The 57671-nt window shown below is 37.1% G+C and carries 56 protein-coding genes, 6 tRNA genes and 1 pseudogene (2 of these 63 running past the window's edge); 51 read left to right on the top strand and 12 right to left on the bottom strand.

Features of this window, described 5'->3' with window-relative positions:
- The 3 genes from ACKI30_RS09480 to ACKI30_RS09490 form a co-directional block, all read left to right on the top strand.
- A protein-coding gene (locus ACKI30_RS09480) for a M48 family metallopeptidase (RefSeq protein ID WP_407411925.1) crosses the window boundary here: on the top strand, window positions 1-855 show its 3' portion. It extends 159 nt beyond the left edge of the window; only the last 855 of its 1014 coding nucleotides appear in the window; its start codon lies beyond the left edge, outside the window; it ends in the stop codon at window positions 853-855.
- A gap of 10 nt (window positions 856-865) precedes the next feature.
- Window positions 866-1156, top strand: coding sequence for a transcriptional regulator (locus tag ACKI30_RS09485; RefSeq protein ID WP_407411927.1), 291 nt, complete (start codon window positions 866-868; stop codon window positions 1154-1156).
- Window positions 1157-1278: 122 nt separating this feature from the next.
- Entirely contained in the window at window positions 1279-1881 is a 603-nt protein-coding gene (locus ACKI30_RS09490) for a vWA domain-containing protein (protein WP_407411929.1), read from the top strand.
- Here the strand turns inward: ACKI30_RS09490 and queC are convergent.
- The gene (queC, locus tag ACKI30_RS09495) at window positions 1878-2555 is read right to left on the bottom strand and encodes a 7-cyano-7-deazaguanine synthase QueC (protein ID WP_407411931.1); all 678 of its coding nucleotides are present in this window, start codon (window positions 2553-2555) and stop codon (window positions 1878-1880) included. The genes ACKI30_RS09490 and queC overlap by 4 nt on opposite strands.
- Window positions 2552-3721: a nickel pincer cofactor biosynthesis protein LarC gene (gene larC / locus ACKI30_RS09500; protein ID WP_407411933.1), complete on the bottom strand. Its 1170-nt coding sequence runs from the start codon at window positions 3719-3721 to the stop codon at window positions 2552-2554. Before larC ends, queC begins: the two co-directional genes overlap by 4 nt.
- 88 nt (window positions 3722-3809) lie before the next feature.
- Here larC and ACKI30_RS09505 point away from each other — a divergent pair, with 88 nt between their 5' ends.
- From ACKI30_RS09505 to ACKI30_RS09520, 4 genes are all read left to right on the top strand, one after another.
- The gene (locus tag ACKI30_RS09505; protein WP_407411935.1) at window positions 3810-4874 is read left to right on the top strand and encodes a phosphatidylglycerophosphatase; all 1065 of its coding nucleotides are present in this window, start codon (window positions 3810-3812) and stop codon (window positions 4872-4874) included.
- Between the two features lie 7 nt (window positions 4875-4881).
- Window positions 4882-5313, top strand: coding sequence for a cyclophilin-like fold protein (locus tag ACKI30_RS09510; protein ID WP_407411937.1), 432 nt, complete (start codon window positions 4882-4884; stop codon window positions 5311-5313).
- Window positions 5314-5420: 107 nt separating this feature from the next.
- Window positions 5421-6203 carry an adenosylcobinamide-GDP ribazoletransferase gene (cobS, locus tag ACKI30_RS09515; protein WP_407411939.1) on the top strand — a complete coding sequence of 261 codons (783 nt, stop codon included), beginning with the start codon at window positions 5421-5423 and terminating at the stop codon, window positions 6201-6203.
- Window positions 6204-6436: 233 nt separating this feature from the next.
- Window positions 6437-6976: a tRNA (cytidine(56)-2'-O)-methyltransferase gene (locus tag ACKI30_RS09520; protein WP_407411941.1), complete on the top strand. Its 540-nt coding sequence runs from the start codon at window positions 6437-6439 to the stop codon at window positions 6974-6976.
- Here the strand turns inward: ACKI30_RS09520 and ACKI30_RS09525 are convergent.
- A complete protein-coding gene (locus tag ACKI30_RS09525; RefSeq protein WP_295162188.1) occupies window positions 6973-8067 on the bottom strand; it encodes a DUF763 domain-containing protein in 1095 nt (364 codons plus the stop codon). The genes ACKI30_RS09520 and ACKI30_RS09525 overlap by 4 nt on opposite strands.
- 892 nt (window positions 8068-8959) lie before the next feature.
- Here ACKI30_RS09525 and ACKI30_RS09530 point away from each other — a divergent pair.
- The 4 genes from ACKI30_RS09530 to ACKI30_RS09545 all read left to right on the top strand — a co-directional run bounded on the left by ACKI30_RS09530 (window position 8960) and on the right by ACKI30_RS09545 (window position 13468).
- A complete protein-coding gene (locus ACKI30_RS09530; RefSeq protein WP_407411943.1) occupies window positions 8960-9673 on the top strand; it encodes an RNA-guided endonuclease InsQ/TnpB family protein in 714 nt (237 codons plus the stop codon).
- A 35-nt stretch (window positions 9674-9708) separates the two neighbouring features.
- On the top strand, window positions 9709-10062 hold the full coding sequence (locus ACKI30_RS09535) for an RNA-guided endonuclease InsQ/TnpB family protein (protein ID WP_407412060.1): 354 nt from the start codon (window positions 9709-9711) through the stop codon (window positions 10060-10062).
- Window positions 10063-10302: 240 nt separating this feature from the next.
- A complete protein-coding gene (locus ACKI30_RS09540) occupies window positions 10303-12591 on the top strand; it encodes a transglutaminase domain-containing protein (RefSeq protein ID WP_407411945.1) in 2289 nt (762 codons plus the stop codon).
- A 142-nt stretch (window positions 12592-12733) separates the two neighbouring features.
- Complete coding sequence (locus ACKI30_RS09545) at window positions 12734-13468, top strand: peptidylprolyl isomerase (RefSeq protein ID WP_330009293.1); 735 nt, start codon at window positions 12734-12736, stop codon at window positions 13466-13468.
- A gap of 9 nt (window positions 13469-13477) precedes the next feature.
- Here the strand turns inward: ACKI30_RS09545 and ACKI30_RS09550 are convergent, their stop codons facing one another.
- Window positions 13478-13969: a fumarate hydratase C-terminal domain-containing protein gene (locus ACKI30_RS09550; RefSeq protein WP_407411947.1), complete on the bottom strand. Its 492-nt coding sequence runs from the start codon at window positions 13967-13969 to the stop codon at window positions 13478-13480.
- Window positions 13970-14102: 133 nt separating this feature from the next.
- On the opposite strand from ACKI30_RS09550, the pseudogene ACKI30_RS09555 reads away from it, so the two are divergent.
- The 5 genes and pseudogenes from ACKI30_RS09555 to sucC form a co-directional block, all read left to right on the top strand.
- Window positions 14103-14294 (top strand): annotated as a pseudogene (locus ACKI30_RS09555) (ferredoxin family protein); the annotation flags it as partial.
- A gap of 83 nt (window positions 14295-14377) precedes the next feature.
- Complete coding sequence (locus ACKI30_RS09560; RefSeq protein WP_292739328.1) at window positions 14378-15508, top strand: 2-oxoacid:acceptor oxidoreductase subunit alpha; 1131 nt, start codon at window positions 14378-14380, stop codon at window positions 15506-15508.
- 1 nt (window position 15509) lies between these two features.
- Window positions 15510-16373 carry a 2-oxoacid:ferredoxin oxidoreductase subunit beta gene (locus ACKI30_RS09565; RefSeq protein ID WP_292739330.1) on the top strand — a complete coding sequence of 288 codons (864 nt, stop codon included), beginning with the start codon at window positions 15510-15512 and terminating at the stop codon, window positions 16371-16373.
- A 9-nt stretch (window positions 16374-16382) separates the two neighbouring features.
- Complete coding sequence (locus tag ACKI30_RS09570; RefSeq protein ID WP_292739332.1) at window positions 16383-16931, top strand: 2-oxoacid:ferredoxin oxidoreductase subunit gamma; 549 nt, start codon at window positions 16383-16385, stop codon at window positions 16929-16931.
- An 8-nt stretch (window positions 16932-16939) separates the two neighbouring features.
- The gene (sucC, locus tag ACKI30_RS09575; protein ID WP_407411950.1) at window positions 16940-18058 is read left to right on the top strand and encodes an ADP-forming succinate--CoA ligase subunit beta; all 1119 of its coding nucleotides are present in this window, start codon (window positions 16940-16942) and stop codon (window positions 18056-18058) included.
- A 172-nt stretch (window positions 18059-18230) separates the two neighbouring features.
- On the opposite strand, the gene twy1 is transcribed toward sucC, so the two are convergent.
- The gene (gene twy1 / locus ACKI30_RS09580) at window positions 18231-19148 is read right to left on the bottom strand and encodes a 4-demethylwyosine synthase TYW1 (RefSeq protein ID WP_407411952.1); all 918 of its coding nucleotides are present in this window, start codon (window positions 19146-19148) and stop codon (window positions 18231-18233) included.
- 131 nt (window positions 19149-19279) lie between these two features.
- Here twy1 and ACKI30_RS09585 point away from each other — a divergent pair, with 131 nt between their 5' ends.
- Genes ACKI30_RS09585 through ACKI30_RS09600 form a run of 4 tightly spaced genes read left to right on the top strand, consistent with a single transcriptional unit; the run spans window position 19280 to window position 22976 of the window.
- On the top strand, window positions 19280-20149 hold the full coding sequence (locus tag ACKI30_RS09585) for a hypothetical protein (protein ID WP_407411954.1): 870 nt from the start codon (window positions 19280-19282) through the stop codon (window positions 20147-20149).
- Window position 20150: 1 nt separating this feature from the next.
- Window positions 20151-21029 (top strand): DNA-methyltransferase, encoded by an 879-nt coding sequence (locus tag ACKI30_RS09590; RefSeq protein WP_407411956.1) that lies wholly within the window; start codon window positions 20151-20153, stop codon window positions 21027-21029.
- Window positions 21030-21077: 48 nt separating this feature from the next.
- On the top strand, window positions 21078-21746 hold the full coding sequence (gene tpiA / locus ACKI30_RS09595) for a triose-phosphate isomerase (protein WP_407411958.1): 669 nt from the start codon (window positions 21078-21080) through the stop codon (window positions 21744-21746).
- Between the two features lie 15 nt (window positions 21747-21761).
- Window positions 21762-22976 carry a phosphoglycerate kinase gene (locus tag ACKI30_RS09600; protein ID WP_407411960.1) on the top strand — a complete coding sequence of 405 codons (1215 nt, stop codon included), beginning with the start codon at window positions 21762-21764 and terminating at the stop codon, window positions 22974-22976.
- 24 nt (window positions 22977-23000) lie between these two features.
- On the opposite strand, the gene thiE is transcribed toward ACKI30_RS09600, so the two are convergent.
- Together thiE and thiM are read right to left on the bottom strand one after the other, a co-directional pair.
- Window positions 23001-23624, bottom strand: a complete 624-nt coding sequence (gene thiE, locus ACKI30_RS09605; RefSeq protein ID WP_407411962.1) for a thiamine phosphate synthase — start codon at window positions 23622-23624, stop codon at window positions 23001-23003.
- Window positions 23621-24487 (bottom strand): hydroxyethylthiazole kinase, encoded by an 867-nt coding sequence (gene thiM / locus ACKI30_RS09610; protein ID WP_407411964.1) that lies wholly within the window; start codon window positions 24485-24487, stop codon window positions 23621-23623. Before thiM ends, thiE begins: the two co-directional genes overlap by 4 nt.
- A 116-nt stretch (window positions 24488-24603) precedes the next feature.
- Here thiM and ACKI30_RS09615 point away from each other — a divergent pair.
- The 18 genes from ACKI30_RS09615 (at window position 24604) to ACKI30_RS09700 (ending at window position 39745) form a co-directional block, all read left to right on the top strand.
- Window positions 24604-24677, top strand: a tRNA-Thr gene (locus ACKI30_RS09615).
- Between the two features lie 115 nt (window positions 24678-24792).
- Window positions 24793-24867: transfer RNA gene (locus ACKI30_RS09620), tRNA-Pro, on the top strand.
- A gap of 6 nt (window positions 24868-24873) precedes the next feature.
- Window positions 24874-24947, top strand: a tRNA-Tyr gene (locus ACKI30_RS09625).
- A gap of 122 nt (window positions 24948-25069) precedes the next feature.
- Window positions 25070-25141 (top strand) — tRNA-Asp (locus ACKI30_RS09630).
- Window positions 25142-25172: 31 nt separating this feature from the next.
- Window positions 25173-25246, top strand: a tRNA-Lys gene (locus tag ACKI30_RS09635).
- Window positions 25247-25289: 43 nt separating this feature from the next.
- Window positions 25290-25523, top strand: a complete 234-nt coding sequence (locus tag ACKI30_RS09640; protein WP_407411966.1) for a DNA-directed RNA polymerase subunit H — start codon at window positions 25290-25292, stop codon at window positions 25521-25523.
- A 248-nt stretch (window positions 25524-25771) separates the two neighbouring features.
- Window positions 25772-27316, top strand: a complete 1545-nt coding sequence (locus tag ACKI30_RS09645) for a DNA-directed RNA polymerase subunit B'' (RefSeq protein WP_407411968.1) — start codon at window positions 25772-25774, stop codon at window positions 27314-27316.
- Window positions 27317-27329: 13 nt separating this feature from the next.
- Window positions 27330-29540, top strand: coding sequence for a DNA-directed RNA polymerase subunit B (gene rpoB / locus ACKI30_RS09650; protein WP_407411970.1), 2211 nt, complete (start codon window positions 27330-27332; stop codon window positions 29538-29540).
- Window positions 29541-29562: 22 nt separating this feature from the next.
- Complete coding sequence (locus tag ACKI30_RS09655) at window positions 29563-32325, top strand: DNA-directed RNA polymerase subunit A' (RefSeq protein ID WP_407411972.1); 2763 nt, start codon at window positions 29563-29565, stop codon at window positions 32323-32325.
- A gap of 8 nt (window positions 32326-32333) precedes the next feature.
- The gene (gene rpoA2, locus ACKI30_RS09660) at window positions 32334-33524 is read left to right on the top strand and encodes a DNA-directed RNA polymerase subunit A'' (protein ID WP_292739355.1); all 1191 of its coding nucleotides are present in this window, start codon (window positions 32334-32336) and stop codon (window positions 33522-33524) included.
- An 8-nt stretch (window positions 33525-33532) separates the two neighbouring features.
- A complete protein-coding gene (locus tag ACKI30_RS09665; protein WP_292739357.1) occupies window positions 33533-33832 on the top strand; it encodes a 50S ribosomal protein L30e in 300 nt (99 codons plus the stop codon).
- A 6-nt stretch (window positions 33833-33838) separates the two neighbouring features.
- A complete protein-coding gene (locus ACKI30_RS09670) occupies window positions 33839-34270 on the top strand; it encodes a NusA-like transcription termination signal-binding factor (protein WP_292739359.1) in 432 nt (143 codons plus the stop codon).
- A gap of 338 nt (window positions 34271-34608) precedes the next feature.
- Entirely contained in the window at window positions 34609-35034 is a 426-nt protein-coding gene (locus ACKI30_RS09675) for a 30S ribosomal protein S12 (RefSeq protein ID WP_407411975.1), read from the top strand.
- Between the two features lie 13 nt (window positions 35035-35047).
- Entirely contained in the window at window positions 35048-35608 is a 561-nt protein-coding gene (locus tag ACKI30_RS09680; RefSeq protein WP_295611231.1) for a 30S ribosomal protein S7, read from the top strand.
- A 31-nt stretch (window positions 35609-35639) separates the two neighbouring features.
- Window positions 35640-37841, top strand: coding sequence for an elongation factor EF-2 (locus tag ACKI30_RS09685; protein WP_407411977.1), 2202 nt, complete (start codon window positions 35640-35642; stop codon window positions 37839-37841).
- 156 nt (window positions 37842-37997) lie between these two features.
- A complete protein-coding gene (tuf, locus tag ACKI30_RS09690; protein WP_407411979.1) occupies window positions 37998-39248 on the top strand; it encodes a translation elongation factor EF-1 subunit alpha in 1251 nt (416 codons plus the stop codon).
- 66 nt (window positions 39249-39314) lie between these two features.
- Window positions 39315-39623, top strand: coding sequence for a 30S ribosomal protein S10 (gene rpsJ, locus ACKI30_RS09695; protein WP_042691424.1), 309 nt, complete (start codon window positions 39315-39317; stop codon window positions 39621-39623).
- Between the two features lie 38 nt (window positions 39624-39661).
- A tRNA-Ser gene (locus ACKI30_RS09700) sits at window positions 39662-39745 on the top strand.
- A 20-nt stretch (window positions 39746-39765) separates the two neighbouring features.
- Here the strand turns inward: ACKI30_RS09700 and cobK are convergent.
- From cobK to ACKI30_RS09715, 3 genes are read right to left on the bottom strand one after another with little or no spacing between them, the layout of a single operon-like run.
- Window positions 39766-40548 carry a precorrin-6A reductase gene (gene cobK / locus ACKI30_RS09705; protein WP_407411981.1) on the bottom strand — a complete coding sequence of 261 codons (783 nt, stop codon included), beginning with the start codon at window positions 40546-40548 and terminating at the stop codon, window positions 39766-39768.
- A complete protein-coding gene (locus ACKI30_RS09710; RefSeq protein ID WP_407411983.1) occupies window positions 40545-42974 on the bottom strand; it encodes a calcium-translocating P-type ATPase, PMCA-type in 2430 nt (809 codons plus the stop codon). The genes cobK and ACKI30_RS09710 overlap by 4 nt, the downstream gene beginning before the upstream one ends.
- A gap of 4 nt (window positions 42975-42978) precedes the next feature.
- The gene (locus tag ACKI30_RS09715; protein ID WP_407411985.1) at window positions 42979-43368 is read right to left on the bottom strand and encodes a UPF0146 family protein; all 390 of its coding nucleotides are present in this window, start codon (window positions 43366-43368) and stop codon (window positions 42979-42981) included.
- A gap of 265 nt (window positions 43369-43633) precedes the next feature.
- Here ACKI30_RS09715 and rimI point away from each other — a divergent pair, with 265 nt between their 5' ends.
- The gene (rimI, locus tag ACKI30_RS09720; protein ID WP_407411987.1) at window positions 43634-44086 is read left to right on the top strand and encodes a ribosomal protein S18-alanine N-acetyltransferase; all 453 of its coding nucleotides are present in this window, start codon (window positions 43634-43636) and stop codon (window positions 44084-44086) included.
- Here the strand turns inward: rimI and ACKI30_RS09725 are convergent.
- A complete protein-coding gene (locus ACKI30_RS09725) occupies window positions 44051-44572 on the bottom strand; it encodes a zinc ribbon domain-containing protein (RefSeq protein WP_407411989.1) in 522 nt (173 codons plus the stop codon). The genes rimI and ACKI30_RS09725 overlap by 36 nt on opposite strands.
- A gap of 88 nt (window positions 44573-44660) precedes the next feature.
- Between ACKI30_RS09725 and ACKI30_RS09730 the strand changes: the two genes are divergently transcribed.
- Both ACKI30_RS09730 and prf1 read left to right on the top strand, forming a co-directional pair.
- A complete protein-coding gene (locus tag ACKI30_RS09730) occupies window positions 44661-45629 on the top strand; it encodes a hypothetical protein (RefSeq protein ID WP_407411991.1) in 969 nt (322 codons plus the stop codon).
- 81 nt (window positions 45630-45710) lie between these two features.
- Complete coding sequence (gene prf1, locus ACKI30_RS09735; RefSeq protein ID WP_407411993.1) at window positions 45711-46955, top strand: peptide chain release factor aRF-1; 1245 nt, start codon at window positions 45711-45713, stop codon at window positions 46953-46955.
- Between the two features lie 28 nt (window positions 46956-46983).
- Here the strand turns inward: prf1 and ACKI30_RS09740 are convergent, their stop codons facing one another.
- Window positions 46984-47169: a hypothetical protein gene (locus ACKI30_RS09740; protein ID WP_295162475.1), complete on the bottom strand. Its 186-nt coding sequence runs from the start codon at window positions 47167-47169 to the stop codon at window positions 46984-46986.
- 496 nt (window positions 47170-47665) lie between these two features.
- Here ACKI30_RS09740 and gdhA point away from each other — a divergent pair, with 496 nt between their 5' ends.
- The 10 genes from gdhA to ACKI30_RS09790 form a co-directional block, all read left to right on the top strand.
- On the top strand, window positions 47666-49006 hold the full coding sequence (gdhA, locus tag ACKI30_RS09745; RefSeq protein WP_407412062.1) for an NADP-specific glutamate dehydrogenase: 1341 nt from the start codon (window positions 47666-47668) through the stop codon (window positions 49004-49006).
- Between the two features lie 320 nt (window positions 49007-49326).
- Window positions 49327-49986 (top strand): hypothetical protein, encoded by a 660-nt coding sequence (locus ACKI30_RS09750; RefSeq protein ID WP_407411995.1) that lies wholly within the window; start codon window positions 49327-49329, stop codon window positions 49984-49986.
- Window positions 49976-50185 carry a hypothetical protein gene (locus tag ACKI30_RS09755; RefSeq protein WP_292739392.1) on the top strand — a complete coding sequence of 70 codons (210 nt, stop codon included), beginning with the start codon at window positions 49976-49978 and terminating at the stop codon, window positions 50183-50185. The genes ACKI30_RS09750 and ACKI30_RS09755 overlap by 11 nt, the downstream gene beginning before the upstream one ends.
- 175 nt (window positions 50186-50360) lie before the next feature.
- On the top strand, window positions 50361-50528 hold the full coding sequence (locus tag ACKI30_RS09760) for a 4Fe-4S binding protein (RefSeq protein ID WP_292744004.1): 168 nt from the start codon (window positions 50361-50363) through the stop codon (window positions 50526-50528).
- 4 nt (window positions 50529-50532) lie between these two features.
- Window positions 50533-51711 carry a geranylgeranyl reductase family protein gene (locus ACKI30_RS09765; RefSeq protein WP_407411997.1) on the top strand — a complete coding sequence of 393 codons (1179 nt, stop codon included), beginning with the start codon at window positions 50533-50535 and terminating at the stop codon, window positions 51709-51711.
- Between the two features lie 620 nt (window positions 51712-52331).
- Complete coding sequence (locus ACKI30_RS09770; RefSeq protein WP_292739394.1) at window positions 52332-53552, top strand: ATP-binding protein; 1221 nt, start codon at window positions 52332-52334, stop codon at window positions 53550-53552.
- Between the two features lie 262 nt (window positions 53553-53814).
- Window positions 53815-54804 carry a hypothetical protein gene (locus ACKI30_RS09775; protein WP_407411999.1) on the top strand — a complete coding sequence of 330 codons (990 nt, stop codon included), beginning with the start codon at window positions 53815-53817 and terminating at the stop codon, window positions 54802-54804.
- A 346-nt stretch (window positions 54805-55150) separates the two neighbouring features.
- A complete protein-coding gene (glnA, locus tag ACKI30_RS09780) occupies window positions 55151-56488 on the top strand; it encodes a type I glutamate--ammonia ligase (protein WP_407412001.1) in 1338 nt (445 codons plus the stop codon).
- A 227-nt stretch (window positions 56489-56715) separates the two neighbouring features.
- Complete coding sequence (locus ACKI30_RS09785; RefSeq protein WP_407412003.1) at window positions 56716-57633, top strand: glutamine amidotransferase; 918 nt, start codon at window positions 56716-56718, stop codon at window positions 57631-57633.
- An 11-nt stretch (window positions 57634-57644) separates the two neighbouring features.
- Window positions 57645-57671: the beginning of a tributyrin esterase gene (locus ACKI30_RS09790; RefSeq protein ID WP_407412005.1), read on the top strand. 627 nt of this gene lie beyond the right edge of the window; only the first 27 of its 654 coding nucleotides appear in the window; its start codon is at window positions 57645-57647; its stop codon lies beyond the right edge, outside the window.

A 57671-nucleotide genomic window follows, 5' to 3' on the forward strand; every position in this document is an offset into this window, starting at 1 on the left:
AGAAATGTTGCAATCAGATTAATTCAGGCAGTTGAAAATCATCTGGCACAAATCGGCAGAAGCGATTATACAAAGGACTATTATGATTGGGATTTTCATTTGGTGGCTGACAACACAGTAAACGCTTTTTGCATGCCTGGTGGTAAAATCGTAATGTTTTCAGGCATTCTTTCCGTTGCAAATACTGAAGAGAAGGTGGCATTTATTTTAGGTCATGAAATGGCTCATGCACTTCTTGACCACTCACGTACAAGACTAAGTGCGCAAAATGCTCAAAATGCGATTACTTCAGCGGCATGGTTTGGAAGTTTTGCACTTGATTTAGTTGGATTGGGTGAAATTGGAGGTCTTGCAAGAGCTGCCACAAACGTTGCAAGCGTAGGTTCCCAATTTTTCCTGATGAATCCATGGGGAAGGGATCAGGAACTTGAAGCGGACAGGTTAGGCATGATGATAATTCATTGGGCAGGATATGACATTTCTTCAATTCCTGCATTTTGGCAATCCATGGCGGGTGGAAATCCGAACAGTCATGACTTTTTTTCAACTCACCCGTCAGATTCCAAAAGAATTGCCGCCATGAATGAACTGATTGCAGAAATTGAAAATGAAAAGGACTTTTATTCCTCTCCTGTTTTGAGTGACGTGCCAAAGCCTAAAAAGGAATATGAATCTTCACATGTGGCTGCAGATAACATTAAGTACTGCCAAGTCTGTGGAGCAAAGGCAGAGGCTGACGCTAAATTCTGCATAAGTTGCGGGTCTAAATTTGAAGATGAGCAGAGATGCTCCAATTGCAGCGCTCCTATAGAATCCGGCGATAAATTCTGTACAAATTGTGGGAATAAAATTTAGGAGGTAGTTTATGGCTGATAAAGTTAGACCTGAAGATAAAATCAAGGATTATGATGATTTGGTTAAATTTATCAATAATTCTTCTTATAGAGTAAATGTTTTAAAGGACTTGTCTGATGGTGATGTTAAAATGCCGAGAGACATTGCTGTTGACTGCAATATTTTACCGAACCATATTTCCAACGTTTTAACTTTACTCAAGAATTTAGGTCTTTTGGAGTGTATTAATCCTGAAGTTAAAAAAGGACGTCTTTATAGGCTTTCTTCTGAGGGTAAAGACATTATAAAAGATTTAAAATAACTTTTTTTCTTATTTTTTTCACTTTGCGAAAACTTTATATACTTCTTATAGTTAATATATTGTGTGTAAGTTATTATAAACTTATTAACAAAGTATTTACAAAAAAATTGGAAGTGACTATAATGCATAAGGTAGAAGATTTGGATTTGATTTTTCTAATAGACAGGAGCGGGTCAATGTATGGCTCTGAAGAAGATACAATCGGTGGTTTTAATTCATTTATTGAAAAAGAAAAACTAAAAGAAGGAAATACCAGAGTAACAACAATCCTTTTTGACCACGAATATGAAATGCTGTACAAAAGAAAAGACATTGATGATGTAGATAAACTCACCCGTGATGAATATTATGTAAGGGGATCCACTGCACTTTTGGATGCTATCGGAAAAACAATAACTACTCTTGACAGGGAAATAGACAACAATGCATTATTTGTAATTACAACTGATGGTATGGAAAACTCTTCAGTTGAATTTTCAAAATCCCAAATCAAAAGCATGATTCAAAATCACAATTGGGAATTCATATTCATTGGTGCGGATATTGACTCATATTCAGAAGCACATCAGCTTGGTATTAAAAAATCAAGGGTGGCTAATTATGATAAGTCCGCTCGCGGTGTTGAAAAAATGTATAGCTCTATTGATTTTGCATCAACCAGCATGAGAGAAAACGTTAGTTTGGATGATGTCAATTGGAAAAAAGATTTGGAGGAATTTGACTAATCCTCATATTCACTTAAATCCTCTATTCCGAGTTGTGTGAAGGCTCTTTTACGCCTCATACAACTTTCACAAACACCACAATGTTTTTTTCCTCCTTTATAACAGGAATAGCTTATCTCCATTGGAGCACCAACTGCGACTCCTAATTTCACTATTTCTTCTTTTGTTAAATCAATGGCTGGTGCTTCAATTTTAATATTATCTGGTGAACCGACATCTATCAGTTCATTGAATGTATTTAAAAATTCTTTTGAGTTGTCCGGAAATGTTGCGGCTTCTTCCGCATCCCATCCGACTATTATTTTTTCAGCTCCGATGCTTTCGGCATATGACACTGCAATTGATGTAAACACCATATTTCTTGCAGGAACCCATACGCTGCTTGCTGATTCGCTGCTTTTTTCGTCATCGTCCAAATCATCTAGGGAAACTTCAGGAATGTCCTCGGATGTATTTAGGCTTGAAGTGCTGATTTTGGAAAGCCATGGAAGGTCAATCACTTCATGTGTCCAGTTCATTTTGGAACAAATCTCTTTTGCAGCCTCAAGTTCTCTTTCAAATGCCTTCTGTCCGTAATTGAATGTTATTGCATGGATTTCATATTCTCCTGCAAAAACGCTGGTTGCAACGGTGCAGTCAAGGCCTCCGGATAAAACAGATATTGCCTTTTTCATCTTATCAACTCTTTAACATGTCTTAATGGCAATTTGCTGTCTTCAGCTATTTTCTTTAAATCCTCATATTCAGGTCTTGAGGATATGACTTCTCCATTGACGTAACCTATTTTAAATGTCACTTCATAGGTTTTTCCGTTGATGTCATATTCCTTTTTAACAAATTCCCTTTTTGCAATTCCTCTGTGCATGTTTGGGGCTATTCTTATTCCTAAACTGCCTGTTTCCTTAAAAATGACATCAATTAGATGGTCCCTGTTTTTTCTTGAGGATATCACTTTCAGAAGGCTCCCCTGCCTGTTTTTCTTCATGATTATTGGAGTTATTGACACGTCGCTTGCACCCTCGCCAAGAAGTCTGTCAAACAGGTATCCGATTTCCTCTCCGGTTAAATGATCAAGATTGGTTTCAATAACATCAATTTTATCGCTTTCGGAAATGTCTGAGCTTTCAATGATTCTCAATACGTTCGGATGGTCAAAGTCTTTTCTTCCGGCTCCGTAAGCTACCTTTTCAGGTTTGGTCAGTGGAAGGAATTCCATTATCTCATCACATATTTCAGCATAGATTGCGCATCCTGTCGGTGTTGCAAGCTCGCTGTCCACAGGTCCTCCAACCATCTTTGCACCTTTTAGTATTTCAACAACGGCAGGTGCAGGAACTGGTATTACTCCATGGGCAGTTTTAACCCTTCCTCCTCCGACAGCTATTGGAAGGCCTATAATTTTCTGATTGTCCAGGTTAAGTGAGTAGTATGCATATATTGACCCTATTACATCTGCAACCGCATCGCTGGCTCCAACTTCATGAAAATGGACTTCATCCAATGATTTGCCATGCACCTTTGATTCTGCTTTTGCAATTCTTTCAAAAACTTTGATGGAGGTTTGTTTGACTTTTTCATCAATGTCCAGCTCTTCAATTTTTTGAATAAACTCTGAATAGCCGACGGAATGCTTGTGCTCAAGCATTTCCACATGGCAGAATATTGAATCGATTCCGTGTTTGACTACCTTTTCGAATGTCACGTTAACCTTTCCGAATTGCTCTGCTGAGGTTTCCATGATTTCTTTTAATTCATCTTGGTTGGCTCCTAAATCAACTAAAGCACCAATGATCATGTTTCCGGCTATGCCGCTGGATTGTGGGTCAATAATAATTGTCATAATAAAATCTCATTTTAAGTTGGTTTAATATAAAATTTAAATTAAATTATTAATATAGTATATGTATTAAAATCAGTAGGGTTGGATTATGGAAAGTGAAATTAATATCATCAAAAAGGATTATGGGATTTGCATTAACAATCCTAATTATTTTTTGGCTTTCAGTGATTTTACTGTCAGTGACGGCATTGATATCATTGAAAATGTCAATATATTGAAGGCTAAGGATGAATTCAATGCATGCGCTAAAAGGGCTGAAACATTTAACCAGTCTCAGGGAGCATACATTGCCCAGGCATGTGATGCCATTGATTATTTTGAAAACACTTACGGTGATTTGTCAATTTTTACTTTTCTTTCAAATGACCTTGTAGTTGAAGATTTTACAGACGGCCTTAAGGTTGTCAACTCTCCAAAAGGCTTTGTTGATGCAAGAATCAACTTGAGCCATGTGATTTACATAGACAAGATCCTGTCTCCAAAGGATTTGCTTAAGGTTTTCAAGATTGTAACCAATGTCAAAGCAAAATTTTTGGCAGGCCTGTCATTGCCTTTGCATATTCAAAACATATTCAATACCAATGATTTTCTGGCTGTTTTGGCAAATGTCGGTGGAGATGGAGAAAGTCTGGACATTAACAATGCCGAATTTGATGAGATTGACTTTGATGATTTTAAAACTCGAATTGAAGATGCAGTTGAAATCAGCATGGAGGATGCATTGGAAAAGCTTGAGCTGACCTTCGGAATCCTTGATTATTTTGTTGCTGAAGGAATACTGATTGGGGATTTGGTTGAAGCGGGTCTTGCGCTTGTAAGTCATGTTGAAATCACTTCTGAGTTGGAGGATAAATTGGAAGCGCAGATTTTAAAATCTTTAACTGATGTTGATGTTATTGCACTTATTGTCGCCGCATTGAAAACCGAGCATGTTTTATCTCAAAACGCTTTAAGGGAAATTGATGAGGCGGTTCATGCAGGTGACGTGCTTGGACTGGCAGTTGCAAATCAGATTGCCGGAACAAAAGCGACTTTCAATTTCATAAAGTATGATGAGGCAAAACCTGGAATAATTTACGGTTTGCCACCAGTTCTTGACGATGCATTTGCAGGCCTTATTGCAGGTTGTGTTACTAAAATATTTGAGGAATAGTGTTATTATGTGGGATAAAAGAATTGTTTTCATGATTATGTTGGGCTTGCTCACCTGCACTGCCGTTAACGGTGCAGATAGTACAGATTCAATTAAAATCAAAATCAACGATGAAGTGTTTGACGTCAAGCTGGAAGATAATTCCGCTGCACGTGAACTGGTCAAGGCCTTGGAAAAAGAAAACGTCACAGTCAATGCAAGCGAGTATGGTGGATTTGAAAAAGTTGGCGATTTGGGTTTTTCACTCCCGACAAGCGATGAGAATATCAACACTGCTCCGGGAGATTTGGTGCTGTATCAGGGAAATCAGATATCTTTATTTTATGATTCACATTCATGGAGCTACACTAAATTAGGTAAAATTGATAATGTTGACTCAAATCATCTAAAAGAGGTTTTAGGATCAGGGGATGTCACAATCGTTTTGAGTTTAAAATGATTCATAAATCTCTTGTGATGCATAGATAAAAATAATATATTACATGAAATATACAATAAGTTAATGACTGAACTTGAAGAGGTTCAGGGAATACTTGAGGAATGATTATGGAAAATGACGATTACTTTGAAGATGAGGAATTCTCACCAATAAAGTCCCTTTTGGGCCTTTTGACATTTTCAACAATTTTGCCTATTAATGTATTCACATCAATTGAGTACATGACAAAATTGACATGGTGTTGGCCCTTTTTACATATTTTCATAGGGATTTTGGCTGCAATCTGCGGATATGTGTCCTTGGAATTCCTGCATCTGAATTCATTTTTCACAGCAACTATCGTTTATGCATTTTTAATGTTAATAACAGGATATAACCACTTGGATGGGGTTATGGACATGGCAGATGGAGTCATGGTTCATGGGGAACCTGAAAAGAAAATCCGAGTCATGAAAGATTCATCAGTTGGCGCCGGCGGTGTTGCAACTCTGTTTTTAGTGGCCAGCCTCACAATTGGCGGACTGTATAATATTTTGGATTATAACTTCATTTTGGGAATCATAATCTGTGAAATGTCTGCTAAAATATCTCTGCTTACCACTGCACTATTGTCCAGGCCATTGACTCCTGGAATTGGAAGTTACTTCATAAACGAAACCAATCCTGCAAATTATGTGGCTTCAACATTGATAATTGCAGTTGTTGCACTCATGTTGGGCAACTTTGTCGGTTTGATGGGAGTTATCGGTGCTGTTGTCAGCGGATTGATAATTGCAGTTATTGCAAGGCGCAATTTTGTTTTAGCAAATGGTGATGTTTTGGGAATGAGTAATGAAGTTGGCAGGTTATTCTCATTATTGTTCATGGCAAGTGCTTTATTTTTTATTTAAGATAATTTTACAACTTAAAATCAATATTGAAGTTTAAAAAAGCATTATTTTATATATCATGGCTTTCATATGTAGTATTGATGAGATTGGCCGAGTTGTCATGAAACACCACGAAAATTGCATATTATCATACATTAATTTTTTTTACTTTACCTCCCAGAAATTGTTTTGAGTGGCCATCTCATCCATTAGAAATCATTAAATATTTTCAGCAGTAATCTATTATTGATAGTATGAATGTTAATGTTTTAAGATTAGACCATAGATTGAAAAGAGATACTCGTATTACAACTCATGTTTGTTTAACTGCCCGTGCATTCGGAGCAAGTAAAATATATCTTGCCGGAGAACGTGACAATAATCTCATGGAAAATGTCAGAGACACCGCTTCCAGATTTGGAGGAAATTTTGAAATAGAATACACTGAAAGTGCAATGGGTGTCATCAACAAATGGAAATCCGATGGGGGTAAAGTTGTTCACCTGACAATGTATGGATCACAGGCTCATGAGGTTGCACCTGAAGTGCGTGAAGATGGTTCTGATATTTTAATCGTTGTAGGTGGTGCAAAAGTCCCTGGAAAAGTTTATAAGGCTGCAGATTGGAACGTGTCAGTAACTACACAGCCTCACTCTGAAGTATCATCTCTTGCCGTATTCCAGCACCTGTTGATGGATGGTAAGGAGTTTGATTTGGAATTTGAAAATCCTGTTCTTGAGGTCATTCCAAACGCTCATGGTAAAACAGTCAATATTCACGATGAAAACCGTTAGGAGATAAAGTCATCCAATCTCTTAATGGCTTTTAGCTTTTCTTCTTTTTTTATCCGTGCTTGGTCGAGTGCATCCCTTATTGTTTGAATGGAATTGTCATAGACTTCCCTGTCAACGGGATATGGGAATCCGTCTTTTCCACCATGTGTGAAACTGTATTTTACAGGGTCTTTCCAGCTTGCAGGCTCTCCGTAAACAAGATCAGAAATCAGTGCAAGCGCTCTTATTTTTTTAGGACCAATTCCCTGAAGCATGATTAGTTCTTCATAATTTTCAGGTTGAATTTCCCATGCCTTTGTTAAGATTTCAAATTCTTTATCGGAAATGTCCATGTCAAGAACGGGGTGATGGGCAGGCATAGTAAAGTCTTCTAAAAGCATTTGATTGTCTTTTCTTTTAAAATATTGCCTTAAATGATTTGGATTGTCGTTGATCAAATCAACACTAATCTTCTGCGCTTCCTCACTGTCTTTTGAAGACATGTTAAGGGTGTTTGGTGTTTTTTTATCGCAGGATATTCCGCTGTGGGGATCATTTAAGAGTTTTTCAACTTCACTACCTAGCCAATGGTATCTACGAGCATATTTGTTTTCGGTGTTCAGGCCTTGCTGCACAACCGCCCAATCGCCTTTTTCAGTAACAAAGAAGTTATGCTGGTACAATGTGTATCCGTCCTGAATACATGAATTGTCTATTTTTGCAGATAACTTGCTTGTTTCAACCAGTTTTTCGGTCGTTTTTGTCTTTAGGTTAAAAACCTCTCCCGCATGTTCTATTCCTTCAGGTGTTTTCCTTGATTTTGCACCTTTGCCTCCGGTCAGATAAATTCCATGCTCTTCGGGAGATAATGATGCTTTTAGCGCACCCAGTGTGGTTGTGGTGGTACCTGATGAGTGCCAGTCAAATCCTAAAACACATGAGAATGCCTGAAACCAGTATGGATTGGAAATACGATTTAGGAATTCCTCCAAACTGTATTCCTCAATGATGACTGAAGCCAGTGCTCCTGACAGGTCAACCATTCTTGTAAATAGCCATTTTGGAGGATGCCCTCCATGGAGCGGTAAGTTAACTGCACCTCTTCTTTGCATGTTCATTAATTTATTTTTTATAAATAATAGTTTTTCACCGAGAGCAGTTGATGAGTATTTTGTATCATTATGAGAATAATTTTTCAAATAAATATTTATCTTAAATGTGAAAGAATACTCCGACCTCTGTAGGTTGGAGATGAATTTCACAAAAAACGGATTACTATTAAATAATTATATATTTTTTTAATAATTTATATTCACGTTTTCCACCAATCAGAAGTCTGCCATGTTATCCATGCCACCCACGAAGGTGTGGTATCCATTATAGTTATTATTCCCATTTCCTATTGTCTTTCGACTGTTAATGGCTTTTGCTTTCTCTGATATCCTCTACCTCCTAAGGAATTAGGTTTCATTCACAATCCACTTACTCACAAACTATTGTGGGACCTTGTGAGGCTTACCAAGTTGATCTACTTCAGAAACGAGTGAATTAAGGTTCAATCTTTACTCCGGCAAATTACTGTAAGGTTATGACTAAACAATCACCTAATCAATTGATTGTTCCTATGAATTCGCAACAATAGTTAGTTAAATTAAATTTAACGATGCATTCTACCTATTGGCTTGACTTACGAAGCTTACAATTGTTCACTTACGTTAACCTTTTTCACTCTTTCCTTAGCACATAAATACAATGAATGCTTTATATTTATTTATGCATAATATCATGCAACCTCATAACCAATCACTTAATTATGAGTTTCAATGGGGAAAATCCCGTCATAACTGGGATTGAAATTAAATTTCACTGATTCTAAATGGGAAATAGACCCTAGCTTGTCGCACTATTAGTCTTCAAATGCTCTCTCGCGATTATTTATTATGTTAAATAGTGTTATAATAAGTATTATAAAAAAAAGTTTTTTTTAGTGATGAGAGTATTTTTATGGTTTATAGATCTTGTAGGCATCGTGTTTATCCTAATCAAAAACAGGAAAAGTTGTTTAAACAATATTTGGGGCATTCACGTTTCATTCACAATAACATAATTGGTGAAATCGAGTACAACAGACGTATAGCCAATATATTCCATTCTCGTGCACCTTATGTTAATAATAAGTATATGGAATCCATATTTAACTATTTGAGAGAATGGTATTCTTTTATTGATGATTTGGATATTAATACTATGCAGGCATGCTATAAACCAGTACTTCAAGCCTACGATAACTTTTTTAAACGAGGATTTGGACATCCGAAATTCAAAAAAAAGTACCAATCCTCACAATCAGTAAAAATCAACAACATAAACAACAGAATACATGTAAAAAAATATGGTAAATTATACTGGAGACCACTCGGATGGATCAACCTCAAAGGATACAGACCAGAAATAACCGGAAAAATCAAACACATACGAATACAACAAAAAAACAGCCAATGGTTCATAATAATCGTATATGATTCTTTGCTACCTGAACATTTTCCTAAAACAGGTAAAGAAGTCGGAATAGACTTAGGTGTTAAAACATTAGCCACACTTTCAGACCGTAAAGCAAAAGCCACGCTAAAACTAAATGAAATAGAAGCTAAAATCAAAAAAACACAAAAAAACCTAAAAAGAAAAAAACAAGGCAGCAGACACTACCAAAAACCCTAAAAACACTTCACAAACACATAAACAAAAGAAACAACATCAAAAGAGAATACTATCACAAAATAAGCAAAGACATAGTCAAAGAATACGATGTAATCAAAATGGAAAACCTAAACCTAAAAGAAATGATGCTCGACCACGATTACAGCAAAGGACTGCAAAAAGTAAGCCTAGGAATGCTAAAAAACATGATAAAATACAAATGCGAACTATACGGTAAAACATTCATTGAAGTGCCAAGATACTATGCATCCTCCCAATACTGTCATGTCTGCGGATACAAAAACACAGATTTAACCATAGAAGAACGAGAATGGCAATGTCTGAACTGCGGCGCAATACTAGACCGTGATTTAAACGCTGCCATAAACATTTTAAACTATGGAAAATAATATATTTAATAATATATAATGAACTCTGAGACCCAGAGGGATAGCTCGGTAATTCTAAGACTCACAAAGAGACTTACAGCCCGAGAATCTCCGACCTCCACAGGTCGGAGAGGTTCAAACTAATGAATATTTAATCAAATATATTGAATAATAATTTAAAAATTTATGCTGGAGGAAAAATTTATTTTGAACAATAAACTATTGTTTTCATTATTTTTTATCACTGTTCTGTTGTTTTCTGTGGGTGCAATACAGGCAAGTGATGTAAATGCAACTGACAATTCTATAATGAATGCTGATGAAATGGCCAATCTTCAAATTGACGGGGAAGTACAATTAGCCGATGTTGGTTCTCAGGATATGGTGGCTGATGGAACTGATTATCCCTTAACTGAAGATATCAAAAACCAAACTGGTCTTTCATCAAAGACAAATGAAATATATTACCAAGGATATTATAGTTTGACATTAACTGATGTAAACTCAAATATGAGTCTGGCAAATAAAACAGTTTCTTTTACAGTAAATAATGTCAATTACACTAATGTCACTGATGATAATGGTGTTGTCAGCTTCAATTTAAACTTAAACCCAGGTAAATATCAGACAACTGCATTTTTCTCCGGTGATTCCACATATGAATCCACCACCTTAACTTCAGCGGTTCATGTCTTGCCCACAATCAAGGCAAGTGACATAACAAAGTATTATAAGGGAAGTAAAAAATACGTTGCCGCATTTCATGACAGCTACGGAAACCCTCTCAAAAATACATTGGTCAGAATAACCGTTAACGGAAAGACCTATTCCAAAAAGACTAACAGTGCAGGATATGTGAGTGTTGATGTAAACCTCAAGCCGGGAACTTATGAGATTACTGCTGTTGATCCCGTTACAGGATACACATTAACAACTAAGTTCAAAATCCTATCAACAATCACTGCCAATGACGTTAAGAATGTTTATGGGGATTCTAAAAAATTCACTGCTAAATTCTTTAAAAGCAACGGAAAGGCATTAGCCAACAAATATGTAAAAATCAAGCTCAACGGTAAAATCTACAAGGTTAAAACAAATTCCAAAGGTCAGGCCAAGTTGGCTTTGAATAAAATCAAGAAAGGAACCTACAAGGTCATTTCATACAACACTGACGGTTTGACCAAAACCAATACCGTTAAAATCTGTCCAACAGCAACAACCAAACTGTCAACACAGTATTATGAACTGATTCCGGGTGACAGCAAGGTAATACAAGCTAAATTCACAACCAGTCTGTGTGACGATTCAAAAGCTGGAAAAACTATTAAGATTACAATCAACGGAAAGACCTATTCCAAAAAGACAGACAGTGAAGGTATCGTTTCACTTAATGTAAATTCATTCGCCAAAGGTCTTTACAATGTTGAATACAAATATGTAGGAAACAAATTTTTCAAGGCTTCCACTACAAAAAATATAGTTACAATCATAGATGACACTTCAGATGTAAAGTTAAAAGCCAAGAATACAAAATTCGGTTACGGCGCATACACTCCAATCAAAGTTGCTCTTACAGCAGGTGGGGTTCCTTTGCCAAAAAGAACAGTGACCTTCACAATTGAAGGTAACACATACGCAGCCACTACCGACAATAATGGTATTGCATCCGCTATTATTGATCTTGATTTGGGAAATTATACAATTAATTTCAAAAGCAACTCCAAATATAATATAAACGGCACTTCAGGCTCATGTGATATAACCGTGTTTGAAAGAAGCGCTGATGCAAAACTCACCTGGAAAAGCGGAACCTCATTTAAGGATAATTTACAAACATTTAAGGTTTTATTGACTGACCCTGACGGAAATCCACTTTCAGGCCAGACTGTAGAACTGACAATTGATGATGTGACATATACCGCAAAAACCGCTTCAAACGGATATGCAACAATCAAAACAAGTGTTGATATTGGAAAATATAAGGTTTCAGTAACTGCCCTTGGTGACAATAACTATCTTCCAACTTCCACATCCAAAACCATAAACGTTAAGGTGTCCAAGTTTGGAGGGGGTCTCAATACAAAAAATACCATTTCCAGCTTAAGCAAGTATCACAAGTCATCCAAAAATTGCCAAGTCAACAATGCAAAGATAAAGGCATTGGTAAAGTCATTGACCAGTGGTTTGACCAATGAAATTGACAAGGCAAAAGCCTTGTTTAATTATGTAAGGGATAATATCTGGTATGACTACTATTATGACTCACACAAGGGGGCTGTAGGCACATTGACTTCTGGAAGTGCCAACTGTGTTGACCAGGCACATCTGTTAATTGCAATGTACAGGACAGCAGGGTTTAATGCGAGATATGTTCATGGAACCTGCAAATTCAGCGACGGATGGTACGGTCATGTCTGGACTCAGGTTTTAATCGGAAACACTTGGATTGTCGGCGATCCGATTGGATATGATAATTCATTGGGCAAAATAAAGAATTGGAATGCAAACACATATTCATTAAAGAACAGATATGTCAGTCTTCCATTTTAATTTTAATTTTTTTGATTCCATCTATTTTTTACATTGCCATCCTCAATAAACAAAACTTTAATAAATGATGGTTACTAAAACTATAAAATGTTATAATTATTAACAAATTATTTAATCAAAATTATTTTAAGGAGCTAAAATTATGGCTATAGATAACGGAGATTTTGTAAGAGTAAATTTTACTGGTAAAATAAAAGAAACTGACGAAGTATTCGATACTACTTATGATGAAATCGCACAAGAAGCAGGAATTTTCGATGAAAATAAAACTTACAAAGCAATTCCTATTGTTGTAGGTGGAAACCACTTATTACCTGCAATTGAAGAAGCAATTATTGGTTTAGAAGAAGGAGAAACCAAACATGTTGAAGTTGATTCCGACAGTGCATTCGGACCAAGAGACCCTAAAATGATTCAATTAGTACCTATGAGAGAATTCAAAAAACAAGGTATGACTCCTGTTCCAGGTATGAGAATCCAATCTGAAGGTGCAACCGGTAAAATCTTAACTGTAAACGGTGGAAGAGTAAAAGTTGACTTCAACCACGAATTAGCCGGAAAAGATTTAATTTATGATGTTGAAGTAACTGAAATCATCGCTGATGAAGAAGAAAAAATCAAAAGTATGATTGAGTTACACTACTCCAACCCTAACGTTGACATCGATAAAACCGAAATCGACATCGTTGACGGTGTTGCAAACATCAAATTAGATGAAATGTCCAAATTCGACCAACAATCTTACATGGATGTAACTTTCGCTAGATTCAGAATCGCTAAAGACATTTGGGATAACATCGAAGAAATTACCAAAGTTAATTTCGTAGATGAATTCGAAAAAAGAGAAGAATCTGACGATGAAGAAGACGAAGAATAATTCTTCGTTTTAAATTCTTTTTCCCTTGTGGATAGCCACTATCCCAGGGATTTTTTCTACTTTTAATTCAAACATGGCTTCCATGCCTTCATTTTCAAACAACACACACTTTTTTTCAAGAACCTTGCTTGTAAGTAATGCTGCGACAGGTGGTGTTATTACAAATATGGAATTGTTTTTTTCCAGTTCCTTGAGAGTTTCATCGCTTAATTTGCCTTTTCCAATGTGAACCTTTACGCCGGCTTCACTTAATTTAGGTATTGTTGATTCAATCTCCACCTTGCTGCTTGTTGTTGGTGCAATTCCTGCATCGCTGAATGCTGTGTGCATGATTGCAGATCCGTTTAAATCGAATGGAACTTCATTTTTTTCAATTAGTTTAATCAGTTGCGGCAAGGCGGCATCACGACCGGTATACATAGTTCCTGAAATGGAAATCTTATCTCCAACATCAAGACCGGCCAATTCTTCGTCAGTGATTGGTGTTTGTAAATGTTTCATAATATTATTTTAGTTTAATTTCTAATAAATTTATAATTTATAATGCTTTTTCATAAGATATTTAAATGTTTATTAACATAAATATATAACATTCTATATTTAATTATCATAGAATTATTAGGAGATTTTAAAATTGATTATTATTGATGAAGAATTGTGTAAAGGATGTCATCTTTGCTTATTCATGTGCTATAAGAATGTATACGCTATATCTCCTGAAGTTAATAAAAAAGGAGTTCAATTACCTTTTGTTAAGTTTGAAGAGAGATGTACCAAATGCGGTACTTGCGAAGTAGCATGTCCTGACCAAGCAATTACTGTGGACTTGCCAGAAAACTGGTGGATGAAAGAAGGCAATGATGTTAACTTCAATCCGAATTTCACAAAGGGGAAAAAGTAGGTGTTAAAATGGCTGAAGAATTTTTTATTCAAGGAAATGAAGCATGTGCTAAAGGAGCAATAGCTGCAGGTTGCAGATTCTTTGCAGGTTATCCGATTACTCCATCTACTGAAATTGCAGAAACTTTAGCTCGTGAACTACCAAAAGTAGGCGGATCATTTGTTCAAATGGAAGACGAGATTGCATCTGCTGGAGCAATTATCGGTGGTTCCTGGGGAGGAGCTAAGTCAATGACTGCAACATCCGGTCCGGGTATTTCATTAATGCAGGAAAATATAGGTTATGCATTCATGAGCGAAACTCCTATTGTTATTGTAGACGTTCAAAGGGGTTCCCCTTCAACTGCTCAGCCAACCATGGCTGCTCAAGGTGATATGATGCAAGCTCGCTGGGGATCTCACGGGGACTATGAACCGATTGCATTGTCTCCATCAAGCGTACAGGAATTCTTTGATTTCACAATTAAAGCATTCAATCTCGCTGAAGAATACAGGGTTCCGGTTTTTGTAATGGCGGATGAAGTCATTGGTCACATGAGAGAAAAAATCGTCGTTGAAGATGATATAGAAATCGTAGCAAGAAAAAGACCTGAAAAATCTGACAATTACTTGCCATTTGAAAACATTGAAAACGGAACAACTCCAATGCCTGCATTTGGTGACGGATTCAATATTCACGTTACCGGTCTTACTCACGATGAAAGAGGTTATCCTGACACAAACAATCCTGAAACTCATGATAAACTCATTCAGAGAATTTGTGATAAAGTATTAAATAATAAAGATAAAATCTGTTCTGTAAAAACCAAAGACTGTGAAGATGCAGATGTTGTCGTTGTATCTTATGGAGGTCCTGTAAGGTCTGTAGTTGAAGCTGTCGCAAAAGCAAGGGCAGACGGTAAAAAAGTGGGTTATGCTAAAATAGATACTCCATGGCCATTCCCAGATGAACAAATCAAAGAAGCTTGCGCAAATGCAAAAGACGTCATTGTTGTTGAAATGAATTTAGGTCAAATGTATTATGAAGTTGACCGTGTATGTAAAAGAGACGCCAATGTTCATTTGATGGGTAAAATTGGAGGATTATTACCAACTCCTGATGAAATTTTAGAGCAAATTGATAGAATAGGAGGAAATTAAAATGTCTGAGTCAAAACAAAATAGATTTCTCCAATACATGAGGGAAGACAGATTGCCTCATATTTTCTGTCCAGGTTGTGGAAACGGTGCGATAATTAACGCATTTTTAGCCGCAATGGAAAAAGCGGGAATGGACTTTGATAATATTGCAATGGTTTCCGGAATTGGATGTTCCTCAAGAATTCCAGGTTACCTTGACTGTGATTCCCTGCACACTACTCACGGAAGAGCATTAAGTTTTGCAACCGGTTTGAAAACAGCAAATAAAGATTTGGATGTTGTTGTATTCACCGGTGACGGTGATGCGGCTTCCATTGGTGGTAATCATTTGATTCATGCGGCAAGAAGAAATATTAATTTAACTGTAATCTGTATCAACAATAATATTTATGGTATGACTGGGGGTCAAATCAGCCCAACATCTCCTAAAGGCAGTTTCGGAACAACTGCTCCATATGGTAATCAAGACACTCCATTCAAATTAGCTGAACTTGTTGCAGCAGCTGGTGCAACTTATTCCGCAAGGTGGACTACAGTTCAAATTGAAAACTTGGTTCTTGCAATTAAGGAAGGATTGGAAAATCCTGGATTTTCATTTATTGAAGTTGCAACTCAGTGTCCGACTTACTTTGGTCGTAAAAACAAACTTAAAACTCCTACTGCAATGGCTGCAGTAATGAAAGCAAATACAGTATTCAAATCTGCTGCAGAAAGAATGTCTGCAAAAGAATTGGAAGGAAAAATTGTAGTCGGTGAATTTGCAAACACTACCAAAGACGAGTTCACAGAAAATATTGATAAAATCAGTGTAGAAAAATCAGGTAAAAAAACTGTTATCAATTCTGCATATGAAACAGAGTTATAGGTGGATAATATGAGAACTGAAATTAGAATAGGTGGATTTGGAGGTCAAGGAGTAATTCTTGCAGGTATTATCTTAGGTAAGTCTGCATGTCTTTTTGACGGTAAAGAAGCTGTTCAAACCCAATCTTACGGTCCTGAAGCTCGTGGTGGAGCTTCTAAATGTGAAGTTGTTATCAGTGACAGTGAAATTGATTATCCTAAAGTTTTAACTCCTGATATTTTTATTGCAATGTCCAATGAGGCATTAGTTAAATATATTGTGGATTTAAAAGACAACGGTACATTAATTGTTGATCCTGGAACAACTGATGTTGAAGATGTAAGAGAATTTATTGACGAACATAATATTAAGGTTTATGAAGCTCCAGCAACCAAGACCGCTACCGATGAAATCGGTCTTAAAATCGTAGCGAATATCGTCATGGTTGGAGCTATTACAAAAATAACTAAAGTAATTTCCAAGGAAGCAGCTATAAAAGCTATTGAAGCAAGCGTTCCTAAAGGAACCGAAGAAAAGAATATCAAAGCTTTTGAAGCAGGATATGCTTTAGTAGAATAGGTGTTATAATGAGATTTTTTGAAAACGTAGCAAAACAAATTTTTAATGATGAAGGCATTCCAATTTTGGAAGGACATGTCGCATACTCTCCTGAAGAGGCAATGACAATTTCCTCTGAAATGGAAGTTCCAGTTGTAATCAAAGCACAAGTTTTAACCGGTGGTAGAGGTAAAGCGGGTGGTGTAAAATTCGCTGACAACCCTGGTGAAGCTTTAAAAGTTGCAGATGAAATTTTAGGCATGGAAATTAAAGATGAAAAAGTAAAACATCTTTTAATCGAAGAAAAAGCTGAAATCTTAAATGAATTTTTCGTAACCGTGTCCGTTGACAGGGGTGCCAGAAGACCGGTTATCCTTGCAAGTAAAGAAGGTGGGGTTGAAATTGAAAACCTGGCTAAATCAAACCCTGAAAAAATCATTAAGTATTATCCAAATCCTTTACTTGAATTCTTACCATACGAAGCACGTGAAATCGCACGTAAAATGGGCGTAGATTCCGAATTAATCTCTCCAATGGGAGACATCATCTGGAAACTGTACAAAGTATTTGAAAAATATGATGCAGACACTGCTGAAATCAACCCATTGGTCTTAACTCCTGACGGCCTCATCGCTGCAGACGCTAAAATGGTTGTTGAAAACGATTCATTATTCAGACATCAGGACCTTGTTGACAGACTCCATTACAAGAAAAAAGCTGTGGACTTTGTTCAACTGGATGGTGATATTGCCGTTATCGGTAATGGTGCAGGTTTAACATTGACTGCTATGGACATGATTAAGCTCAACGGTGGAGAACCGGCAACCTTCCTGGATATTGGTGGTGGAGCTTCAGAACATATTATCAACCAGGCTTTAAACATAGTATTGAACTATGATCCTGTTAAAGTAGTATTCCTGAATGTTTTAGGTGGTATTACCAAAGCTGATGATGTTGCACGTGGTGTAATCAAGGCTTTGGAACAATCCAAACGCAGGGTTTATATTGTTATCAGGTTGACCGGTACCAATGAGGAAGAAGGTCAAAGACTTTTAGAGGAAGCTGGAATTCCATATGAAACATCAATGGAAAAGGCAGCTAAAAAAGCAGTTGAACTCTGTGAAGAGTTGAAAGCTGAAGGAAAATAAACATTTTTTGCTAAGATTTAATTAAATCTTTTTCAAAAAATTATCAAAAACCTATTCAAAATATGAATTAAATAGTTTTGAAACTATTTAACAATTTGGAAAGTGAAATGCCGTAAGGTTATTCATTTTTCCTTATTTTCATAGGTATAAATCACTGTTTTTAAAAATAATTCTATTCGAGCAATACCACTCGGCTGATTTCGGATTCATTAACTATTTCTTTTCCGCAATTGTCGCCTATCTTTTGTGCAAACTCTTTTACTTCATCAAATGTAGGCATGTTGTCAAGAGTTAAACGTTCACGTGAGGAACCGACGCACATGTATGCCTTCACTTCAACATAATCAGGATCGGCTTTTTTTATCAGTTTCGCATATTCTTCAGGTTGTTCCATATTTTTCCCACGAACGCAGGTATTTCTTATACATGTACGTGAGTTAAAACTGGATAATGTTTCAAGTGATTCATTTAGATTGCTCCAAGCATCATTTATTCTAGGTCTGCACACTTCATTAAATATTTTCTCGGAAGGTGCATCCAAGGAAAGATATAGTTGATATGGATCGTTTTCCAGATTGCGCAGCCTGTCAACGCATTGGCCGTTACTTACAACAAAAGTTGTAAAGTCCCTTCTGTTGAACTCGCCAATAAGCTCATCGATTTTTGGATAGAGTGTTGGTTCTCCGGCAAGAGATATGGCTGCATTTGTCGGATTCTTAAGCTCTTCCAATTTCTTTTTGTTTGCCTTGTCATTTCCATAAAATCCGCACAGCAAATTGTTTTGGGCTTTTATAGCTTCATCTATTATGATTTTAGGGTCGTCGTATTCCTCATCTTCCCAGCTTGTCTGGGTGTAGGTCAGGTCTCTCCAGCAGAATTCACACTCCTGCTGGCAGTTTGGAACTGCAGGAGACATCTGAAGGCATCTGTGGGATTCAATTCCATAGAATTTTTCCTTATAGCAGACTCCCTTGTCCACAATACTTTGACGAGTCCAATGGCACACCTTAACTGCGGCATGGCCATGAGTTCCAACGAATCTATATCCGCTTTTTTCTAATTTTTCTATTTGGCTTTCATTGAATGACATAAAATCACATTTATATTTAAAATTGCTAATATATACATTTTTACAAGGTGATATAAATTTTATAAATATTGAACAATATTGATTTTTAACTTTTAAATCTATTTATATGTTTAATTATAATACATTTTCTTATGAGACTATGGAATAAATATCAAGAAAAATTATTTTTTATAAATTCAAAAAATTTTGCATCTCCGCAGCAACTTTTTTACCGCACCGATGATGGAAGGTATCTTGCCTATTGGCCAAAGAGATATAAGGGCAAAAAATCCACAATGCAGGCTCGAAACTCATTGATAGGCAACTTCACCGAAAAATGGGCAAGCGATCTCTTTAGGGGGCTGATTGATGATGAGGATCTTTTCGTTGTTCAGCAGGCAAGAATCCCTTCAGTCGGAATCACCTCGAAATCCCCTGCCGATATCGCTATTGCAACATCCGACAAAAAAATTTTAAAAGCATCGGAAGTCAAACTAATATGTGAAGTAAAAATGTCATTGGTGTGGAACTGGCAGTATCATCCCCAATCAGGTAACGTCACTGAAGTCGGGGATTTCAGGACCCATCAGGGAAAGCCGAGTTTCACACGTTCAGATTCAATCCTAAAAGCTATTGGAAAGTGCATCGATGTAAGGGTATCAAATCTCGAATCCACAAAAATTCCAATTATCGTTGTCGGAAACGCACCTCTTTCAAATGGATTTTGCAGAAAGGCGGATTACCTGAAACATGCAGGTCTGATTCAGGGGTTCTGGTCGCTGAATCCATTTCCTTTAAATCATGGCAATTCCAGAAAAACCACTCCAAACCGTGGATTTTACAGATTTGACAACACTTCAGAGCTAAAGGAACACTTGAATAATTTATTCTCTCAGGATTTGAATTTCTTTTCAGGAATGGAAAGTCCGAAAACCCTGGGAAAAATTATTGAAATAGCTAATGGCGAAGAAACCTATGAAAATAAGGGATTGAAATTTCTAAATCTTTTAAAGGGGTCGTAATGTGGTTAGAAAAACTCAAACTTCATCATTTGGTTCTGTATTGAGGGAATCCCATTCCTCAAAAAAATTCTACAGCTCCAAATTATTCAAGGATTTCAGGATACCGAAAAACATCAAATATCTGGAAGAGGAAATTCCGAAGGAGAACCTAAACAGACTGTACTGCAAGTCCAGCGAGAGGATGGATGAGATACCGGACAACAGCGTTCATCTCATGGTCACCTCCCCTCCGTATAATGTTGGAAAGGAATACGACAACGATTTGACAATCGATGAGTATCTGGAGCTTCTCACAAAAGTGTTCAGCCAGACTCACGACAAGCTGGTCACCGGCGGCAGGGCATGCATCAACATTGCAAACATCGGCAGGAAACCTTACATTCCACTTCATGCGATGGTGATTGAGATAATGCTTGATCTGGGATTTCTGATGCGCGGTGAGATAATCTGGGACAAGTCCGCAAGTGCAGGAGGGTCATGTGCATGGGGAAGCTGGATGTCAGCATCAAACCCTGTTTTAAGGGATTATCATGAATACATCCTGGTATTTTCAAAGGATTCATATTCCAAAAGCAAGTCCCAGGCTAAAAAAGACACTATTGAAAAGGAGGATTTCATCCAGTGGACAAAAAGCATATGGACATTTCCTGCTGTAAACGCCAAAAGAATCGGCCATCCCGCTCCATTTCCGATTGAACTGCCTCACAGGCTAATCAACCTTTACAGCTATGAGGGGGATGTTGTTTTGGATCCTTTCTGCGGAAGCGGGACAACTTGCATTGCAGCACTTCAGAATAACCGAAATTATATTGCATATGACAATAATGCCGAATATATAGAACTTGCCAAAAATAGGATTAAAAATCATAAATTTATTTAATAGTGTTTTCCAAATATTATAATAATAAATTAGTTATGTGGGATTTTTATGGATATACCTATTGTGATATTAAATTACAAAACTTATTTGGAATCAAGTGGTATAAACGCTTTAGAGCTTGCGCATGATTTAGAAAGTGCAGCTAATGAATCTGGTGTAACAATGGTTGCAGCTCCTCAATCAGCAGATATTTACAGAATATCTCAAGAGGCTTCACTTCCTATTTTTGCTCAGCACATTGACCCGATTTCTCCGGGAGGACACACTGGTTCCAATTTAATAGACACTTTGATTGAAGCAGGCATCAGCGGTTCTCTAATCAATCATTCAGAACAAAGAATGAAATTGGCCGACATTGATGAAGTCGTAAAATTATGCAAACAAAATGAAATTGAATCCTGTGTTTGCACTAACAATATTGAAACTTCAAAAGCTGTTGCCACTCTTGCACCTACTGCAGTGGCTGTTGAGCCTCCTGAACTGATTGGAACCGGAATTCCAGTATCCCAGGCACAACCTGAAGTTGTTGAAGATACAGTCAAGGAAGTAAAGGCCATTAACAAAGATGTTAAAGTTTTATGCGGTGCAGGAATCACAACCGGTGATGACATGAAGGCCGCAATGGATTTAGGTGCTGATGGGGTATTGCTTGCATCAGGAATTATTAAGGCGGAAAGTCCTAAAGATGCTTTACTGGATTTGGTAAGTAAATTATAAGTTACGAGTGGAAAAATGGCTGAATTTAATACTATTGATGATTTTGATATTGAAAATAAAACTGTGCTTGTAAGAATAGATGTTAACTCTCCGGTCGATCCGGGTTCCGGAATCATTTTGGATGATACAAGATTGAAATTACACGCAAGAACTATTAAGGAATTGTCTAACAAGGGTGCTAAAGTCGTAATTCTTGCACACCAAAGCCGTCCTGGAAAAAAGGATTTCACAACTTTATCTCAACATGCTGAAGCCCTTTCCGAAATTTTAAACTTAAGAGTGAAATATTCTGACTCTTTATTTTCAAGCTCTGCAAAAGAAGCTATCCGTAATCTAAAACCACATGAAATATTATTGCTTGAAAATGTAAGATTTTTCTCAGAGGAATCTCTGTCAAGAACTCCTGAAGAGCAATCCAAAACATTGCTTGTCAGACATCTGTCTCCATTAATCGATTATTTCGTAAACGATGCATTTGCGGCCGCTCACAGGTCTCAGGCATCACTTGTCGGATTCACAGTCAACACTCCTTCCGCTGCAGGAAGGGTAATGGAAGAGGAATTGACTGTTATTCAAAACGCTTTGGACAATGTGGAACATCCTTGCGTATTTTTACTTGGCGGAATGAAACCTGACGACTCAATAGATGTTATGGAAAACGTATTGGGTAACGGCACTGCAGACTCTGTATTGACAACAGGTATTGTTGGAAATATTGTATTATGGGCTGCAGGAATAGATATTGGTCAGGTTAACAGAGATTTCATCGCAAGCCGTGGATATGAAAGCATGGTCGATAAGGCTAAGGATTTAATTGAAAGATTTGGCGATAAGGTTAAATATCCTCTTGACGGCGCATGTGAAATCAATGGCGAAAGAGTTGATATTGATGTTGGAGAGCTGCCGAATGAGGCAATCTTTGATATTGGTGTTAAAACCATTAACTATTATGCTAAAGAAATCAGGGATGCCAAATACATATTTGCAAATGGTCCTGCAGGAGTATTTGAAGATCCTAAGTTTGCTATGGGTACAGAAGATTTAATTAATGCAATGGCTAAATCAAATGGATTTTCATTAATTGGTGGAGGTCATATTGCAGCTGCTACTGCCGGTCTTGGCTTAGGTGATCAGATGAGCCATTTAAGTAGTGGTGGCGGAGCTTGTATCAGTATGCTTGCAGGCAAAAAGCTTGCAGCTGTAGAAGCTTTAAAAAATAGTAAAAAATAGAATTTTTTTACTACTTTTCTTTTTTTAATAACTGTTGAATATTTTCAGCAATTCCTGTGATGATTTTTTAGGATTTTCAGAGCTCATTATTGCACTTACTACTGATAATCCGCTGATTCCAGTATCTTTAAGTTCACATGCATTTTCCAGTGTGATTCCACCGATTGCAACTACTGGAATGTCAATTGATTCAACAACTTCCTTCAACTCTTCTATGGTCAGTGAAGGGGCATCGGATTTTGTTTGTGTTGGAAATACTGCTCCAGTTCCAATATAGTCCGCTCCATCTTTTTGTGCTTTTTTAGCCTCTTCGACGGTTGCCGCTGAAACGCCCAATATCTTATCTTCACCGATGAGCTTTCTTGTAATGTCGCATGGCATATCTGACTGTCCGACATGCACTCCGTCGGCATCAATGGCCAATGCAACGTCAACCCTGTCGTTTATAATCAGTGGCACGTTGTATTTTGTTGTAATTTCCTTGACTTTCAGTGCTAAATTGTAAAAGTCTAGTGTTTCTGCTGTTTTTTCTCTTATCTGGACTACAGTTGTGCCGCCTTTTATTGCCTCTTCTATTGTGTTTAGGAATTTTTCCACATCGTCGCTGTTGTCAGTAACGAGATATAGGGATAAATCTACTGGATTCATAATATCTTGATGTTGGATTCATTTACTAATGTTTCTGCATTAGTTTTGTAAAGGTAATCAATTAAATATGCTCTAAATGAGCTGGTTCCTTCATCTTTTTCATCTACTTTTGCTCTTGCCTTTTCACCTGCAATGTTCATTGCCAATATTGCAGCAAGGCTTCCTTCCAGAGGAGTTGATCCTCCAACACAGCTTCCAACGATTGATGATAGCATGCAGCCGCTACCGGTAATCAATGGCATCATGTCATCCCCGTTGTCTATTGCAATTGTGGTTTCACCATCACTTAAGATGTCGATTGGACCGCTGGCAAGTATTGTGGTATTTAATTTTGCTGCAAGTTCTCTGATTAATTCTCCATTTGCAGATAAGTTTTCTTCAGTGATGATGTCATCAATATTGACGTCCACTCCTTTGGCGGTATTGTTTTCATCAATGACTCCGACTAATTTTGCTATTGCTTTAATCTCACTTATATTTCCACGAATGGCAGCCATGTCGTAATTTTCAATTAAATCCAATGTGGTTCTGTTTCTTAGTTCAGTCACTCCAACACCAACAGGGTCTAAAACTATTGGGGTATTGGTTTTATTTGCTGTTTTAGCACTTATTTTCATGGCTTCCACTTGATCTTTGCTTAATTTTCCAATGTTGATTACCAGAACGTCAGCTATTGTCACTACTTCTTCTAGTTCTTCAGCATCTTCTGCCATAAATGGTGATCCTCCGATTGCAAGAACTGCATTTGCACAATCGTTGATTGTTACTGAATTGGTTATGCAATGGGTTAACGGATTTTTTTCTTTTATGTTTTTTAATGTTTCCTCAAGTTTTTCGAGAATTTCAGTTTCATTATTTATCATGATTATTAATTATAAATAATATAATATTTAAATTTTTATCAAATTACTTGATTTTATAGAAAAGTATTTAAATGACTAAGAATATAATTTATATTGTTCTATATATTTTGCATGTTGCCTCGGTGGCTCAGTCTGGTAGAGCGCGAGACTTGTAATCTCGTGGTCGCGGGTTCAATTCCCGTCCGGGGCTTTTAATTTACATGTGGAATTTATAATTTTCAACATATATTTGAAAATATAGTAACATTTATATATTAGTATACAGATATTATTATTAGTATGCTATCTACATACTTGATGTATGTGGGTCCGTAGGGTAGCTTGGTCGATCCTTTGGGCTTTGGGAGCCTGAGACTCCGGTTCAAATCCGGGCGGACCCATCTTTACCCGCCTTAGCTCAATTTGGCAGAGCGTTGGACTGTAGATCCAAATGTTGCTGGTTCAAGTCCGGCAGGCGGGATTTCAATCTATTTATCTGAATTCATATGTAAATTTTGAAAAATATTTGTTTTTTTCGAAACATTTATATATGATGAAGATTATAGTAATTGATAGTGTATTATTTACTATTATATGTGAGTTGCCCTGGTGGTGTAGGGGCTATCATGTGGGCCTGTCGAGCCCGCGACTCGGGTTCAAATCCCGGCCAGGGCGCTTCAAGTTTTAATAGTAACATATGTCATATAGGCCTGTAGCTCAGTCTGGCAGAGCGCCTGGCTTTTAACCAGGCGGCCGCGGGTTCAATTCCCGTCAGGCCTGTTTCTAATTTTATATTTTAACTTTTCTATCTGGAGGAAAAAATTTGAAAATTGATATTCAAGAACATATGCTCGTTCCAAAGCATGAAATCATGACTGAAGAAGAAATTTCTGAAGAATTTAGTGATGTTGATTATAATTTTAAAGATCTTCCTAAAATAAAGGCTGATGACCCTGTTGTTGAAGAAATTGGGGCTGAACCTGGAAATGTTTTAAGAATTACTCGTGAAAGCCAAACCGCTGGAGTATTCGTTACCTATAGAATTGTGGAAGGGTAAATATAAGTTTTTAATATAATTTTAGAGTAGTGAAATTTAATATAGTATAATTTCTGTATTTTTTTGTTTTTTAGAAATTCATTATAATAAATTTGAACTTAGTTTGAGAAGAATTATCTTAAATCGGAGATAGTTATGAGTAAATTAAGAATAATGATTAAATGAATTAGTTATTAGGTTTATCCTAGTGTGTGTTATTTTTATTTATTTATTATTTTTATTGCGTTACGTAATGCTGGAGGATGTCCATGACAGAGAATAACTGGAAATTAGTTGATGCATTTTTTGATAAGTATGATTTGGTGGATCACCATATAAAGTCATACAACGATTTTGTAAATAATAGGATTCAAAATATTATTGATATTACTGAACCTATTACTTTAGATGATGGAAAATACACTTTAAAAACTGGTAAAGTACGTATTGAAAAACCATCCAACAAAGAAGCAGATGGATCCCGTAGTGAAATTGACCCAACTGAAGCAAGACTCAGAAACTTAAATTATTCTGCAGACATGTACCTTGAAATGGCATTGAATGAGGAAGGGGAAGACAATCCTTTAGAAGAAGTATATATTGGTGAATTGCCGGTAATGCTCAAATCAGATATTTGCCATCTTAACGGTCTTACTCGCGAAGAATTAATTGAAAAGCATGAAGACCCTCAGGATTTAGGAGGCTACTTCATTGTAAACGGTTCCGAAAGGGCTGTTGTTACTATGGAAGAAATCGCACCGAACAAAATTATTCTTGAACGTTTGGGTGAAGTTGAAGAAAGACATGCTAAGGCTGTTGTTACTTCAATCAAAAGTGGTTTCAGAGCAAGAATCACTTTGGAATACAAAAAACCACGTAAAAATGGTGTATTTTTAAGAATTTCATTCCCATATCTTCCTGGGGAAATTCCATTAGTTATATTGTTAAGAGCACTTGGTCTATGTACAGATGAGGAAATCATTACTGCAATTTCTGACGATAATAACTTCCAGATGATGATTGCGGACGATATTCAAGTTTCCCTTGAAGCATTGAAATTAGACCAAAACGAAATGGATGGAATGACTCTCGAAGAAAGGAGAAGATACTTACAAATTGCTGCTATTAAATACATCGGTAACAGAGTAGCTAAAAACATGCCTAAAGATTATCGTTTAAAACGTGCTGTTGATGTGGTAAACCGTTATTTATTACCTCACATGGGTACTGAACAAGAAAAATGTCGTGATAAAGCTATTTACTTAGCTGAAATGACTGAAATGTTACTTGAAGTTATCGAACAAAAAAGAGAACCTCACGATAAGGACCACTACACTAACAAAAGACTTAGAGTTTCTGGTGACTTAATGGAAGATTTATTCAGAGTAGCTTTCACCAACTTAACCAGAGATATGAGCTACCAACTTGAAAGAAGTCTTTCCCGTGGTAAGGAATTATCTATCAAACAGGCTGTACGTAGTGATGTTTTAACTGAAAACATCAAACACGCTATCGCTACCGGTAATTGGGTAGGTGGAAGAGCAGGTGTAAGTCAGCTGTTAGACAGAACCAGTTACATGGGTACTCTTTCTCACTTAAGACGTGTTGTATCTCCATTGACAAGAAGTCAACCTCACTTTGAAGCAAGAGATTTGCACCCAACACAATTCGGTAAAATTTGTCCGAATGAGACTCCGGAAGGACCTAACTGTGGTTTGGTAAAGAACTTAGCTTTATTGTGTAATATTTCTGAAGGTTCTGACGATCAAGAAATTAAGAGCGTTATTGAAAGCATGGGTGTTGAACTAGAGTAGACGGGGTGAAATTTTGGCTAATATAGACGATGCAGTATCATATTTTGGATTTGAAGAATCCTTTTCTCTAAAAGTATGTAAGGATATTAAAAAAGAGATTGTCAAAATAGAAAATGAAGACAAGGAAGCTATTTTCAATAATTATTTCTCCGCAGTAGAAGATTATTATCAGGAAAATAATTATTCAGATGATGAAGTGCTAGATGTCGATGAATTCATTGGCAACAGTTCTGAAAAACTAGTTAACGATTTTCCAGATTTAGACTTTGAAAAATTTGGTGTGAAAGGCATGGCAGCTTCTGAAGAAACTGAAGAAGTGGCTGAAGAGGAACCTAAAGCAGCTAAAAATGATGATGTTTTAGGAGAAGGATACGACTTTATCTACACTCCTCCTGCTTATGTTCACAAGCATGACAATGCTGAATCAACTAAAATTTATATCAACGGTGAACTTTTAGGTTCATGTGACAATCCGGTTTCATTCACTCAGGAAATGAGGGAGAAAAGAAGAAACGGTGAAATCTCTTACGAAATGAACATTACCTATTACGAAGACAACAATGAGATTTACATATTCAATGACCCTGGTAGGGCTAGAAGACCATTAATCATTGTTAAAGAAGGAGTTCCTCTTTTAAGAGAAGAACACTTAAACAAGGTAGCTAACGGAAAACTAAAATGGGATGATTTAATCAACAACGGACTCATTGAATACCTGGATGCTGAAGAAGAGGAAAACTCATATATTGCTATGACTTTAGCAGACCTCAATGAAGACCACACTCACTTGGAAATCGACCCTGCTACAATGCTCGGTATCTGTGCTGGAATTATTCCGTTCTCAGACCACAACTCCTCACCAAGGAACACAATGGAAGCAGGTATGACAAAACAGGCTTTAGGTTTATATGTTTCAAACTATGCATTACGTACTGACACAAGGGCTCACCTGTTACATCATCCTCAAACTCCAATCGTAAAAACACGTATTATTGATTCAACTAATTATGACTTAAGACCATCCGGTCAAAACTTTGTTGTAGCATTAATGTCCTATGAAGGATACAACATGGAAGACGCAATGGTTATCAACAAAGGTTCCCTTGAAAGGGGATTAGCAAGATCTTCTTTCTTCAGAGCATATGACACTTCCGAGAAAAGATATGCCGGTGGTCAAGTGGACAAATTTGAAGTCCCTGACAAAAACATCAAAGGTTACAGGTCAGAAGACGCATACAGAAACCTCGATGAAGACGGTGTTGTAAATCCTGAATCCTATGTGGAATCCGGTGACGTATTAATAGGTAAAACTTCCCCTCCAAGATTCTTGGAAGAGGACTTCGGTACCGTAGCTGACAGGAGAAGGGAAACTTCTGTAACAGTAAGACACGGTGAAAAAGGTATCGTTGATGCAGTTCTCTTATCTGAAACCGTTGAAGGTTCAAGATTAGCAAAAATCAGAGTAAGGGATACCAGACAACCTGAATTTGGTGATAAATTCGCATCAAGACACGGTCAGAAAGGGGTTGTCGGTTTAATATTATCCCCTGAAGATGTTCCTTTCACAGAATTCGGTGTAGTTCCTGATTTGATAGTTAACCCTCACGCGATTCCGTCCAGGATGTCTATCGGACAGGTATTGGAAATGGTCGCTGGTAAGGCAGGTTGTCTTGAAGGTGAACGTGTTGACGCAACTCCATTCAACCAAGACCTTGAAGGTGAAATCAAACAGCAATTAATCGATCACGGATTTGAATCCGCAGGATGTGAATCTTTATACAGCGGTGTAACCGGTGAAAGAATCGATGCTGAAATATTTGTAGGAGTGGCATATTACCAAAAATTACACCACATGACTACTGATAAAGTTTACGCTCGTTCCAGAGGACCTGTACAAGTTCTTACACGTCAACCTACCGAAGGTAGAGCACGTGAAGGTGGTTTAAGATTCGGGGAAATGGAAAGAGACTGTCTCATCGCACACGGTGCAGCATTAACCTTGAAAGAAAGACTCCTTGATGAGTCCGACAAATACGAAGCTATCGTATGTGAAAACTGTGGTATGTTGGCTGTATATGACAGAAACAAAAACAAAAAGTACTGTCCAATCTGTGGAGATGTAGAAACTTATCCTGTTGAAATTTCATACGCATTTAAATTATTATTTGACGAACTTAAGAGTTTATGTATTTTCCCTAAATTAGTTTTAGGAGACAAAGCATAATTACAATTAAAGGAGCCAATTCATGACAGATCATTATATTAAAAAAATTGAACAAATTAACTTTGGTTTAATGTCTCCTGAGGATATTCGTAAGATGTCTGTTGTTACCGTAGAATATCCTGATACTTATGGGGATGATGGTTTTCCTATTGAAAAAGGTTTAATGGACCCTCGTTTAGGTATTATTGATCCTAGTTTAGTTTGTAGGACTTGTGGATTTAAAGGTGGGGATTGTCAAGGTCACTTTGGTAGTATTGAGCTTGCAAGACCTGTTATCCATGTTGGTTTTGGTGATGTTATCCACAAAATCTTACGTTCTACCTGTAACGAATGTGGACGTATTCTCTTAAATGATGAGCAAATTGAATACTTCACCATAAAAATAAACGAGGCAATGGAAAACAAGGAAAGCATTAATTCCATTTTAAAAGAGGTTTACAAGGTAGCTAAAAGGGAACTCAAAACCATGCCTGAAGACGATGAAGAAGTGGATTTAAAACACTGCTGCCCTCACTGTGGCGCACCTCAGGAAGCTATCATTTTAGATAAACCTGTTACCATTCGTCAAGGCGATTACAAATTAACTCCTTCAGAAGTAAGGGAAAGACTTGAAAGAATCACTGATGATGATGCATTCGTATTAGGTGTCAACTCAGAAGTTGCAAGACCTGAATGGTTAGTGCTTACAGTACTTCCAGTTCCACCTGTAACAGTAAGACCTTCCATTACTTTGGATACCGGTGAGAGATCAGAAGACGATTTAACTCACAAATTGGTAGATATCTTAAGAATCAATCAGCGTTTACTTGAAAACATGGAAGCAGGAGCTCCACAATTAATCGTTGAGGACTTATGGGAGTTATTACAATATCACGTTACCACTTACTTTGATAACGAAGCATCCGGTGTTCCGCCTGCAAGACACAGGTCCGGTAGACCACTCAAAACCTTAACCCAAAGGTTAAAAGGTAAAGAAGGACGTTTCAGATCCAACCTTTCCGGTAAACGTGTAAACTTCTCTGCTCGTACAGTTATTTCACCTGACCCTAACATCAGTATCAACGAGGTCGGTGTGCCTGAAATGATTGCAAAAGAAGTTACCGTACCTGTTCACGTAAACGACTGGAACATTGATGAAATCAAAGGATACATTGAAAACGGTCCTGATGTTCACCCAGGTGCTAACTATGTAATTAACGGTAATACCAAAAGAAGAGTCACTGAAGAAACCAAGGAGTTCATCTTAGAAAATATTGAACCTGGTTATATTGTCGAAAGACACTTGAAAGACGGGGATATGGTTCTCTTTAACAGGCAGCCTTCCCTTCACAGAATGAGTATGATGGCTCACGAAGTAAGAGTATTGCCTTACAAAACTTTCAGATTAAACTTATGTGTATGTCCTCCATACAATGCAGACTTCGATGGAGACGAAATGAACATGCACGTTTTCCAAACTGATGAATCACGTGCTGAAGCTAAGTCTTTAATGCGTGTTCAGGAACACATCTTATCTCCTAGGTTTGGTGGACCAATTATCGGTGCTATTCACGACCACATTTCAGGAGCATACCTGTTAACTCGTGACGGCGTGGAATTCACCGAAGAGGAAGCTTTACAGATTATCCGTAAATCCCACTTGGCAATTCCACCATTCAAATCAGGTCAATGGATCTTAAAACATGACCCTGATTTCGGTGAAGAGTCATATATCTTCAAAGACAAAGGAGATAAATGGACTGGTAAAGAGTTATTCTCATTATTATTACCTAATGACTTGAACTTATCTTACAGTGCAGAAATTTCCAAATGTCCTGTAGTATATCCTGCTGAAGACGCTACCGTTGTTATCAAAAACGGTATCCTCGAGCAAGGTGTAATTGATGAATCAGCATACGGTTCATTCTCAGGAAAAATCTTGGATAAAATCGTAAAAGAATACGGACCTGGAAGAGCAAAAGAGTTCTTAGACAGATCAACTGACCTTGCTATCTGTGGAATCATGAAAACCGGAATCACCACATCCTTAAACGATGAGGAAATTCCTGAAGAAGCTCAAGACCGTATTAACGAGCACTTAGACAAAAAGATGGCTGAAGTAGACAAACTCGTTGAATCTTATGAGGAAGGATATCTCCAAGCTTTACCTGGTAGAAGTTTAGAAGAAACTTTAGAGATGAGAATCATGCAGGTTCTCGGGGAAGCTAGGGACATGTCCGGTAGTATTGCAGAAAACTACCTTACAATGGGTAAACAATCCCCTGACGACTCATATGAACATGTGATGGCTGTTGAAAACCACTCTGTAGTAATGGCTCGTACCGGTGCTAGGGCATCCATGTTGAACCTTACTCAGATTACTGCTTGTGTAGGACAACAAGCGGTTAGGGGTGGACGTATCGAAAGAGGATACCTCAACAGAACATTACCTCACTTCAAGAAAGGTGAGTTAGGGGCTAAAGCGAAAGGATTTGTACACTCAAGTTACAAATCAGGTCTTGACCCAATCGAGTTCTTCTTCCACGCAATGGGTGGTAGAGAAGGTCTTGTAGATACTGCGATTCGTACCGCACAATCCGGTTACATGCAAAGAAGGCTTGTAAACGCACTTCAAGACTTGCAAGTTAAACCTTCAGGACTTGTTACCGATAACCAAGGAAACGTTATCCAAACCATGTTCGGTGAAGATGGTGTGGATCCTGCAAAATCCGACTTCGGTAAACCTGCAGATTTAAACAAACTCATTGACGAGATTAAACTTGAAATGGAAATGGAAGGTAAGTAGGTGTAACTATGGAAGAGATTATAAATAAAGTAAATGATGTAATCGCTCAACTTAATGAGGAAGAAAATCTTGGTATAGCTTTTCCAGATAGTTATATCGAAGATTTGGCTAAGGCATATGTTAACAGGGACTTAACCGACGATGAATTATGCGAACTTACACGCAGACTTAAGGCTGCCTATGACCGAGCTCACGTTGAAGCTGGCGAGGCTGTTGGAACAGTAGCTGCACAATCTGTTGGTGAACCTGGTACTCAGATGACTATGCGTACTTTTCACTATGCAGGGGTAACTGAGTTAAACGTAACATTAGGTCTTCCAAGACTTATCGAGATTGTTGACGCAAGAAAAGAGATTGCTACTCCAACCATGGATATTTACTTTGATGAAGAAAGACGTAACGATGAAGAGTTTGTTAGGACTCTAGCAAATAAAATCGGTAAAAGTACAATCAACGATATTCTTTCTGACTTCAACCTTAACTATGGTACCATGGAAGTGGAAGCAGTTTTGGATAATAAGAAAATTGAAGAGAAAAGACTTGACCGTGAAGACATCAACGCTATCATTGAAAAGACTTTCAAGAAAGCTACAATCAATAATGACAACATCATTATTCCGTCTTCAAAATCAGACAAATCTGATTCAAAGTTCGAAATCCGTGAACTTCGTCTTTTAGCAGATAAAGTTCGTGACTTGCAAATCAGTGGTATAAAAGGTATCGGTAAAGTTATTATCCGTAAGGATGATAGGGAATGGATTATTCACACAGAAGGATCCAACCTTAAGGAAATTCTTGACATGGACGGTATTGACCATGTAAGAACAACCACCAACAACATTCACGAAATCGGTGAAGTTCTGGGTATTGAAGCAGCTCGTCAATCTATTATTAACGAAGCTCAAAATACTCTTTCCGAACAAGGTCTTAGTGTTGATGTAAGACACATTATGTTAGTTGCTGATATCATGACTTCAGAAGGTGTTGTAAAATCCATTGGAAGACATGGTATTAGTGGTGAAAAATCAAGTGTATTAGCTCGTGCAGCTTTTGAAGAAACTGGTAAACATTTACTTAACGCAAGTATTCGCGGTGAAGTGGATGATTTAACAGGTATCATCGAAAATATTATTATTGGACAACCAATACCTCTTGGTACCGGTTCTGTCGGTGTCAAAATGGATTATAAAAATGAATAGGAGGCTAGATGATGGACGTAGATAGAGGAATCAGAGTAGCTGTAGATACAGGAGATGTAACTTTAGGCTCTGAAAAATCAATTCAATCTTTAAAATTAGGAAAAGGACAACTTGTCGTTGTTGCTGCTAACGCTCCTAAAGAAATTCTTGAAGATGTTGAATATTATGCAAATCTTTCCGAAATTCCATCCTTAGTATATGATGGAACTAGTGTAGATTTGGGTTCTGTTTGTGGTAAACCTTTTACTGTTGCTACATTAATCGTAAACGATCCAGGAGATTCTACTATATTAGACGATTTGAGGTAGATTTAAGTGTCTATTAAATTTAGTGCAAATGAAATTAGATACATAGCTCTTTTCGAAAATATGACTGGAGCAATGGTTAAGGATTGCATTATCGATGATGAACATGGAAAAGTTACTTTCGTTGTTAAGAATGGTGACATGGGACTTGCTATCGGTAAAAAAGGAAGTTCCGTATCTAAAGTTCAAAGAGCAGTAGATAAAGGTGTCGAGATTATCGAACTCGATGATGATCCGATACAGTTTATTAAAAATGTTTTATCCCCTGCAAAATTGCAAACTGTTAAAGTAAGTCAAAAACAGTCAGGCGAAAAAATAGCTACTGTCACAGCAGACAATACCAACAAACGTATTGCTATCGGTAAGAATGGAATCAATATTGAAAGAGCTAAATTGTTAGCAAATAGACAACATAATATTGACAATATTATTTTAAAATAGCTTTAATTAGCTATTTTATCAATTTATTTTTTTCATTTGTTTTTTTAAAAAAAACTTTTTTTATTTATTTTATATGTAAAAATGAATACCTTTATAAAGGTGGAAATATATAGATTATCATAAGATATCTGTACTTTTTTGATAACTTGACTATGTGTGCTTTTTGTCATGTTTTGAATTTTATTTCAAGATATCTTCATTTAGATAAAAGCATTTTATCTAATTAATTATTATTACTGATTGTATCTCAGAATTTAGATTGTACTATTGTCAATAGTATAAATCGCAGCGGTGGATTCTTAGATATATTTTTAACAAAAAGATTAGAGGAATAAATTATGCCAGGACTTTTTGCTGCAAAAAAACTTAAAAAAAATAGACAAAATTTTAAGTGGAAAGATGTAGATTACAAAAGAAGAGCTTTAAGATTAGACGTTAAAGCGGACCCTCTCGAAGGAGCTCCTCAAGCTAGAGGAATTGTAATCGAAAAAGTAGGGATAGAAGCAAAACAACCAAACTCTGCTATCCGTAAATGTGTACGTGTTCAATTAATTAAAAACGGTAAACAATTAACTGCTTTCGCACCAGGTGACGGATCTATCGGATTTATCGATGAACACGATGAAGTAATGATTGAAGGAATCGGTGGACCATCCGGAAGATCCATGGGTGATATTCCTGGAGTCCGTTGGAAAGTTTCCAAAGTTAACAATGTAGCTTTATCAGAAATGGTAAGTGGAAAAATAGAAAAACCTGTAAGATAAGGTGGTTATGTTTATGAGTAAATTATTTGATAAATGGGATCTCGATGAAGTAAAAGTTGAGGACTTAGGTTTAGTAAAATATATCTGCTTAGATGAAACTTTAGTTCCACATACTTCTGGTAGACACGTAAAAAGACAATTCGCAAAATCTAAAGTATCAATTGTTGAAAGATTAATGAACAAAATCATGAGAACCCATCTCAACTCCGGTAAGAAAAACAAAGCTTACAATATTGTTAAAGAAGCTTTAGAAATCATCAACAAAAGAACTAAAAAGAACCCTGTTCAAGTTTTAGTCACTGCTGTTGAAAACACTGCACCTCGTGAAGAAACTACCCGTATCAAATACGGTGGTATCGGTTACCAAGTTGCAGTTGACATTTCTCCACAAAGAAGAGTTGACCTTTCATTAGGATTCTTAACCAGAGGTACTTTACAATCTTCATTCAAAAACAGAAAATCTGTTGCAGAATGTTTAGCTGATGAATTAATTCTTGCTTCTGAAGAAGATTCAAGAAGTTTCGCTTTACAAAAAGCTGAAGAGAAAGAAAGAGTTGCTAAAGCAGCACACTAATCATATAATGTTTATATTTTAGGTGGTTATTTTGAGTAGAAGAGACAAAATGATTGCAAAAATCAAAGAATTGATGTATGAACCTGATCAAATCAGAAACATTGGTATCTGTGCTCACATCGATCACGGTAAAACCACTTTATCTGATAACCTTTTAGCAGGTGCAGGAATGATTTCCGAAGAACTTGCTGGTGATCAAAGATTCTTGGATTTCGACGAACAAGAACAAGCACGTGGTATTACTATCGATGCAGCTAACGTATCCATGGTACACGATTACAAAGATCAAGAATACTTAATCAACTTAATCGATACTCCAGGTCACGTTGACTTCGGTGGGGACGTAACTCGTGCTATGAGAGCTGTAGACGGTGCAGTAGTAGTAGTTTGTGCTGTAGAAGGAATCATGCCTCAAACTGAAACTGTATTCAGACAAGCTTTGAAAGAAAACGTAAAACCAGTTTTATTTATTAACAAAGTTGACAGATTAATCAACGAGTTAAAATTAGAACCTGAAGAATTACAAAACAGATTCTTGAAAATCTTCATGGAAGCTAACAAGTTAATCAAAAACATGGCTCCTGAAGAGAAAAAAGAAGAATGGAAATTAGACTTCACTGACGGTAGTGTGGCTTTCGGTTCAGCATACCACAACTGGGCTATCAATGTCCCAACCATGCAAGAAACTGGAATCAACTTCAAAGACATCATTGATTTCTGTAACGAAGGTAAAGAAAAAGAGTTAGCTCAAAAAGTACCTTTATCTGATGTATTATTAGGTATGGTAGTTGAACACTTACCTTCCCCTAAAGAAGCTCAAGTTTACAGAGTACCTAACATCTGGGACGGAGACATCGAATCTCCTGCTGGTCAATGTATGATAACTACCTCCCCTGACGGACCTTTAGCTGTAATGGTTACCAACGTGTCTGTAGACAAACACGCTGGTGAAATCGCAACAGGTAGGGTTTACGGAGGATCCATTGAAAAAGGTACAGAAGTATATCTCGTAGGTTCCCACGGTAAATCCAGAGTCCAACAAGTAGGTGTATACTTCGGACCTGAAAGAGTTAACACTGATAAAGTACCTGCAGGTAACATTGTATATGTTGCTGGTGCAAAAGGTGCTATCGCTGGTGAAACCTTATGTTCTCCTGAAGACAAAATCAAAGAGTTCGAAGGATTAGAACACATTTCCGAACCTGTAGTTACTGTAGCTGTAGAAGCTAAAAATACCAAAGACTTACCAAAATTAATTGAAGTATTAAGACAAACTGGTAAAGAAGACCCAACCGTTAAAATCGATATTAACGAAGAAACCGGTGAACACTTAGTATCCGGTATGGGAGAACTTCACTTAGAAGTTATCGGTTACAGAATTAAAGACAAAGGTGTAGACATCACTACTTCCGAACCTATTGTTGTATACAGAGAAACCGTAAGGAAACTCTCTCCACAAGTTGAAGGTAAATCCCCTAACAAACACAACAGATTCTACATTACTGTTGAACCTATTGAACCAAGCTTATACGAAGCTATTCAAGAAGGGGACATCAAAGAAGGTAGAGTTAAAGGTAAAGAATCCGCTAACGACTTCATGGAAGCTGGCTTAGACAAAGAAGAAGCTAGAAGAGTATGGGCTGTTCACAACAGAAGCATCTTCCTCAACATGACTCGTGGTATCCAATACTTGGATGAAGTAAAAGAACTTTTACTTGAAGGATTTGAATCCGCTTTAGAAAACGGTCCTTTAGGAAACGAAATTTCCATGGGATTAAAATTCAAACTCCACGATGCAAAACTTCACGAAGACGCAGTTCACAGAGGACCTGCTCAAGTATTGCCTGCTATCAGAAACGCAATCTTAGGTTCCATGATGCTTGCAGAACCTTCATTACTCGAACCTATGCAAAAAGTAGTTATCGACACTCCAAACGATTACATGGGTGCATGTACTCGTGAGATTCAAAACAGAAGAGGTCAAATCGTAAATATGGGTCAAGATACCGGAGATATGGCTAGAATTGAATCCAAAGTACCTGTAGCTGAAATGTTTGGTTTCGCTGGTGACATCAGATCCGCAGCTGAAGGTAGATGTTTATGGTCTACTGAAATCGCAGGATTCGAACCACTCCCACGTGAAATGCAAAACCAAATCGTTAGGGAAATCAGACAAAGAAAAGGCTTATCCGCAGAACCATTCCCTGCAAGCCACTACTTAGGAGATTTATAAAATTAAAATTTTTTAATTTTTATATTTTTTTATATTTTCAATAAAAATTCACTAAAAAAACATATCTTTTTATATGTTGAAATATAAAATACTTTATTAAGCTAACATTTAAGCTTATAGATATGTTTGTTAATAATTACAAAAGAGGTTATTATAATGGCAAAAGAAAAAGAACATCTTAACTTAGCATTTATCGGACACGTTGACCACGGAAAATCCACTTTAGTTGGAAACTTATTAGTAAAAGCTGGTACTATCAATGAACAACAATTAGCTTCTGGAGAAGACAAATTCAGATTTATTATGGATACTACCAAAGAAGAACAAGAAAGAGGAGTAACCATTGACTTAGCTCACCAAAAATTCTCCACTAAAAAATACGACTACACTGTAGTAGACTGCCCAGGACACAGAGACTTCGTTAAAAACATGATCACTGGTGCATCCCAAGCAGACGCAGCTGTATTAGTAGTAGCAGCTAACGACGGTGTAATGCCTCAAACCAAAGAACACATGTTCTTATCCATGACTTTAGGTATTAAACAAATTATTATCGGTATTAACAAAATGGATATGGAAAACTACAGTGAAGACAGATTCAATGAAGTAAAAGAAGACGTATCTGTATTACTCAAATCCATCGGAAGAGACCCTGCAACTGTAACTTTCATCCCATTATCTGCATTTGAAGGAGACAACATTGTAGAAGCTTCCTCCAACACTCCTTGGTACAAAGGACCATCATTAATCGAAGCTTTAGATGCTTTAACCGCTCCTGAAAAACCAACCGACTTACCTTTAAGAGTTCCTATTCAAGACGTTTACTCCATTACTGGTGTAGGTACTGTACCTGTAGGAAGAGTTGAAACCGGTATCATGAAAAAAGGAGACAACGTTATTTTCTTACCATCTTCAACTGTTAACGGAGCTTCCGGTGAAGTTAAATCCATCGAAATGCACCACGAACAATTTGAAGTCGCTGAACCTGGTGACAACATCGGATTCAACGTAAGAGGTGTAGGTAAAAACGATATCAGAAGAGGAGACGTAGCAGGACACACTAGTGACGCTCCAACCGTAGCTAAACAATTCACCGCACAAGTTGTTGTATTACAACACCCTGGTGTAATTACCGTTGGATACACTCCTGTATTCCACTGCCACACTTCCCAAACTGCATGTACTTTTATTGAATTAACCGCAAAACTCGACCCAGCTACTGGTCAACCTGAAGCTAAAAACCCTGATTTCATCAAAACTGGTGATGCAGCTATCGTAGAAATCAGACCTACCAAACCTATGGTATTAGAAGAAGCTAAAAACATTCCACCTATGGGTAGATTCGCTATTAGGGACATGGGTCAAACTGTTGCTGCAGGTTTATGTCTTAAAATTACCGAGCAATAGGTTTTTAAACAATAATTAGAAAGTAATTTTTACTTTCTTTTCTTTTTGTTTTTCGGAGGAACTTAAATGAATCAAGCAAGAATTAAACTTACTGGAACAGACCCAGAAAAATTAGCATACGTATGTGATCAACTTAAAAAAATTGCTGAAAGAACTGGTGTTGACTTGTCTGGTCCGATTCCATTACCTACTAAAAAATTAGTAGTCCCAACTAGAAAATCTCCAGATGGAGAAGGTAAAGCTTCTTGGGAAAAATGGGAACTCAGAATCCACAAACGTTTAATCGGTATTGGAGCTGATGAACGTGCAATGAGACAAGTAATGAAAGTCAATGTTCCTGATAATGTAAGTATTGAAATTGAACTTAAAGGTTAAATATTTAGATTCTTTCTAAATATTCCTTTTCATCATATGCCGAGATAGTCTAGTCTGGTAAGGCGCAGGACTTGAAATCCTGTGAGGTCATCCTCGCCTGGGTTCAAATCCCAGTCTCGGCGTTTATTTTTATAACTATTTTTTAAAAACTTTTTATTTTTTTATCTAATTCTGTCAAATCATTAACGATGTCGTCTTTATTTAACATTTCTATTTCTGGGCGCTTTATCATTATTACAGCTATATCTGTTTTGTTTGCAGCCTCTATTTTTTCAACGACTCCGCCTATTTCGCCGCTTTCCTTTGTTATCATGACACTTGCGCAGTACTTTTCAATTAAATCAATGTTTTCTTTCAATGTGGCTGCACCTGTCATCGGTATGATGTGGTCGGATGGGATGTCAAGCTCCGTGCATTTCTTAAGTGAGCTTTCAACCTTAAGGATTCTCGGATAGAACCTTTCGGGTGAAACGTATTTCACGATGTCAGCCATGGTGTTTGCTCCTGCAAAATGCAGCACGTTTCCTTGAGGAAATTCATCAGCTATCATCTTTCCTGCATCTTCAAATGATTCTGCATAATGGATATGTGATGTATCTATGTTTTCAAGGTTGGTGATAGGTCTTTCAAAGCGTATGTATGGAAGTTCAAGCTCCCTTGCTATGCTTGATGATGTCTGTGTGATGTGAGCCGCAAAGGGGTGTGTTGCATCGATGAGGATGTCAAAGTTTTCCCCTTGGATGATTTCAATGATTTCGCCCTTTAAAAGGGGACGGGCTATGGTGTCGTCACTGCCCGCTTCCTGGGCAAGCCTTGCCCCGTATTCTGTTGTTGTGGTTGTCAGGATAAAGACATCATAGTTTTCCTTAAGGTGTGCTATGATGTTTGTCGAATCCTTTGTGCCTCCAAGCAGGAATATCTTCATTTCATCACCCCGTTCATGATCTTTTGGGCTATCAGTATTGTTGATGCCACAATAACTATGACAATCCAGTCGATTATTCCTATTGCTGTTGTTCTGAATATTATCTGGAGCTGCGGAATGTATAATATCAGTAGCTGAAGCAGGAATGATATTATGATTCCAAGATATAGGAATTTGCTTGATTTTTCAGAGTTTGCCCTTCCGTTGAATGCATTGAGCAGTTGGTAAACCACGAACAGTGTAAATGCGACTGTCATTGCCTTGGTTGTGGATGATCCCTTTGACAGTTCCCAGCTGAATACTCCTATTGTGCCTATTGCCATTACAATTCCTAAAAACAGTATCTGTATGAGAATGTTTCTGGTCAGGATGTCTCCGACTTCAGGAGGCCTGTTCATGAGGTCCCTTTCAGGCCCTTCAATACCAAGCATCTGTGCAGGAGGTCCGTCCATAACGATGTTCAGCCACAGGAGCTGTGCAGGGTTGAAAGGCAGAGGCAGGTTCAGGAGTGATGTTCCGATGATTGTAAGTATCGCCCCTACATTTGTGGATACCTGATACTTGACGAATCTCTTGATGTTGTCGTAGATTTTTCTTCCGCCTTCAATTGCCTTTACGATTGTCTTGAAGTCGTTGTTTTGAAGAATCATGTCTGATGCCTCTTTGGCAACGTCTGTACCGTTACCCATTGCAACACCGATTGATGCCTTTTTGAGTGCAGGCGCATCGTTGACTCCGTCTCCGGTCATCGCAACAATGTTTCCAAGATTTTTGAGTGTTTCAACAATTCTCATTTTTTGAACAGGTTTCACCCTTGCATAAACCTGAATGTCTTTTGCCGCTTCCAGGTATTCCTCGTCGCTCATCTCTTCAAGCTCTTTACCTGTGACTATTCTTCCGTCGGTCAGGATTCCGAGGTTCTTTGCAATTGCGGATGCGGTCTTTTCGTGGTCTCCTGTAATCATCACTACGGTTATTCCCGCATTGATACATTCGTGCACTGACTTTTTGGCATCCTTTTTAGGAGGGTCTATAAGTCCCAGAAGGCCTGTGAATGTAAGGTTTTCCTCAGGTTCGGCGCCGTCATCACTCTTGTATGCAAACCCGATTACCCTCAATGCACGGCCACTCATTTCCCCAACTTTCTCAAGTAGCATTTCCTTCATTTCAGCATTAAGGATTTCAACACTTCCGTCATTATCTATGCATTTGCATTTGTCTAGAATTATTTCTGGAGCGCCTTTTGACAAGACAATATTGTTTTCACCGTTCAGTGTATGTATAGTGGTCATCATTTTACGATCGCTGTCAAGGGGGATTTCGTCAACCCTTTCAAGGTCGCATTCATGGTCTTTGCAATATTTGAGGATGGCAGCATCGGTCTGGTCTCCGATTGTTTCATCACCATTTATCACTGCATTGTTACACAATTTACCTATTAGGTGTGTTTTGTCCTTGTTTGTGTAATAGCTCTCCACTACGGTCATCCTGTTTTCGGTCAATGTTCCTGTCTTGTCTGAACAGATTACGGTACATGAACCTAATGTCTCCACTGACAGCAGCCTTTTGACGATTGCATTGGATCTTGCCATTTCGTTCATTCCGAGAGCAAGTGTTAATGTAAGAACTGCAGGAAGCCCTTCAGGGATTGCCGCAACCGCAAGTGAAACTGCAGTCATGAATGTCTCGACAATAGGTATTCCCTGAGCCATTTCCAGTATGAAAATTGCAATACAAACCACGATGGCTATTGCAGACAGGATTTTTCCAAGTCTTCCCACACGCTTTGCAAGGGGTGTTTCCTCATCCTCTTCCTGGACGATGTCTGCAATCTTTCCGATTTCCGTTTTCATTCCGATTGCCTTGACGACTCCTATTCCATTTCCTGAAATGATGTTTGAATCCATGTATAATGTGTCGTCGCTTTGCTTTTTAACGGCTTCGGACTCTCCTGTAAGATTTGACTCATCACAGCTGAGGTTTTTGGCTTCAATCAGCTGCAGGTCTGCAGGCACCTTAAGGCCTTCCTCAAGCATCACGATATCTCCGACGGTGAGTTCCTTTGCGTCAATTTCTGAAATTTTGTTGTCCCTTTTGACGACTGCTATTTTTGTGATAAGTCCCTTAAGGCTTTCGACTGCACGCATGGATCTGTATTCCTGAATGAATCCCATGATTACATTAAGCATCACCGCAAGCATTATGACTCCTGCGTCAATGACATCTCCGATTGCAAATGATGCGATGGCGGCAATGATTAAAAGCGCTATGAGAATGTCTACAAATTGTGAAAAGAAAAGTACAATCAGTGGTGTTGGCTTTTTTTCATCCAGCTCGTTCAGTCCGTATTCCTTTTGTCTTTTTTGGATTTCACAGGATTTCAGTCCTTCTTTTGATGTGTTGTATTGGGTTAATATGTCACTCATTCCATCACCTTAATGTGTAAAAACTCGCTCTTCCGTAATTTTTTAATTTCATTTTTACCTTTCCGGTATTTAAATCTTCGTTTGTCAGTGGTTTTATAATCAGCTGTGAACCTATCCTCAGCGCAAGGTCTACAATATAGGGCTGAAGTTCACTTGGGGGTCTGATTGAATAGATGAGGTCTGTGCCTTCATACAGCTCAAGATTGGGATTTGTGATGTCGTCCATGATGACAGTGGAGTCTTTTGGTATGATGTCTGTCTTTATTAAGGTGATGTTTTGCTCTTTTTCCAGTCTGTTTGCAATCTTGTCGTATTTGCCCACTGCGATTTCTGCAATTTTCATTTCCTTGCCTTTCGCTTCACTTAGTATGTAATCTCCAAAATCTTGCCACATGTTTTTTCCTCTGATATACTATTTGTTTAGGAAACTTATTAAATACTTGTATAATTATTCATTTTATTTTGAAGTATTTATTGCAATAATGATATTTTTTCCCTTCAGTGAAATCCTAGGGGCCAATTCCCGGCATATGTTCACGGTTCTTATAATGCTTTAAATCTGTTATTATCTTTCAAAATGCTTTTCATCATGTTTTCTTTTATTAAATTTTTGTATTTTAGATAATATTAAATATGTTGCATTTAATAATATTTGTTGTATGACTGTAAGAAAGTTCCGTCCCACTGATTTAAAAAGAGTTTATGAGATAGAAAGCATGTCATTTGACCAGTCATATGGCATTCAGATATTTCAGCAGCTTTATGAGATGGGAATAGGTTTTCTGGTGGCTGAGGAAGATGACTACGTGGTGGGTTATGTCATGTTCTGGCTCAAGTATGAAAATCAGGGCCATATCATTTCCCTTGCAGTCGATAAGAACTACAGAAGAAAAGGGTATGGAACAAACCTCCTGGCAAAGGCCATAGGAGTGCTATTTTTAATCACAGATACAATTTACCTTGAAGTCAGGGCATCCAACAGGGGTGCCTTGGAATTTTACAAACGCTTCCATTTCATTGAGGACCGCGTGGTTCCGAACTACTATGAAAGCGGTGAGGATGCAGTTGTCCTCTATCTAAAGTCTGGCGGAAGTAAAGTTTCCAGAGAGTAACTGCTGGTAATTGCTTATGAGGTCTGTAGGGATGTTTCCTGTCAGGTAAAGGATTGCTATTACGAGAATGTAGAATCCGAATATTGCAAGCTGGATGTAACCGTGTCTTTTCACTGATCTGTCTTTTCTGGTTACGAGATATATTGCAATGATGAGTCCCAAAAGACTGCCCAGAATTGAGAAGAGATAGCCTAAAAATATCATCAGGGTTGTGAATCCTGACCTTTGAGGTGTTACAGGCTGTTCGGCGGCTGTCCTTTTGATGACGATAGGGCTTATGAACTCCTTGTTTTCACCTTGGTTTTTAAAAAGAAGTGGTGTTCCGCATTTAACGCAGAAGTCAGCTTCATCCGGATTTTCGAATCCGCACAACGGGCATGTGCCTGGATTGTGCTCTATTTTTGGAAATTCATATCCGCATTTTATGCAAAATCCGTAAATGTCATCGCTTGTTGTTCCGCACTGTGGGCATCTTCTCAAAACCATAATATCACTTACATAATATTAATAGCATTAACTTTATAAAAGTTTTTTGATTAATTTTATTAGAAACGCAATATATATTATATTAGTAATGATTGAAAAAATTGAAATCACCCAGCGCTTCAATTTCAAAAGATTGAACCGCCATTACGAATGCTTCACGATTGACTTTCTCTCCAATACAGGATACTATAAGATATCCGAGCGGGGAAGCGGGGACAAGTTCCTTTCCGAAAGTCCTCTGTGTGACGACTCATGGATTGACATTCTGGTTGACCTCAGAAGCAGAATGACCAGCGAGATTCGCACATTTGACTTTGAGTCTGCAGACAGGTTTCTCCATGACTTCGGTGAGCTTAAGCTGTTTGACGGCTTTGAAAGCGAGGAATTTCTTCTTTTCGAAAAGCTTGAGGTGATTTATTCATGCGTGGTCATCATATATTCGACCGAAGGTTATTTCGAGTATTCCTTTAAAAACAATTTCCCCGAAAAATGGGAGAAATTCGGCAGGATGCTTAAAGACCTTGTCGGATTTGACGTGCTTCACCTGAACTACCAGAGGCAGTTTGCAACTCCGCTATATCATGACATCACAAAAGAGGGTGTTTTTTCAGGCGACGGGAAGCTTAAAATCCGCACAATCGAGTTCGGCCACTACAGGACATATCCGTATGACCTGCCCCATCCGAGACTGATTGTCAACTTTGAGGACAAATCCGTTGAAGGGTATGTCGAGAAAGAGTTGGTGCCGTCCGATGAGGAGCTTATTTTGAACCTGCTTGAAAAGTATCATGTCTACAGGTGGATTTTCACACAGTATCACAGAAAATCCTCCGCACGTGATCCTGATGATTTGGAGGGTTACGACTGGTATCTTGAAATGGTGTTTGAAGGTGACGTGGTATGGCATCTGTTCGGATATAATGACTATCCCGACACCTATGTTCACCTTGGCCGTGAAATCATTGAAATCTGCGGCATGGATTTGTGTGAAATAGATACCATCGGCGATGAGGATATAGAATTATTTAATAAATTCGGTGACGAAATTCTATCATAAAAGCTATTTTTTCATTACTTATTTATAGTATTAAAAAGATATTTATTACTATTATATTAATTTAATTTTTATAGGGATAACATGGCTGAAGTATCATCAAAAGAATTGTATGAATTTAAAAAAGTTTTAAAAGAATTAGCGCAAAAGAAAGGTAGAGGTACTGAGCTTGTTTCCGTTTATATTCCACCTGACAAGCAACTGAGTGATGTAGGTAAACACATGAGGGATGAGCTTGGTCAGTCTGCGAACATTAAAAGTAAACAAACAAGGAAAAATGTACAGTCTGCTATCGAAGTAATCCTTCAAAGGATCCGTCTTTACAAACAGCCTCCTGAACACGGTCTCGTTCTGTTTGTTGGAATGATTCCTAAAGGCGGTCCGGGTACAGAAAAGATGGAAACCTACGTTCTTGAACCTCCTGAACCTGTTACCACATACTGGTACAAGTGTAACAACGAGTTCTTCCTGGAACCTCTCGAATACATGATTGAGGAAAGGGATACCTACGGTGTGGCTGTAATCGACAGAAGGGAAGCTACTATCGCATCTATGAAAGGTAAGAAAATTACCATCCTTACACATATTACCAGTGGTGTTCCTGGAAAGCATAAGGCTGGAGGACAATCCCAAAGAAGGTTTGACCGTGTAATCGAACAGGCTGCACACGAGTTCTTAAAACGTATCGGAGATCACATGAATGATGATTTCATACCTCTCAAGGATGACCTTAAAGGAATAATTTTAGGCGGTCCAGGTTTTACCAAAAACGATTTTGCAGAAGGAGATTACCTCAACTACGAGCTCAAGCAAAAGATATTGACTATTGAGGATACTTCATATACCGGTGACTTCGGTATCCGTGAGGTCATTGAAAAGTCAGCTGGCGTATTGAGCGATCTTGACGTAATCCATGAAAAGGAACTCATTCAAAAGTTCCTAACCGAGCTTAGGGATGACATGGGTCTTGCTTCCTACGGGGAAGATGAGGTCAGAAACAACCTTATCATCGGAGCTGTAGACACCTTGCTTTTATCCGAGGACCTGACTGCAATGCGCAAAAGGTTCGTATGTCCGAACTGCGGAACCGACAAGGAAATCACAGTCAAAACCCAGTCTGAAGCAGACAATCTTGAAGAAAGATGTCCTAATTGTAATGAGATTTTAAAAGAAGAGGAATCTGCTGATTTGGCTGATTATTTTGTAGAAAAAGCTGAAGAAATGAGCACAAACGTTGAGTTCATTTCCACAGAAACCGATGAAGGTATGCAGCTTTTCAGAGCTTTCGGTGGAATCGCTGCAATTTTAAGATATCACGTAGAATATTAAATTTGGATACTTATCCAAATTCTTTTTTTTATTTATAGTAATGCTGTAATCCTTCCTCTTGGCGGATTTGATTTATTAACTGGAAAAACTGGTGTTTTGTTACTTCTGTTTCATCGTTTAGCTCAACATACAATGAATACATTGTCCTGTTTTTTGTCAAATAGCTTTCTTTCAAGGCATCATAGTGTCTTCTTTTTATTTTTCTTTCAGCCATTTTTTTCACCACTTTTTGTTATTTTGTATATCAAAATTTAAATTTCACTGTTTATTGTAGATTACTTTGTCAATTATGGTATATAAAGAATTATGCTTTTTTAATTTCCATATAATTTTGTTTAATTTTTTATTTGTGATGGTCATTTTTGTTCGGAATTTCGCTGTGTGGTGATGTAAATATTAAACGGCAATGTTTTTGCCGACTCGGAATTTATTGGTTGGCAACCATTTTCCGACTTTGTACATTATTTGATTATTTTCATTATACATTTTAAATTATTCTTCAAAAAGAATTATTTAAATAAACATATTTTTCTAATTTTATTGTATTATGTTTAAGATTATTTTTAATTTTTTTGAATAATATTCTATAAATCCATTAAATATTGAAAAATATTTAAATATGAGAAGCACCAAATAATTAACTATATTGTTAAATATGACTTTGAAAATTTAATGATATTTGAAATAAATCTAAATTTATATTTGGAGGAATATTTTTCTCATACGTAGATGAAGTAATTGAAACCATAATTGAACAAAACCCTTCAGAACCGGAATTCCACCAAGCTGTACGCGAAGTATTGGAATCCTTAAGGGTTGTAATCGAAGAAAACGAAGAAGAATACAGAAAAAATGCACTTCTTGAAAGATTAACCAATCCAGAAAGACAATTCAAATTCCGTGTTCCTTGGGTAGACGACAACGGACAAGTACAAGTAAACACTGGATACAGAGTACAGTTCAACAGTGCAATCGGACCTTACAAAGGAGGATTACGTTTCCACCCTTCCGTAAACGTCGGTATTATTAAATTCTTAGGTTTCGAACAAATTTTCAAAAACTCCTTGACCGGACTTCCAATCGGGGGAGGAAAAGGTGGATCAGACTTTGATCCTAAAGGAAAATCCGACAGAGAAATCATGGCTTTCTGTCAATCTTTCATGACCGAGTTATGCAAATACATTGGTGCTGATACTGATGTTCCTGCTGGAGATATTGGAGTAGGTGGTCGTGAAATCGGATTCTTATTCGGTCAATACAAAAGAATCAGAGGATTATATGAAGGAGTATTAACTGGTAAAGGATTATCCTTCGGTGGATCTTTAGCAAGAACTGAAGCTACCGGATACGGATTATTATACTTCACAAACGCTATGTTAAAAGCAAACGACATTGATATCGCAGGAAAAACCATCCTCGTATCAGGTGCAGGTAACGTAGCTATTTACGCAATCGAAAAAGCTCAACAATTAGGCGGTAAACCTGTAACCTGTTCCGATTCAACAGGTTGGATTTACGACCCTGAAGGAATTGACGTTGAATTATTAAAAGAAATTAAAGAAGTAAGAAGAGAAAGATTAACCGCTTACGCAGAAGCAAGACCATCCGCCGAATACCACGAAGGCAAAGGTGTATGGACTGTTAAAGCTGACATCGCTCTTCCATGCGCTACCCAAAACGAATTGCAATTAGAAGATGCAAAAGCATTAGTGGAAAACGGCATTATTGCTGTTGCTGAAGGAGCAAACATGCCAACCACCATTGAAGCTACCGAATACTTACAGGAAAATGGCGTATTGTTCGCACCTGGTAAAGCATCCAACGCTGGTGGAGTAGCTACTTCCGCTCTTGAAATGTCACAAAACTCAGAAAGATTATCCTGGTCCTTTGAAGAAGTTGACAGCAAACTTCAAAACATCATGGAAACAATCTTTGCAAACGTTTCCGAAGCTGCTGCTGAATACGACATGGACAAAAACTATGTTGCAGGAGCAAACATTGCAGGATTCAAGAAAGTTGTTGACGCTATGAACGCACAAGGAATCGTATAGATTTCCTTGTTTATTTTTTCTTTTTTTTTAGACGGATACGTTGTTATTTGATTACTAAATAATTTTTAACTTGTTTTTCATTAACTTAACATGTATTTTTATTTCGCTGTTCATATTTGATTTTGTAGTATTTGTAAGTGGTGGCAATATTTGGTTTATCGTGTTTTGAAATGATTGGACTAAATTTTCATCAAAATTGAACTAAATGTGTAAAATTAATTTTATACTGTAAAATTGCTTTTAAAAAACCATCTATTAAGTTAATTTCTATTTAATTTAAAAATAAAGCCTTATTTAATATTTAAATTAAAATTAATGTCATGAAAATAAAGAATATTATTGTATGTATTTTAGTTTTGTTAACTAATTTGGTGAATGTTGATGTCGATTTAAAACATTACGAAAAATTGAAAATTAATAATGTTGCTTCTATTAAACCCTCGGATTTGCCTTCTGAATTTGGTGAAGGTGCTTTTAAAACGGTTGATGAGTTTATAAAAAAGACTTGTTTTCTTGATTTTGAATGGGTGATATATTTTGATTACATAACTGGTGAAATTCTAAAAGGTGTTAGTGGGGGGAAGGATAATGTTTCATTAGATTTTGATGGAGATAAATTTGAAGGGTATCATATTGCATCTATTCATAATCATCCTGCTGATGTTTATTCTCCTCCTTCTGATAAAAATTTTGGTATTTTGATGAGGGGGTTTGAAGATTTTGAATTGATTGCAAGTGTGAATGAATTATGGATTTTAAAAGCTAAAGGTGTTCACCCTGTTTTAAACATGGATTTTAAGTTTGCAGCAAAGATGTTTTTGAATTCCTGTCAAGAATATTGTGATAGGTTATATTCTGATAATACAAAATCGGAAGACATGTGTGATTTGATATATGGGGTCACATTATTAAATTATATAAATGATAAAAATATAAATGATATACAATTAATTAAAAAGGTGTATAATGATGTCAATTAAATCAAAAAATTGTTCTGTTAGTTTCTCTTGTCAAAAAAAACCTACTGACGTTGAACATGAAAAAATTCGAGAAAGGATTAATGATCCTTACACCTTGACTGGAATAGATAGGTTACGTGCGTTTCATCAAATGAAGGGTTTGGAATTTGATGAAAATATTTTTGAAAAAATCATTGCAGAATATTCCTTGGATGATTGATTTTTGAAAGTAGGAGGTATCACCATATTCCCACAAGAAATCGTATAGATTTCCTTGTTTATTTTTTCTTTTTTTACAGACTCTTTTCTTATAATATCTTTAACTATTTTTAACAAACTTTTAAATATTACAAAATACTGATTTTTAACTATTATTTGTACTTAAGGAGATTTTTATGATAGTTAAGGATTGGTGCTCATTCTGCGGAGAGTGTGCAGGAGTATGTCCAAGAAATTTGATTCAAGTTAGAGAATATTCATTGGTCTTTAACGATGACGACTGTAAAGATTGTGATACATGCATTAAAGCATGCCCTATTGATGCTTTAGAAAAAGAGGAATGATTATATGATTGAAACTGATGTAATAGTTGTTGGTTCCGGACCGGCAGGTTCCAGTGCAGCAAAACACGCTGCATTAGGTGGAGCAAAAGTTATTTTAATGGATAAAAAATCTGAAATAGGTTCACCGAAAAGATGTGCTGAAGATGTGCCGGTTAAAGGTCTGGAAAAATTGGGAATCGAGCTTTCCCCTCTTTGGATTGCCAAAAAAATTTGGGGTATAAGAATTCAAACACCGGACGGAACAGACCTCTGGTTACCAAAAGATCAAACAGATCCTTCCGAAGCAGATTGTGTCCTTGAAAGAAAAGTATTCGATAAACACATGGCTATGGATGCCGCAAGAGCAGGTGCCGAAATCAGAATTAAAACTTTAGTAACTGGTATTGAAAAAATTGAAAACGGTTTTATTGTTGAAACAGAATCCATGGGTAAAAAACAGGATTTCAAATGTAAAATACTGATTGCAGCTGACGGTGTTGAAGGGCATGTCGCAAGATGGGCAGGTCTTAGGCCTGCTGCAAAAGCAAAAGAAATGGGGTCCTGTGTACAATATGAAATGTGTAATGTCGAATTTGAAAAACAGGGGTTTATTGAATTTTATTTTGGGTCATGTTCTCCCGGAGGATACGCTTGGATTTTCCCTAAAGGAGATGACATCGCAAATGTCGGTTTAGGGCTTTTTTCACACAAAGCAGAAAAAACAGCTAAAGAATACCTCGATGATTTTGTCGCCAAGTCCCCATACTTAAAAAATGCTCAGGCTGTTGAATTAAATGTTGGAGGAGACCCCGCCGGGGGAATGATTGAAAAAATTTATGACGACAATATTATGGTTGTCGGGGATGCAGCAGGTCAGGTAAACCCATTAACCGGTGAAGGAATTGTTCCAGGCATGATTGGTGGAAAGTGTGCCGGTCAGGTAGCCGCTCAGGCTATTAAAGAGGATTGCTCTAAAAAATTCTTAAAATTTTATGATAACATGGTTCGTGAAGAACTTAGCTATGATAATGAAGCATATAAAAAAGTGCAGGAATATGTATATTCCCTGTCTGATGATGAATTGGATGAGATTGGTCATGCACTTGAAGGAGAAAGCTTTGATGAGGCTTCATCTGCTGAAGTAGTTAAAAAATTAATTGAAATATCTCCGAAAGCTTCACGCTATTTGGGAAAATTAGTATAGTTTTTGAAAACAATAGTGTAGTGAAGAAATTCACATAAAGCTATCTCATTTAGGTTTAAAATCCGAAACATATAATGACATTATAGCTAGATTAATCGAGGCGTATGAAAAAATGTATTTTGAAGAATTAAGTGATGAAGAAGCAGATTACTATAATGAAAGAATCAGACTTTTTGAAAATGGGGATTATACTGGCACTAGAAAGGTTGATTTAGATGCCATCAGAAAATAATCCTGAAGTGCAATATGAACTTTTAGAGGATAAAAATAGATTTCCAGGTTTATTTTTTCTTTTTTTAATTTATTCAGGTTTCATTTAGTATTATAAAATTTTTAGATATTTCTATTTATAGATTATTAATTCTTCTTTATTTTAAGCTATTTTTGATTATTGGGTGTGTTTTTGTGCATTGTCACACTTCAAAAAATTTTATAATATTTTTAGATAATAAATAAATTTTAATTATAGTTTTATTTATGCTTCTTTTGGAAATCAGTAATATTAAAATTTTATAATAATGATTTGTATATAAAGCAGTATATATTAAAAAATTTAATAATGCTCTATATAGAAAGCATTAAATATTGTATTTGATATAATGTTATATGGGTGTGTTTAAATGATTAAACGGGAGTTGTATTTAAATCAAATTCGAAATCTTTTTGGAACGGATTTCATTAAGGTTATTGTAGGGCTTCGAAGATGTGGCAAAACTTCTTTACTTAAAAGCATAATTGAAGAGCTTCAAAATCAAGGTATAAAAAAAGAGAATATTATTTATATCTCATTTGAATTGGTTGAATATAAAAATATTTTCACATCCGAACAGTTAGATGAAACTGTATTAAATCTAACAAGCAACATTGAAGGCAAAATATATCTTCTTTTTGATGAAATTCAACAGGTTGAATCCTGGGAAAAATCCATCAATTCTTATAGGGCTTCATTTGATTGTGATATTTACATTACAGGATCCAATTCAAAACTATTGTCAAATGAATTGGCTACCCTTCTTGCTGGAAGATATATTAAAATCAGTTTGTATCCATTTTCATTTAAAGAGGTATTGCAATACCGCAGGGAAATTGATAAAATAAAATTAGACGGGGAATTCATTAAAAAACAATTTAATGAATATCTGTTATTTGGAGGTATGCCTGGTTTGCTTGCGATAAGAGATGATGATACAAAAATCAATGCTCTTCAAGACATTTATGATTCAATAATTGTTCATGATATTCTCTCAAGATACACTATAAATGAAATTGATTTATTTAAACGTTTTTCACATTATCTAATGAATTCTACTGGACAAACTTTCTCTAAAACCAGTATTACAAATTATCTAAAAAGTGAAAATAAAAGAACAACACGTAATACTATCTCAAATTTCACGGATTATCTTAAAGACTCATTATTCTGCAAAATGGTAAGACGTCAGGATATTTTGGGTAAAAAAATACTAAAAACTGAAGAAAAATATTATTTGACAGATCAAGGTTTCCACCATGCATTGGTTGACAATAACAATAACTGGTTAGGCAGGATTTTGGAAAATGTTGTTTTCAACGAATTAGTTAGAAGGGGTTATTCTGTAAAAATTGGAAAGATTCGTAATAAGGAAATAGATTTTGTTTGTGAAAAACATGACAATAAGATATATGTTCAAGTAGCATATATTTTATCTTCTTCCGAAACAATTGAAAGAGAATTTTCACCGTTAATGGATGTTCCGGATAAGTATGATGCTTATGTTTTAAGCATGGATGAATTTGACATGTCTCGGGATGGAATTAAACATAAAAACATTATTGATTTCTTATTGGATGATGAAATTTAGAAAAGTAGGGAGGTTCCACTTAATTCTTGCATAATGTATATGTCATTGTTTATTTTTTAATCTTATTGTGCAAGAATTCTCAGTCTCCTACAATCCGGAGAAGTTCAATAAATTCTTAAAATGCCCTCAACTCATCAAATCATCATATGATAATAAATAATATGTTATGGTTCAAAAATATTAAATACCTTGATGATGTAAAATATATATGATATTTATGAATGGTAAATTGATTAAGGTAATTTTTTTATTTTCTTTATTTTTGATTTTAAGCACATCCACTGTTTTTGCAGAGGATAATTCAACAGATTTGACTTATTCTTCTGATGATAATTCCATTTCAGATGCAGAAAACAGTTCAGATGATCTTAATTTCGATATTGGCGATTGGAGATTGGATGAAAACGGAAATGTGGTTCATATCCCTTCAAATAAAAGTCATGGCGATAATGATTTCAGCGTTGAATTTCATGGGAATAATGTCACTGACCTGAGAGGTAATGCTTCAGGCGCAAATCCGGCTCAGGATGATTATTCGATTTTAAAACCTTCAGGATTTGATTCTTGGTGGGATGAATTTGTAAAAGATCCTGCGGCTTTTATGGAGAAATACAATCCGCAGCCAAAGGCACCTCCGGTTAACTTTGTAGATGATGTTCAAAACGGCACATGCGACGGGAAGAATTCCTCAGAATTCATAGACTTCATCAATTTTGTTAAAAAGACTCGAGTTACACCAGATTCAGTTATAAGCAGGGATGTCAATGTTTTCTATTCCACCAAAAATGTATATTGGGTTAGGGTTATCAATCCTGTCGGTGATTCAGTCGGCAAGGGAATAAACGTCACTTTCATTTTCAATGGCAAGAAAATCATGACTCAAACCAATGAAAACGGCTATGCCAGCTTCAAGTTTAAAGCTCAGCCTGGAAAATATGTCGTAAAGACATATGCGGGCAACATTACCTCCAAGCATAAGGTCACTGTCAAGCCGCTCTTCAAGACAAAGGATGTCTCAAAGAAATATAAGAAATCCTCAAAGTTCACTGTAAGGCTGGTCAAGCTCAACGGCAAGTCACTTCAAAAGAAAAATATCAAGATAACACTCAAGGGCAAGACCTACACTGTAAAGACAAATTCAAAAGGAATTGCAACTTTCAATATTCCGAAAAATCTTAAAGTCGGCAAGTATACAATCAAAACCAGCTATAATGGTTGTGTTGTTAAGAACTGCTTAACAGTCAAAAGATGATTTTATATCTTTTTAGTTTTTTCATTAGGCGCTTCACTTCTTTGGTGGAGTGATTTTATTTTTTATTGCTTATTTTTATCTAATTCTGCTTTATTTATCGCAAATTTATGTAATATTTTTTTCATTTACTCCTATGTAAAAAATACATGTCGTCACTGCTTGATGAATGGTTTAGTTTACATTTTTCGATTATTTTCAAAACATTTATATATCTTTGATTATATACTATTAGTCGGAAGGAAGTTTCCTTCCGACTGTGTATTTAATTAAATTCATTTAGTCAAAATGGTTTTCCACTTTCCATATTATTCAACAAGTGGGCAATGTATTGAAATGATGTGAAAAAATGTCAGCAAAAGATAATAAATTAGACCAGATAATTAAGACAATCGATGCAAACGATATAAAATTTTTGAAATTGCAGTTTTCAGACATTCATGGACTGCCAAAAAGCATGGCAGTGCCTCTTAAAAAGGCGAATGATATTGAAGACATAGTGAATGACGGATTATTGTTCGACGGATCATCAGTGGCAGGACTTGCTTCAATCAATGACAGTGACCTTCTTGCAAAACCGGACATCAACACATTCTCAACAATCCCATGGAGGCCTGAATCAAAAGGTACCAGTCGATTTATATGTGATATTTTCACAACCGAAGGAAAACCATATGATGGAGATCCAAGAGGAGTACTTAAAAAATCCCTGAAATTGGCAGAAAAAAGAGGATATCAGTTCAACATGGGTCCTGAACCTGAATTCTTTATCATAACAGAAGATGAAAACGGAAATTATGTCCCTGCCGACGAGGCTGAGTATTTTGATGTGGAACCTCTCGACCAGGGTACCGATATCAGAAGGGAAATCGTATTGGGTCTTGAAAAGCTCGACTTTGACGTTGAGGTAAGCCACCACGAGGTTGCAGCAGGTCAGCACGAAGTGGACTTCAAGTATGCAGACGCTTTAAAAACAGCTGATGCAGTAATAACATTCAAGGAAGCTGTCAAAGCGCTGGTCAACAAATTAGGCTTCAAGGCAACATTCATGCCAAAACCGTTTTTAGGAATCAACGGTAGCGGAATGCACTGTAACCAGAGTCTCTTCAAGGATGGGGAAAACATCTTCTATGACCCTGATACAGAAAACCAGATTTCTCAGGAGGCATTGTACTTCATCGGAGGATTGCTTAAGCACGCTCCGGCTTTATCATCAATATTGTCTCCAACAGTCAACTCCTATAAACGTCTTGTTCCGGGTTATGAAGCACCATGCTACATCGCTTACGGTTTCAAAAACAGGTCAACCCTGTTAAGGATTCCTGCATCCCGTGGATTGGGTACCAGAATCGAATGCAGGTCCGCAGACCCTTCATGCAACCCTTACCTTGCATTTGCAGTATTGCTTGAGGCTGGGCTGGACGGTATGGACAACAAGATTGATCCTGGCGAACCTACCGAGGAAAACCTTTTCGCATTTTCCGAAGACGAGATTGCTGAGAAAGGAATTTCAAGCTTGCCTACCAGTTTATGGGAAGCATACCATGCACTGGAGGAAAATGACGTAATCAAGAATGCTCTTGGTGAAAAGGTCTTCAATCAGTTCTACAATATCAAAAGGGCTGAATGGGACGCATACAGAATACAGGTATTCGACTATGAACGTGATGAATACTTGAACGTCTGATCATTTTATCATCGAATCAGTTGGCGGTCAATGAGGTTATTTGACTGCCAATCAGTACATTTTTGGAATTTTGTTACTGTTTGGGCATATTGTAGGTTATGAGAGTTATTGGGGCATATGTGAAAATTCACAAATCATGATTATTATTTAGGCATATTGTAAACTTATTTGCGGAATTTTAAGTTTGATACGTGCTTTCGCAGATTATTTTTAATGGAGGTTTAAAAATGTGCGGAATAGCAGGTGTAATATACAAGGATAAAAAAACTCACCCTGTAGGCAGCGCTTTGACATCCATGCTGGAATCCCTACAGCACAGGGGTCCGGATTCAGCAGGCTATGCAATCTACGGAGGATTGAATTTTTCTGAAAATTATTATCAGTTAAACATTGAAGTGAACAGGAGAAAAGGAACATTAGACAATTTAAAATCATTACTGACTCAGTTCAGTCAGATATACGAGGAAGAACTGATAGAATCCGTTGGGGATTCTGACGTATACAAATGCAAAATCGCTCTTGACGAGTATTCTCTTTTAAAGCCGTGTATACGTGAAATCGATGAGCTTGAAAACGTGAGGGTAATCAACGGTTCACACTCATTTGAAATGATAAAGGACGTCGGAAAGGTAAAAGACATTGCAGAGCGTTTTGACGTTTCCTCAAGGATGGGAACCCATGGGATAGGCCACACCCGTTTTGCAACTGAAAGCGGTGTTGACAGGTATCACGCACACCCTTATCAAAGCTACATCATACCTGACATAACCGTGGTGCACAACGGCCAGATTACCAACTACTGGAAAATCAGGGATCCCCTTGAAAGGAAAGGACACATTTTCGAGTCATTCAACGATACCGAATGCATTGTCCATTATATGGCAGACAAGCTCAATCAGGGCTACAAGCTCGAGGAGGCTCTGGAAGAGGCAGTCATTGATTTGGACGGTCCTTTTTCAATACTTGTGGGAACACCTAACGGAATAGGAATTGCAAAGGACAAGCTTGGTCTACGGCCGGGAGTCATGGCTGAAACCGATGAGATATTTGCAATAGCTTCAGAGGAAATGGCGCTGCATGATGTTATAGATTCAGACCAGATTGAACAGATTGCTCCTGGAGAAACCAGGGCTTATACAATTTAGGGGGCCTTGCAATGAAAGAATATGTTATTGATGCAAAG

Source organism: Methanobrevibacter sp., assembly GCF_045539575.1.
Taxonomy (GTDB): domain Archaea; phylum Methanobacteriota; class Methanobacteria; order Methanobacteriales; family Methanobacteriaceae; genus Methanocatella.

Bases quoted from the DNA above. Each gene is read 5' to 3' on its own strand.
- ACKI30_RS09665 (WP_292739357.1), top strand. From the start codon at position 33,533: ATGATGGACGTAGATAGAGGAATCAGAGTAGCTGTAGATACAGGAGAT.
- ACKI30_RS09765 (WP_407411997.1), top strand. From the start codon at position 50,533: ATGATTGAAACTGATGTAATAGTTGTTGGTTCCGGACCGGCAGGTTCC.
- twy1 (WP_407411952.1), bottom strand. From the start codon at position 19,148: ATGTCATTCAATGAAAGCCAAATAGAAAAATTAGAAAAAAGCGGATAT.
- cobS (WP_407411939.1), top strand. From the start codon at position 5,421: ATGGAAAATGACGATTACTTTGAAGATGAGGAATTCTCACCAATAAAG.
- ACKI30_RS09490 (WP_407411929.1), top strand. From the start codon at position 1,279: ATGCATAAGGTAGAAGATTTGGATTTGATTTTTCTAATAGACAGGAGC.
- ACKI30_RS09485 (WP_407411927.1), top strand. From the start codon at position 866: ATGGCTGATAAAGTTAGACCTGAAGATAAAATCAAGGATTATGATGAT.
- ACKI30_RS09785 (WP_407412003.1), top strand. From the start codon at position 56,716: ATGTGCGGAATAGCAGGTGTAATATACAAGGATAAAAAAACTCACCCT.
- ACKI30_RS09680 (WP_295611231.1), top strand. From the start codon at position 35,048: ATGAGTAAATTATTTGATAAATGGGATCTCGATGAAGTAAAAGTTGAG.
- ACKI30_RS09740 (WP_295162475.1), bottom strand. From the start codon at position 47,169: ATGGCTGAAAGAAAAATAAAAAGAAGACACTATGATGCCTTGAAAGAA.
- queC (WP_407411931.1), bottom strand. From the start codon at position 2,555: ATGAAAAAGGCAATATCTGTTTTATCCGGAGGCCTTGACTGCACCGTT.
- tpiA (WP_407411958.1), top strand. From the start codon at position 21,078: ATGGATATACCTATTGTGATATTAAATTACAAAACTTATTTGGAATCA.
- ACKI30_RS09715 (WP_407411985.1), bottom strand. From the start codon at position 43,368: ATGTGGCAAGATTTTGGAGATTACATACTAAGTGAAGCGAAAGGCAAG.
- ACKI30_RS09585 (WP_407411954.1), top strand. From the start codon at position 19,280: ATGAGACTATGGAATAAATATCAAGAAAAATTATTTTTTATAAATTCA.
- ACKI30_RS09725 (WP_407411989.1), bottom strand. From the start codon at position 44,572: ATGGTTTTGAGAAGATGCCCACAGTGCGGAACAACAAGCGATGACATT.
- ACKI30_RS09645 (WP_407411968.1), top strand. From the start codon at position 25,772: ATGACAGAGAATAACTGGAAATTAGTTGATGCATTTTTTGATAAGTAT.
- rpsJ (WP_042691424.1), top strand. From the start codon at position 39,315: ATGAATCAAGCAAGAATTAAACTTACTGGAACAGACCCAGAAAAATTA.
- ACKI30_RS09655 (WP_407411972.1), top strand. From the start codon at position 29,563: ATGACAGATCATTATATTAAAAAAATTGAACAAATTAACTTTGGTTTA.
- ACKI30_RS09755 (WP_292739392.1), top strand. From the start codon at position 49,976: ATGTCAATTAAATCAAAAAATTGTTCTGTTAGTTTCTCTTGTCAAAAA.
- ACKI30_RS09550 (WP_407411947.1), bottom strand. From the start codon at position 13,969: ATGAAACATTTACAAACACCAATCACTGACGAAGAATTGGCCGGTCTT.
- rimI (WP_407411987.1), top strand. From the start codon at position 43,634: ATGACTGTAAGAAAGTTCCGTCCCACTGATTTAAAAAGAGTTTATGAG.
- ACKI30_RS09760 (WP_292744004.1), top strand. From the start codon at position 50,361: ATGATAGTTAAGGATTGGTGCTCATTCTGCGGAGAGTGTGCAGGAGTA.
- ACKI30_RS09770 (WP_292739394.1), top strand. From the start codon at position 52,332: ATGATTAAACGGGAGTTGTATTTAAATCAAATTCGAAATCTTTTTGGA.
- ACKI30_RS09510 (WP_407411937.1), top strand. From the start codon at position 4,882: ATGTGGGATAAAAGAATTGTTTTCATGATTATGTTGGGCTTGCTCACC.
- ACKI30_RS09530 (WP_407411943.1), top strand. From the start codon at position 8,960: ATGGTTTATAGATCTTGTAGGCATCGTGTTTATCCTAATCAAAAACAG.
- ACKI30_RS09520 (WP_407411941.1), top strand. From the start codon at position 6,437: ATGAATGTTAATGTTTTAAGATTAGACCATAGATTGAAAAGAGATACT.
- ACKI30_RS09560 (WP_292739328.1), top strand. From the start codon at position 14,378: ATGGCTGAAGAATTTTTTATTCAAGGAAATGAAGCATGTGCTAAAGGA.
- ACKI30_RS09710 (WP_407411983.1), bottom strand. From the start codon at position 42,974: ATGAGTGACATATTAACCCAATACAACACATCAAAAGAAGGACTGAAA.
- thiE (WP_407411962.1), bottom strand. From the start codon at position 23,624: ATGAATCCAGTAGATTTATCCCTATATCTCGTTACTGACAACAGCGAC.
- ACKI30_RS09675 (WP_407411975.1), top strand. From the start codon at position 34,609: ATGCCAGGACTTTTTGCTGCAAAAAAACTTAAAAAAAATAGACAAAAT.
- thiM (WP_407411964.1), bottom strand. From the start codon at position 24,487: ATGATAAATAATGAAACTGAAATTCTCGAAAAACTTGAGGAAACATTA.
- prf1 (WP_407411993.1), top strand. From the start codon at position 45,711: ATGGCTGAAGTATCATCAAAAGAATTGTATGAATTTAAAAAAGTTTTA.
- ACKI30_RS09600 (WP_407411960.1), top strand. From the start codon at position 21,762: ATGGCTGAATTTAATACTATTGATGATTTTGATATTGAAAATAAAACT.
- cobK (WP_407411981.1), bottom strand. From the start codon at position 40,548: ATGAAGATATTCCTGCTTGGAGGCACAAAGGATTCGACAAACATCATA.
- ACKI30_RS09750 (WP_407411995.1), top strand. From the start codon at position 49,327: ATGAAAATAAAGAATATTATTGTATGTATTTTAGTTTTGTTAACTAAT.
- larC (WP_407411933.1), bottom strand. From the start codon at position 3,721: ATGACAATTATTATTGACCCACAATCCAGCGGCATAGCCGGAAACATG.
- ACKI30_RS09730 (WP_407411991.1), top strand. From the start codon at position 44,661: ATGATTGAAAAAATTGAAATCACCCAGCGCTTCAATTTCAAAAGATTG.
- rpoA2 (WP_292739355.1), top strand. From the start codon at position 32,334: ATGGAAGAGATTATAAATAAAGTAAATGATGTAATCGCTCAACTTAAT.
- tuf (WP_407411979.1), top strand. From the start codon at position 37,998: ATGGCAAAAGAAAAAGAACATCTTAACTTAGCATTTATCGGACACGTT.
- ACKI30_RS09505 (WP_407411935.1), top strand. From the start codon at position 3,810: ATGGAAAGTGAAATTAATATCATCAAAAAGGATTATGGGATTTGCATT.
- ACKI30_RS09570 (WP_292739332.1), top strand. From the start codon at position 16,383: ATGAGAACTGAAATTAGAATAGGTGGATTTGGAGGTCAAGGAGTAATT.
- glnA (WP_407412001.1), top strand. From the start codon at position 55,151: ATGTCAGCAAAAGATAATAAATTAGACCAGATAATTAAGACAATCGAT.
- ACKI30_RS09525 (WP_295162188.1), bottom strand. From the start codon at position 8,067: ATGCAAAGAAGAGGTGCAGTTAACTTACCGCTCCATGGAGGGCATCCT.
- ACKI30_RS09565 (WP_292739330.1), top strand. From the start codon at position 15,510: ATGTCTGAGTCAAAACAAAATAGATTTCTCCAATACATGAGGGAAGAC.
- sucC (WP_407411950.1), top strand. From the start codon at position 16,940: ATGAGATTTTTTGAAAACGTAGCAAAACAAATTTTTAATGATGAAGGC.
- ACKI30_RS09545 (WP_330009293.1), top strand. From the start codon at position 12,734: ATGGCTATAGATAACGGAGATTTTGTAAGAGTAAATTTTACTGGTAAA.